The 54,790-nt window shown below is 64.1% G+C and carries 56 protein-coding genes, 3 tRNA genes, 1 rRNA gene and 1 pseudogene; 14 read left to right on the forward strand and 47 right to left on the reverse strand.

Translation table 11 applies throughout. The features are described 5' to 3' along the window. Positions 1–24: 24 nt before the first annotated feature. The 19 genes from F464_RS0123495 to rpoE form a co-directional block, all read right to left on the reverse strand. On the reverse strand, positions 25–486 hold the full coding sequence (locus tag F464_RS0123495) for a DUF1178 family protein (protein ID WP_018992310.1): 462 nt from the start codon (positions 484–486) through the stop codon (positions 25–27). 41 nt (positions 487–527) lie between these two features. Then, a tRNA-Leu gene (locus F464_RS0123500) sits at positions 528–612 on the reverse strand. A gap of 47 nt (positions 613–659) precedes the next feature. After that, a complete protein-coding gene (pgsA, locus tag F464_RS0123505; protein ID WP_018992311.1) occupies positions 660–1,250 on the reverse strand; it encodes a CDP-diacylglycerol--glycerol-3-phosphate 3-phosphatidyltransferase in 591 nt (196 codons plus the stop codon). Positions 1,251–1,283: 33 nt separating this feature from the next. Further along, positions 1,284–3,095, reverse strand: a complete 1,812-nt coding sequence (gene uvrC / locus F464_RS0123510) for an excinuclease ABC subunit UvrC (protein WP_018992312.1) — start codon at positions 3,093–3,095, stop codon at positions 1,284–1,286. Between the two features lie 29 nt (positions 3,096–3,124). Next, complete coding sequence (gene nagZ, locus F464_RS29390) at positions 3,125–4,192, reverse strand: beta-N-acetylhexosaminidase (protein ID WP_018992313.1); 1,068 nt, start codon at positions 4,190–4,192, stop codon at positions 3,125–3,127. Further along, complete coding sequence (gene acpS, locus F464_RS0123520) at positions 4,189–4,569, reverse strand: holo-ACP synthase (protein ID WP_018992314.1); 381 nt, start codon at positions 4,567–4,569, stop codon at positions 4,189–4,191. Before acpS ends, nagZ begins: the two co-directional genes overlap by 4 nt. A 10-nt stretch (positions 4,570–4,579) precedes the next feature. Beyond that, positions 4,580–5,335 (reverse strand): pyridoxine 5'-phosphate synthase, encoded by a 756-nt coding sequence (locus tag F464_RS0123525; protein WP_018992315.1) that lies wholly within the window; start codon positions 5,333–5,335, stop codon positions 4,580–4,582. Continuing rightward, a complete protein-coding gene (gene recO, locus F464_RS0123530) occupies positions 5,332–6,054 on the reverse strand; it encodes a DNA repair protein RecO (protein ID WP_018992316.1) in 723 nt (240 codons plus the stop codon). The genes F464_RS0123525 and recO overlap by 4 nt, the downstream gene beginning before the upstream one ends. A 21-nt stretch (positions 6,055–6,075) precedes the next feature. After that, on the reverse strand, positions 6,076–7,002 hold the full coding sequence (gene era, locus F464_RS0123535; protein ID WP_018992317.1) for a GTPase Era: 927 nt from the start codon (positions 7,000–7,002) through the stop codon (positions 6,076–6,078). Beyond that, a complete protein-coding gene (gene rnc / locus F464_RS0123540; protein ID WP_018992318.1) occupies positions 6,999–7,676 on the reverse strand; it encodes a ribonuclease III in 678 nt (225 codons plus the stop codon). The genes era and rnc overlap by 4 nt, the downstream gene beginning before the upstream one ends. Continuing rightward, positions 7,676–8,041, reverse strand: coding sequence for a DUF4845 domain-containing protein (locus F464_RS0123545; RefSeq protein WP_018992319.1), 366 nt, complete (start codon positions 8,039–8,041; stop codon positions 7,676–7,678). Before F464_RS0123545 ends, rnc begins: the two co-directional genes overlap by 1 nt. A gap of 12 nt (positions 8,042–8,053) precedes the next feature. After that, entirely contained in the window at positions 8,054–8,842 is a 789-nt protein-coding gene (gene lepB, locus F464_RS0123550; RefSeq protein WP_018992320.1) for a signal peptidase I, read from the reverse strand. A gap of 52 nt (positions 8,843–8,894) precedes the next feature. Next, positions 8,895–10,691 (reverse strand): translation elongation factor 4, encoded by a 1,797-nt coding sequence (gene lepA / locus F464_RS0123555; protein WP_018992321.1) that lies wholly within the window; start codon positions 10,689–10,691, stop codon positions 8,895–8,897. 54 nt (positions 10,692–10,745) lie between these two features. Continuing rightward, positions 10,746–11,006 carry a glutaredoxin family protein gene (locus F464_RS29395; protein ID WP_018992322.1) on the reverse strand — a complete coding sequence of 87 codons (261 nt, stop codon included), beginning with the start codon at positions 11,004–11,006 and terminating at the stop codon, positions 10,746–10,748. 2 nt (positions 11,007–11,008) lie between these two features. Continuing rightward, positions 11,009–12,433, reverse strand: coding sequence for a Do family serine endopeptidase (locus F464_RS0123565; protein WP_040395744.1), 1,425 nt, complete (start codon positions 12,431–12,433; stop codon positions 11,009–11,011). Continuing rightward, positions 12,430–12,903: a SoxR reducing system RseC family protein gene (locus F464_RS29400; protein ID WP_018992324.1), complete on the reverse strand. Its 474-nt coding sequence runs from the start codon at positions 12,901–12,903 to the stop codon at positions 12,430–12,432. Before F464_RS29400 ends, F464_RS0123565 begins: the two co-directional genes overlap by 4 nt. After that, positions 12,900–13,865: a MucB/RseB C-terminal domain-containing protein gene (locus F464_RS0123575; protein ID WP_026296268.1), complete on the reverse strand. Its 966-nt coding sequence runs from the start codon at positions 13,863–13,865 to the stop codon at positions 12,900–12,902. Before F464_RS0123575 ends, F464_RS29400 begins: the two co-directional genes overlap by 4 nt. Beyond that, entirely contained in the window at positions 13,862–14,416 is a 555-nt protein-coding gene (locus tag F464_RS0123580) for a sigma-E factor negative regulatory protein (protein ID WP_018992326.1), read from the reverse strand. Before F464_RS0123580 ends, F464_RS0123575 begins: the two co-directional genes overlap by 4 nt. A gap of 9 nt (positions 14,417–14,425) precedes the next feature. Then, positions 14,426–15,025 carry an RNA polymerase sigma factor RpoE gene (gene rpoE / locus F464_RS0123585; protein WP_018992327.1) on the reverse strand — a complete coding sequence of 200 codons (600 nt, stop codon included), beginning with the start codon at positions 15,023–15,025 and terminating at the stop codon, positions 14,426–14,428. 222 nt (positions 15,026–15,247) lie between these two features. On the opposite strand from rpoE, the gene nadB reads away from it, so the two are divergent. Continuing rightward, on the forward strand, positions 15,248–16,831 hold the full coding sequence (gene nadB, locus F464_RS0123590) for an L-aspartate oxidase (protein WP_026296269.1): 1,584 nt from the start codon (positions 15,248–15,250) through the stop codon (positions 16,829–16,831). Between the two features lie 42 nt (positions 16,832–16,873). Here nadB and F464_RS0123595 read toward each other — a convergent pair whose 3' ends face one another. The 9 genes from F464_RS0123595 to F464_RS0123635 all read right to left on the reverse strand — a co-directional run bounded on the left by F464_RS0123595 (position 16,874) and on the right by F464_RS0123635 (position 23,444). Continuing rightward, on the reverse strand, positions 16,874–17,359 hold the full coding sequence (locus F464_RS0123595) for a protein YgfX (protein ID WP_018992329.1): 486 nt from the start codon (positions 17,357–17,359) through the stop codon (positions 16,874–16,876). Positions 17,360–17,378: 19 nt separating this feature from the next. Continuing rightward, positions 17,379–18,617: a beta-ketoacyl-ACP synthase II gene (gene fabF / locus F464_RS0123600; RefSeq protein WP_018992330.1), complete on the reverse strand. Its 1,239-nt coding sequence runs from the start codon at positions 18,615–18,617 to the stop codon at positions 17,379–17,381. A gap of 21 nt (positions 18,618–18,638) precedes the next feature. After that, positions 18,639–18,878 (reverse strand): acyl carrier protein, encoded by a 240-nt coding sequence (gene acpP / locus F464_RS0123605; RefSeq protein ID WP_004255952.1) that lies wholly within the window; start codon positions 18,876–18,878, stop codon positions 18,639–18,641. A gap of 93 nt (positions 18,879–18,971) precedes the next feature. After that, positions 18,972–19,721 carry a 3-oxoacyl-ACP reductase FabG gene (gene fabG, locus F464_RS0123610; protein WP_018992331.1) on the reverse strand — a complete coding sequence of 250 codons (750 nt, stop codon included), beginning with the start codon at positions 19,719–19,721 and terminating at the stop codon, positions 18,972–18,974. 5 nt (positions 19,722–19,726) lie between these two features. Further along, on the reverse strand, positions 19,727–20,656 hold the full coding sequence (fabD, locus tag F464_RS0123615) for an ACP S-malonyltransferase (protein ID WP_026296270.1): 930 nt from the start codon (positions 20,654–20,656) through the stop codon (positions 19,727–19,729). A 15-nt stretch (positions 20,657–20,671) separates the two neighbouring features. Continuing rightward, positions 20,672–21,637: a beta-ketoacyl-ACP synthase III gene (locus tag F464_RS0123620; RefSeq protein WP_018992333.1), complete on the reverse strand. Its 966-nt coding sequence runs from the start codon at positions 21,635–21,637 to the stop codon at positions 20,672–20,674. Continuing rightward, positions 21,634–22,647 (reverse strand): phosphate acyltransferase PlsX, encoded by a 1,014-nt coding sequence (gene plsX / locus F464_RS0123625; RefSeq protein ID WP_026296271.1) that lies wholly within the window; start codon positions 22,645–22,647, stop codon positions 21,634–21,636. The genes F464_RS0123620 and plsX overlap by 4 nt, the downstream gene beginning before the upstream one ends. Positions 22,648–22,733: 86 nt before the next feature. Continuing rightward, positions 22,734–22,913 carry a 50S ribosomal protein L32 gene (rpmF, locus tag F464_RS0123630; RefSeq protein WP_018992335.1) on the reverse strand — a complete coding sequence of 60 codons (180 nt, stop codon included), beginning with the start codon at positions 22,911–22,913 and terminating at the stop codon, positions 22,734–22,736. Between the two features lie 27 nt (positions 22,914–22,940). After that, the gene (locus F464_RS0123635; RefSeq protein WP_018992336.1) at positions 22,941–23,444 is read right to left on the reverse strand and encodes a YceD family protein; all 504 of its coding nucleotides are present in this window, start codon (positions 23,442–23,444) and stop codon (positions 22,941–22,943) included. Positions 23,445–23,579: 135 nt separating this feature from the next. Between F464_RS0123635 and F464_RS0123640 the strand changes: the two genes are divergently transcribed. Together F464_RS0123640 and F464_RS0123645 are read left to right on the forward strand one after the other, a co-directional pair. Beyond that, a complete protein-coding gene (locus F464_RS0123640) occupies positions 23,580–24,155 on the forward strand; it encodes a Maf family protein (protein ID WP_026296272.1) in 576 nt (191 codons plus the stop codon). Further along, positions 24,152–24,871, forward strand: a complete 720-nt coding sequence (locus F464_RS0123645) for an SAM-dependent methyltransferase (protein ID WP_018992338.1) — start codon at positions 24,152–24,154, stop codon at positions 24,869–24,871. Before F464_RS0123640 ends, F464_RS0123645 begins: the two co-directional genes overlap by 4 nt. Before the next feature lie 13 nt (positions 24,872–24,884). Here F464_RS0123645 and F464_RS0123650 read toward each other — a convergent pair whose 3' ends face one another. Both F464_RS0123650 and F464_RS0123655 read right to left on the reverse strand, forming a co-directional pair. Then, entirely contained in the window at positions 24,885–25,541 is a 657-nt protein-coding gene (locus F464_RS0123650) for an HAD-IA family hydrolase (protein WP_018992339.1), read from the reverse strand. Then, on the reverse strand, positions 25,534–26,493 hold the full coding sequence (locus F464_RS0123655; protein WP_018992340.1) for an RluA family pseudouridine synthase: 960 nt from the start codon (positions 26,491–26,493) through the stop codon (positions 25,534–25,536). The genes F464_RS0123650 and F464_RS0123655 overlap by 8 nt, the downstream gene beginning before the upstream one ends. A 378-nt stretch (positions 26,494–26,871) precedes the next feature. Between F464_RS0123655 and F464_RS0123660 the strand changes: the two genes are divergently transcribed. Then, complete coding sequence (locus F464_RS0123660) at positions 26,872–29,754, forward strand: Rne/Rng family ribonuclease (RefSeq protein WP_018992341.1); 2,883 nt, start codon at positions 26,872–26,874, stop codon at positions 29,752–29,754. A 76-nt stretch (positions 29,755–29,830) separates the two neighbouring features. On the opposite strand, the gene F464_RS0123665 is transcribed toward F464_RS0123660, so the two are convergent. Together F464_RS0123665 and uvrB are read right to left on the reverse strand one after the other, a co-directional pair. Beyond that, positions 29,831–30,301, reverse strand: coding sequence for a low molecular weight protein-tyrosine-phosphatase (locus F464_RS0123665; RefSeq protein WP_026296273.1), 471 nt, complete (start codon positions 30,299–30,301; stop codon positions 29,831–29,833). Positions 30,302–30,312: 11 nt separating this feature from the next. Continuing rightward, positions 30,313–32,370, reverse strand: a complete 2,058-nt coding sequence (uvrB, locus tag F464_RS0123670) for an excinuclease ABC subunit UvrB (protein WP_018992343.1) — start codon at positions 32,368–32,370, stop codon at positions 30,313–30,315. A gap of 171 nt (positions 32,371–32,541) precedes the next feature. On the opposite strand from uvrB, the gene F464_RS0123675 reads away from it, so the two are divergent. The 3 genes from F464_RS0123675 to F464_RS0123685 all read left to right on the forward strand — a co-directional run bounded on the left by F464_RS0123675 (position 32,542) and on the right by F464_RS0123685 (position 34,005). Then, complete coding sequence (locus F464_RS0123675; RefSeq protein ID WP_018992344.1) at positions 32,542–33,750, forward strand: amino acid aminotransferase; 1,209 nt, start codon at positions 32,542–32,544, stop codon at positions 33,748–33,750. A gap of 60 nt (positions 33,751–33,810) precedes the next feature. Continuing rightward, positions 33,811–33,886: transfer RNA gene (locus F464_RS0123680), tRNA-Asn, on the forward strand. Between the two features lie 43 nt (positions 33,887–33,929). Further along, positions 33,930–34,005 (forward strand) — tRNA-Asn (locus F464_RS0123685). Between the two features lie 118 nt (positions 34,006–34,123). Here the strand turns inward: F464_RS0123685 and F464_RS0123690 are convergent. Both F464_RS0123690 and F464_RS0123695 read right to left on the reverse strand, forming a co-directional pair. Continuing rightward, the gene (locus tag F464_RS0123690) at positions 34,124–36,559 is read right to left on the reverse strand and encodes a Lon protease family protein (RefSeq protein ID WP_018992345.1); all 2,436 of its coding nucleotides are present in this window, start codon (positions 36,557–36,559) and stop codon (positions 34,124–34,126) included. A gap of 92 nt (positions 36,560–36,651) precedes the next feature. After that, entirely contained in the window at positions 36,652–36,933 is a 282-nt protein-coding gene (locus F464_RS0123695) for a hypothetical protein (protein WP_018992346.1), read from the reverse strand. A 268-nt stretch (positions 36,934–37,201) separates the two neighbouring features. Between F464_RS0123695 and moaA the strand changes: the two genes are divergently transcribed. From moaA to F464_RS0123710, 3 genes are all read left to right on the forward strand, one after another. After that, complete coding sequence (gene moaA, locus F464_RS0123700) at positions 37,202–38,278, forward strand: GTP 3',8-cyclase MoaA (protein WP_018992347.1); 1,077 nt, start codon at positions 37,202–37,204, stop codon at positions 38,276–38,278. Between the two features lie 256 nt (positions 38,279–38,534). Then, positions 38,535–39,647: an NHL repeat-containing protein gene (locus tag F464_RS0123705; RefSeq protein ID WP_018992348.1), complete on the forward strand. Its 1,113-nt coding sequence runs from the start codon at positions 38,535–38,537 to the stop codon at positions 39,645–39,647. A gap of 81 nt (positions 39,648–39,728) precedes the next feature. Beyond that, the gene (locus tag F464_RS0123710) at positions 39,729–40,655 is read left to right on the forward strand and encodes a cytochrome c3 family protein (RefSeq protein ID WP_228217721.1); all 927 of its coding nucleotides are present in this window, start codon (positions 39,729–39,731) and stop codon (positions 40,653–40,655) included. A gap of 133 nt (positions 40,656–40,788) precedes the next feature. Here the strand turns inward: F464_RS0123710 and F464_RS0123715 are convergent, their stop codons facing one another. Continuing rightward, positions 40,789–43,284, reverse strand: a complete 2,496-nt coding sequence (locus F464_RS0123715; protein ID WP_026296275.1) for an ABC transporter permease — start codon at positions 43,282–43,284, stop codon at positions 40,789–40,791. A gap of 30 nt (positions 43,285–43,314) precedes the next feature. Further along, positions 43,315–44,481, reverse strand: coding sequence for a M20 aminoacylase family protein (locus tag F464_RS0123720; RefSeq protein WP_018992351.1), 1,167 nt, complete (start codon positions 44,479–44,481; stop codon positions 43,315–43,317). A 135-nt stretch (positions 44,482–44,616) separates the two neighbouring features. On the opposite strand from F464_RS0123720, the gene F464_RS0123725 reads away from it, so the two are divergent. Further along, positions 44,617–45,573: a histone deacetylase family protein gene (locus F464_RS0123725; RefSeq protein WP_018992352.1), complete on the forward strand. Its 957-nt coding sequence runs from the start codon at positions 44,617–44,619 to the stop codon at positions 45,571–45,573. Between the two features lie 8 nt (positions 45,574–45,581). On the opposite strand, the gene F464_RS0123730 is transcribed toward F464_RS0123725, so the two are convergent. From F464_RS0123730 to mltG, 6 genes are read right to left on the reverse strand one after another with little or no spacing between them, the layout of a single operon-like run. Then, positions 45,582–46,256: an ankyrin repeat domain-containing protein gene (locus tag F464_RS0123730; protein ID WP_018992353.1), complete on the reverse strand. Its 675-nt coding sequence runs from the start codon at positions 46,254–46,256 to the stop codon at positions 45,582–45,584. Further along, positions 46,240–47,013 carry a TatD family hydrolase gene (locus F464_RS0123735; RefSeq protein WP_018992354.1) on the reverse strand — a complete coding sequence of 258 codons (774 nt, stop codon included), beginning with the start codon at positions 47,011–47,013 and terminating at the stop codon, positions 46,240–46,242. Before F464_RS0123735 ends, F464_RS0123730 begins: the two co-directional genes overlap by 17 nt. A gap of 10 nt (positions 47,014–47,023) precedes the next feature. Next, a complete protein-coding gene (locus F464_RS0123740; RefSeq protein WP_018992355.1) occupies positions 47,024–47,389 on the reverse strand; it encodes a PilZ domain-containing protein in 366 nt (121 codons plus the stop codon). Further along, entirely contained in the window at positions 47,386–48,444 is a 1,059-nt protein-coding gene (gene holB / locus F464_RS0123745) for a DNA polymerase III subunit delta' (protein ID WP_018992356.1), read from the reverse strand. Before holB ends, F464_RS0123740 begins: the two co-directional genes overlap by 4 nt. Continuing rightward, entirely contained in the window at positions 48,441–49,073 is a 633-nt protein-coding gene (gene tmk / locus F464_RS0123750; protein WP_018992357.1) for a dTMP kinase, read from the reverse strand. The genes holB and tmk overlap by 4 nt, the downstream gene beginning before the upstream one ends. Continuing rightward, positions 49,070–50,071 carry an endolytic transglycosylase MltG gene (mltG, locus tag F464_RS0123755; protein WP_018992358.1) on the reverse strand — a complete coding sequence of 334 codons (1,002 nt, stop codon included), beginning with the start codon at positions 50,069–50,071 and terminating at the stop codon, positions 49,070–49,072. The genes tmk and mltG overlap by 4 nt, the downstream gene beginning before the upstream one ends. Before the next feature lie 131 nt (positions 50,072–50,202). Here mltG and ygfZ point away from each other — a divergent pair, with 131 nt between their 5' ends. From ygfZ to F464_RS0123770, 3 genes are read left to right on the forward strand one after another with little or no spacing between them, the layout of a single operon-like run. Then, the gene (gene ygfZ, locus F464_RS0123760) at positions 50,203–51,240 is read left to right on the forward strand and encodes a CAF17-like 4Fe-4S cluster assembly/insertion protein YgfZ (protein WP_018992359.1); all 1,038 of its coding nucleotides are present in this window, start codon (positions 50,203–50,205) and stop codon (positions 51,238–51,240) included. After that, the gene (locus F464_RS0123765) at positions 51,237–51,545 is read left to right on the forward strand and encodes a DUF4936 family protein (protein WP_018992360.1); all 309 of its coding nucleotides are present in this window, start codon (positions 51,237–51,239) and stop codon (positions 51,543–51,545) included. Before ygfZ ends, F464_RS0123765 begins: the two co-directional genes overlap by 4 nt. Then, positions 51,536–52,306, forward strand: coding sequence for an NRDE family protein (locus F464_RS0123770; protein WP_018992361.1), 771 nt, complete (start codon positions 51,536–51,538; stop codon positions 52,304–52,306). Before F464_RS0123765 ends, F464_RS0123770 begins: the two co-directional genes overlap by 10 nt. A gap of 5 nt (positions 52,307–52,311) precedes the next feature. On the opposite strand, the gene F464_RS31440 is transcribed toward F464_RS0123770, so the two are convergent. From F464_RS31440 to rrf, 5 genes and pseudogenes are all read right to left on the reverse strand, one after another. Then, positions 52,312–52,683 carry a GNAT family N-acetyltransferase gene (locus F464_RS31440; RefSeq protein ID WP_198292328.1) on the reverse strand — a complete coding sequence of 124 codons (372 nt, stop codon included), beginning with the start codon at positions 52,681–52,683 and terminating at the stop codon, positions 52,312–52,314. 66 nt (positions 52,684–52,749) lie between these two features. Beyond that, positions 52,750–53,226: pseudogene (locus tag F464_RS31445) on the reverse strand (L,D-transpeptidase family protein); the annotation flags it as partial. Positions 53,227–53,231: 5 nt separating this feature from the next. Next, a complete protein-coding gene (gene tadA / locus F464_RS0123780) occupies positions 53,232–53,747 on the reverse strand; it encodes a tRNA adenosine(34) deaminase TadA (protein ID WP_228217734.1) in 516 nt (171 codons plus the stop codon). Positions 53,748–53,803: 56 nt separating this feature from the next. After that, on the reverse strand, positions 53,804–54,376 hold the full coding sequence (locus F464_RS0123785) for a hypothetical protein (protein WP_026296276.1): 573 nt from the start codon (positions 54,374–54,376) through the stop codon (positions 53,804–53,806). Between the two features lie 192 nt (positions 54,377–54,568). Then, positions 54,569–54,682, reverse strand: a 5S ribosomal RNA gene (rrf, locus tag F464_RS0123790). Between the last annotated feature and the right edge of the window lie 108 nt (positions 54,683–54,790).

The following is a 54,790-nucleotide window of genomic DNA, read 5'->3' on the forward strand; positions in this document are numbered from 1 at the left end:
TCGACCGCCGCGCCGATGCAAGCTTCAGTGCAGATCCTCGTCGGCGGGCAGGGGCAGCACGGAAATGCCCTCGTCGATCAACTCGCTGACGTCGTCACGCGTCGCACGGCCGCGGATATTGCGCGCATCGCTCTCGCCATGATGGATGCGGCGCGCTTCGTCGGCAAAGCGATCCCCCACGTCCTCCGACTCCCGGCCGAGACGGCGCAACATCGCCACGGCCGCCGCAACCACATCGGCGTCCGGCGCCGCCGGAGCCGCTTGTGCTGCTCCGGAGCGAACAGGCGCGCCGGATTTTCTCGCCGGCGCCGGGGCCGAAGCTCCCGTGTTCACGTAAGGCGCGCTGGGACGCCGCGAAATCGTCGTAGACCCGCACACCGGACAGGACACCAGTCCCCGCTCGCGTTGCTCGTCGTAAGCAGCCGACGAGGCGAACCAGCCCTCGAACAGGTGCTCATGGTCGCAGTTGAGGTTGAGAACGATCACGTGATTTTCCGGACTGGGGCAAACGCATGCCCGTTGGCGCGTGGTGCCGGGAACGGGGGTCGAACCCGTACGCCCAAGGGCTGCAGATTTTAAGTCTGCTGTGTCTACCGATTTCACCATCCCGGCCCGCGAGGGCTGGGCATTCTACCGTGCGGCGACGCCCCTGCCCAGCATCAACCGGGACGCTTCGCCTTGCTTCCTTCGTTCGCCAGATGGGGCATCGCGCGATGCAGGTAGTAGCCCATCGACCACAAGGTCAACGCCGCCGCGACATAGATCAGGATCTCGCCGACCAGCCGGACGTTCAGATGCAGCAAGGGTGCGTCGTACAGCAGGAGGGGAATCGCGGTCATCTGCGCGGCGGTCTTGAGCTTGCCGACGAAGGCAACCGCGACACCCGCGGATGCGCCGATACGCGCCATCCATTCGCGCAGCGCGGAAATGGTGATCTCGCGCCCGATGATGACCACGGCGATGATCGAATCCACGCGCGCGAGCTGGACGAGCAGGATCAGCGCCGCAGCCACCATGAGCTTGTCGGCAACGGGATCGAGGAAGGCGCCGAAAGCGGAGGTCTGGTTCAGCGCACGCGCGAGGTAACCGTCGAACCAGTCCGTCACCGCCGCGACGATGAAGATCATGGTCGCGGCCAGGTTCTTCTCCTGCGGATCAAGCCACTGCTCCGGAAGGTAGAAGACGCCGACAAAGAGCGGTATCAGCGCGATGCGCGCCCAGGTCAGCGAGTTCGGAATGTTGATCTGCATTGAGAAGATGACGGAAATGCGACAAATGCATGGCTAGTGCAACGCATTGTATATCGCTTCGGCGAGCTTTCGGCTCACCCCATCGACACGGCATAGATCCTCGACCGTGGCCGCACGCACGCCGTCGAGCCCGCCGAAGGTCGCGAGCAGGTTGCGCCGCCGCGTCGCGCCGACCCCGGGAATGTCCTCGAGGCGCGAACCGATGCGCGCCTTGGCCCTGCGTGCGCGATGCCCCGTGATCGCGAAACGGTGCGCCTCGTCGCGGATTTCCTGGATCAGGTGTAGCGCGGGGTGATCCGACGCGAGGTTCAGCGGAGCGCGCCCGTCCGGGAAGATCAGCGTCTCCAGGCCCGGCTTGCGCTCCTCGCCCTTGGCGACGCCGACCATCGCGATCGACTCGAGCCCGACCTCGGTCAGCACCGCGAGTGCGGAACTGACCTGCCCCTTGCCGCCGTCGATCAGGATCAGGTCGGGGCACAGCCCTTCGCCCGCTGCGACCTTGCCGTAGCGGCGTTCCAGCACCTGCCGCATCGCTGCGAAATCGTCGCCACCGGTGATGCCGGCGATGTTGTAGCGGCGATATTCGGAATTCTTCATCGCGCCATCGACGCACACGACGCAGGACGCGACGGTCGCCTCGCCCATCGTGTGGCTGATGTCGAAGCATTCGACGCGGCGTGGCGCCTCGGGCAGGTCCAACACCTCGCGCAGCGCCTCCAGGCGCGCCTCGCTGCGCCCCGTGTCGCGCGCGCGGGCGAGGATCGCGAGACGCGCATTGTTCTCCGCCATCTCCATCCACGCCTTTTCGGCGGCGCTGCGCGGCGTCACCAGCGCGCAGGGCTTGTCGCTGATCTCCGCCATCAGGACCTTGACCGGCTCCAGCGGAACGTCGAGCAGCAGGCGCGCGGGCATGCCGTGATCGCGATAGTGCTGCTCGACGAAGGCCAGAGCGCCGTCGAGCGCACCGCAGCCTGCAGCGGCACTTGGGAACTGCGGGCGGTCGCCGAGGTGCCGGCCGCCACGCACCATCGCGATATTCACGCAGGTCAACCCGCCTTCCTCGACCGCGGCGATGATGTCGACGTCCTCGTCCCTGCGGCTGTCGACATACTGCCGCTGCAGCACGGCCTGCAGCACGCGCACCTGGTCGCGGATCGCCGCCGCCTCCTCGAACGCGAGGCGCTCGGCAGCGGCATGCATGCGCGCGCTCAGGTCATCGATGACCTCGGAGGCACGCCCGTCGAGGAAACGCGCCGCGAGCTTCACGTCGGCCGCGTAGTCCTCGCGGTCGATCAGGCCGACGCAGGGCGCGGTGCAGCGCTTGATCTGGTGCAGCAGGCACGGGCGCGAACGGTTCTGGAACACCGAGTTCTCGCAGGTGCGCAACTGGAAGGTCTTCTGCAGCAGGTGGATGCTCTCGCGCACGGCGTAAGCGTTCGGAAACGGCCCGAAGTACCGTGCGCCCTTCGCGAAGGCGCCCCGGTGGTAAGCCAGGCGCGGAAACCCGTCGCCGGAGAGTTCGATATACGGATACGACTTGTCGTCGCGGAACAGGATGTTGTAGCGCGGCGCGAGGCTCTTGATAAGATTGTTTTCGAGGATCAGCGCCTCGGCCTCCGAACGCGTCGCCGTCACGTCGACGCGCTGGATTTGGGCGACCATCAACGCAATGCGCGGACTGGGCTGCGTGCGCAAGAAGTAGCTCGACACCCGTCGCTTGAGATTCTTGGCCTTGCCGACGTAGAGCACCCGTTCCTCGACGCCTATCATGCGATAGACACCGGGTTCCTCGGGTACCGTCTTCAGGAAGGCCTTGGCGTCGAAAGGCGTGGCGGGATCGGTCATTGCCAACGGACTCGGAACCGGACGAAGGTTCAGGCGAGCTCTTCCGGAATCCCTGCGACGGTTCCGCGCGCCTGCTGATAGACCGGACTCAGCTCGAGCGCGAAGGAATCGCCGAACTGCGGACGCGCGTGCAAGGCCGCGACGCGCGCGCGGCTCTCGAGCTGCATCTCGGGAACCCAGCGGTCCAGCAGGTCGGCGGCCAGATCCGGGCGATTGCACACCAGCACCATGTCGCAACCAGCCGCACAGGCCGCCTTGGCACGAGCGAGGATGTCGCCGGCGACCGCCGCCCCCTCCATCGTCAGGTCATCGCTGAACACGACGCCCTTGAAACCGACGCGGCCGCGCAACACGTCCTGCAGCCAGAAAGGCGAAAAACCCGCCGGATTCGGATCGACCTTCGTGTAGATGACGTGCGCCGGCATCACGCCGGACAGCTGCCGGCCGATGCGATGGCGGTAGGGAGCAATGTCCTCGTTCCAGATCGCGTCGAAGTCGCGCTCGTCGACCGGGATCTCGAGGTGCGAGTCCGCCTCGACGAAACCATGCCCCGGGAAGTGCTTGCCCACGCATCCCATCCCGGCATCGGCCATGCCCGCGGCAAGCGCCTGCGCTAGCGACGCCGCCACCTGGGGGTCGCGATGGAAGGATCGGTCCCCGATCACGCGGCTGCTGCCGTAATCGAGGTCCAGCACGGGGGCAAAACTGAGGTCCACACCGTGGGCCAACAGTTCGGACGCCAGCACGTAGCCGACCGCGCGGGCCGCATCCAGCGCGGCAACGTGGTCTTGTGCCCACATCTGCCCGAGCCGGCGCATCGACGGCAAACGCGTGAAGCCGTCCGTACGGAAACGCTGCACTCGCCCGCCTTCGTGATCGACTGCGATCACGAGCGCCGGATCGCGCAACGCATGGATCTCGGCCGTCAGCGCCGAGAGTTGCTCGGAACCGGTGAAATTGCGCGCAAACAGGATCACGCCGCCGACCAGCGGATCGCACAGGCGTTCGCGCTCCTCGTCGGTGAGCACGGTGCCCGCAACGTCGAGCATCACCGGCCCGAGCGGCAGGTGCAGCTTGTCTTGAGTTGTCGAATTCATGGCTTCTCGATCAGCGCAAACGCGACCACATAATCGGTTTCGTCGCTCAGGCTCAGGTGCGCACTGAGTCCGCGCTCCTGCATGTAGGCGGCGAGCCCGTCGTCGAACAGGTAGACCGGCTTGCCGAGTTCGTCGTGCCCGACCCGCACCGCATGCAGCGTCGCCGGTACAGCAACGCCCGTCCCCAGGGCCTTCCCGAACGCCTCCTTGGCTGCAAAACGCTTGGCAAGGAATCGCGCCGCATCGCGGCTCGCCCTGAAGCCTTCGCGCTCCTCTCCGGGCGCAAGGATACGCGCCGCGAAACGCTCGCCGTTGCGCGCCAGGGCGGCGCTCAGGCGGGCGATCTGGACGATATCCGTACCGATCCCGTGAATCATCCGGCGATGCTCAGCAGCCCTGCCCTGCGGCCTCGCGCATCAGGCGCTTCATCTCGCGCACCGCCTCGCGCATGCCCGCGAACACCGCCCGGCTGACGATGGCATGGCCGATGTGCAGTTCGCGCACGCCTGCGAGCCGTGCGATCGGCTGCACGTTGTAGTAGTTCAGGGCGTGGCCCGCATTGAAGCGCATACCCAGACCACGGATCGCCTCCCCCGCCTTACGTACCTTCGCTATTTCCGCGACCACGGACGCACTCTCGGCGTCTCTCCCGGCATTGTGGAAGGCGTGTGCGTATGGGCCCGTGTGGATCTCGCACACGCGCGCGCCAATGCGTGCGGCGGCCTCCACCTGCGCGATTTCGGCGTCGATGAACACGCTCGTGACGATCCCCGCGTCGGCCAGACGCCCGACGACGGCCTTCAGCCGCGCCTCCTGGGCGACGACGTCGAGGCCACCTTCGGTCGTCACTTCATGCCGGCCTTCAGGCACCAGCATCGCCATCTCGGGCTTCAGACGGCACGCGATCCCGACCATCTCGTCGGTCGCGGCCATCTCGAGGTTGAGCTTGACCTGCGTGAGCTCGCGCAGTCTGCGCACGTCCTCGTCCTGGATGTGGCGCCTGTCCTCGCGCAGATGCACGGTGATGCCGTCCGCGCCACCGAGATGCGCCTCCACGGCCGCCCATACCGGGTCCGGCTCCCAGGTGCGGCGCGCCTGGCGCAGCGTCGCCACGTGGTCGATGTTCACGCCGAGTTCGATCACAGTTCCAGCAACTCCTTTAGAACCCGGCGCGACTGCAGCGTCTGCCCACCGAGGTAATGATTGATCAGCATACGAAGCAGGGTCTTGCTCTGGACCAGTGTTTCGGGCCGGGAAAAATCGTCACGCTCCATGTCGAGCAGGGTCTGCCCGTTCGTCGCCGGCAGATCGCCCCCGCCATCGGGTACCGGCACCGGACCGCGCTCGATTATATAGACGTAGTCGGCGCGAGGATCCAGCGGCTCTCCCGAGTCGCTGTCCGCGGCGAGACCGATGCCATAGCCGAGCTCGCGCAGCAGCGCGAGTTCGAAGCGCCGCAGCACCGGCTCCTGCGGCTCGCCACGGCCGAGGGTCGCGATCGCGCGGGCATACGCGTCGAACAACACTGCATGCGGATCCTCGCGGGCCGTCAGGCGCACCATCAGCTCGTTCACGTAGTAACCGCACATCAGCGCACGTCCGGCCAGCAAGGGTTGACCGCCGCTGCGCTCGGCACGCACGAGCGTCTTGACCTCGCCACCACCGGACCAGTCCACAAGCAGCGGCTGAAACGCCATGATGACGCCGCGCAGGGCCGACATGGGGCGCCGCGCCCCCTTCGCGACCAGAGCGACGCGGCCGTGATCGCGCGAGAAGACCTCCACGATGAGGCTGGTCTCGCGCCAGGGGTACGTGTGCAGGACGAAACTCGGCTGCCCGTCGACGCGCTGTTTCTGGCTCACGACGGCACGCGCCCGCAGGCCTTATTCGTAGCCCAGGCTCTTGAGGGCGCGTTCGTCGTCCGCCCATCCGCTCTTGACCTTGACCCACACCTCGAGAAACACCTTGCCGTCGAACAGCTGCTCCAGTTCGACGCGCGCCTCCGACGCGATGCGCTTCAACTGCTCGCCGTCCTTGCCGATGACGATCGCCTTGTGGCTGGCGCGGTCGACGACGACCGCGGCATGGATGCGACGCAGCTTGCCTTCCGTTTCGAACTTCTCCACCTCCACGGCGATGCCGTAGGGCAGCTCGTCCCCCAGCAGGCGGAAGAGTTTCTCGCGCAGGAACTCGGCCGCAAGGAAACGTTCGCTGCGGTCGGTGATCTCGTCCTCGCCGTACATCGGCGCGCCCTCGGGCAACAACGGCGTCACCGCCTTGAGCAACTGCTCGACGTTCGTCCCGCGCTCGGCGCTGAGCGGCACGACCTCGGTGAAGGGATAGACATCCTTCACACGGGCGATGAACGGCAGCAATTGCGTCTTGTCGGCGAGACGGTCGACCTTGTTGATCACAAGGACCACGTTCCCTTCCCGCGGCAGCACCTCGACGACCTTGCGGTCGTCTTCGCTGAAGCGGCCGGCCTCGATCACGAAGAGCACGAGATCCACGTCGGAGAGCACCTGCGACACCGTCCGGTTCATCGAGCGGTTGAGGGCGTTGCGATGTTTGGTCTGGAAACCCGGCGTATCGACGAACACGAACTGCGCGTCATCGTTGGTCAGGATGCCCGTGACGCGATGCCGCGTCGTCTGCGCCTTGCGCGAAACGATGCTGATCTTCTGCCCGATCAGGCGGTTCAGCAGCGTCGACTTGCCGACGTTGGGCCGTCCGACGATGGCGACGAATCCCGTGCGGAAGCCTTCGGGCACTGCGGCAGGCCCGTTCTCCGGGCTGATATTCTCGTTCATGACTTCCTCAACTCCGCCAGCGCGTTCTCGGCCGACTGCTGCTCGGCGGCGCGACGACTCGTGCCCCGCCCGGTGGTACGGATCTTCAACGCGTTGACCTCGCAGGTGACCTCGAATTCCTGCGCATGCGCCTCGCCATGCACCTTCACCGTCGTGTAGGTCGGCAGCGCCATCCTGCGCCCCTGCAGGTATTCCTGCAGTGCGGTCTTCGGATCCTTGGCTGCCACGCGAGGATCTATGGCCGCGATCAGCGGCGCATACAGACGGTCGATCACCGCCTTCGCCGCTGCAAAACCCTGATCGAGAAACACCGCCGCGAACATCGCTTCGAGCGCGTCGGCGAGGATGGAGGGCCGGCGGAACCCGCCGCTCTTCAGCTCCCCTTCACCCAGGCGCAGGTACTCGCCGAGGTCGAGCTCGCGAGCAATACCATGCAGGCCGTCCTGACACACCAACGAGGCCCGCAGACGTGACATCTCGCCTTCGCGCAACTCGTTGAAACGCTCGAACAGCGCGATCGCGACGACGCAATTCAGGATGCTGTCGCCGAGAAACTCCAGGCGCTCGTTGTTGGGGTGCCCGAAACTGCGGTGCGTGAGTGCCTGCTCCAGCAACCCGCGGTCCCTGAACTGATGTCCGACGAGGCGCTGGAGGCGATCCAGATTGGCTGCCACTATCTTCCGGTCGTCGTCGCTTTGAAGTCGATCAGCAGGCTGACGTTGCTCACCACCGGGACCTTGCGGGAATACTCGACGTCGATAGCGACCTTGCTGCCATCCTTCCTGATCTCAAGGTCGGCACCGGTGACCGTGACCACGTCGTCGATCAGACCGCGGCGCTCGAAACTCCTGCGCATGTCGGCGATCGAGGCGCCACCATCACCCTCGTCGGCCACCTTCTTGATGATGCGCTGGATGGCGAAGTACTCGTTGACCGCCGGAACGGCACGAAAGCCGATCAGCAGCACGAAACCGAGAAGCCCGCCGACAACCAGTACGCTGATAGGGCTCATGCCCCGTTGCCATTTCTTCATCCGCATGCCGTCTCCGTATCAGTGGAACCCGCCAATCCGTTTCATGTCGTTGAAGTTGAACCAGATGAAGAACGCCCTGCCGACGATGTTCTCATCCGGAACGAACCCCCAGACGCGGCTGTCGCTGCTCGCGTCGCGGTTGTCGCCCATCATGAAGTAATGTCCTTCGGGTACGATGCAACGCACGCCGGCCGTAGTATAGGTGCAGTTCTCGCGATGCGGATAATCGAGCACCTGTGGCACGAAGGGCGGCACATCGCGCTCGATCAGTACCGAATGCTCGACCGCGCCCAGCTTTTCCAGGAAACGCGGCGAATAGTACAGGCGATCCGGATGGAGGTAATCGTCCTGCGGCGCGATCGGCACTGCTTCGCCGTTGATGCGCAGACGCTTGTCGATGTACTCGATCCTGTCGCCCGGAAGCCCCACGACCCGCTTGATGTAATCCATCGACGGATCGGCGGGATAGCGGAACACCATCACGTCGCCGCGTTTCGGATTGTTCACCTCGATGATCTTCTTGTTGATCACCGGAAGGCGGATGCCATAGGTCCACTTGTTGACGAGGATGAAATCACCGACGAGCAGCGTCGGAATCATCGAACCGGACGGAATCTTGAACGGCTCGACGATGAACGAACGCAGGCCGAACACGATCAGGATCACCGGAAAGAAACTGGCACCGTACTCGACCCACCACGGCGCGGGAGCACCGGGAGCGCGACGCTTCTTGGCGTAGAAGCGGTCGATGACCCAAAGTATCGCCGTTGCCACCAGCAGCAGGAACAACACCAGCGCAAAATTCACACAGACTCCGTTTCGTCGCCATTCAACGCAGCACGGCGCAAGGCCTTGCCGCTTACTTGCCTTCGTCCACCCGCAACACGGAGAGGAAGGCCTCCTGCGGAATTTCGACGTTGCCGACCTGCTTCATGCGCTTCTTGCCTTCCTTCTGCTTCTCGAGAAGTTTCTTCTTGCGCGAGATGTCGCCGCCGTAGCACTTCGCGAGCACGTTCTTGCGCAGCGCCTTGATGGTCTCACGCGCGATGATGTGCGAGCCGATCGCTGCCTGGACGGCGACGTCGAACATCTGGCGCGGGATCAGCGAACGCAGCTTCGCTGCCACTTCACGGCCACGATACTGTGCAGAGGCGCGATGCACGATCACCGACAGCGCATCGACCTTCTCGCCGCCGACCATCATGTCGAGCTTCACGAGATCCGCCGCACGGTACTCCTTGAACTCGTAGTCCAGCGAGGCGTAACCGCGCGACACCGACTTCAGCTTGTCAAAGAAGTCCATCACCACTTCGTTCATCGGCAGGTCATAGATCAACTGCACCTGGCGGCCGTGGTAGCGCATGTCGACCTGCACACCGCGCTTCAGGTTGCACAACGTGATCACGGGGCCGACGTATTCCTGAGGCATGAAGATCGTTGCCGTGATGATCGGCTCGCGAATCTCCGCGACCTTCGACAGGTCGGGCAGCTTGGACGGATTCTCGACATGAATCACTTCGCCGCTGTTCATCACGACCTCATACACGACGGTCGGAGCCGTCGTGATGAGATTCATGTCGAATTCGCGTTCGAGGCGCTCCTGCACGATGTCCATGTGCAACAGGCCGAGGAAGCCGCAGCGGAATCCGAAGCCCAGCGCCTGCGAGACTTCCGGCTCGAACTGCAACGATGCGTCGTTCAGGCGCAGTTTTTCCAGCGAATCGCGCAACTGCTCGTACTCGCTCGACTCGACCGGATACAGGCCCGCGAACACCTGCGGCTTGATTTCCTTGAACCCGGGCAGCGGTTCGGCCGCCGGACGGTTCGCGAGCGTCACGGTGTCACCGACTTTCGCCGCCTGCAATTCCTTGATGCCGGCGATGATGAAGCCCACCTCGCCAGCGGCCAACTCGGTACGCGCAACCGAACGCGGAGTGAACACGCCGACCTGGTCGCAAGGATACTGTGCGCCGTTCGCCATCAGGAGGATACGATCCTTCGGCCGCAGCACGCCGTCCACTACACGCACCAGCATCACGACGCCGACGTAGTTGTCGAACCACGAGTCGATGATCAGCGCCTTCAGCGGCGCTGCGGGATCGCCCTTGGGCGGCGGCACGCGGCGCACGACGGTCTCCAGCACGTCCTCGATGCCCAGACCCGTCTTCGCCGAACACAGCACCGCCTCGGACGCGTCGACGCCGATCACGTCCTCGATCTCCTGGCGCGCGTTGTCCGGATCAGCCGCGGGCAGGTCGATCTTGTTCAGGACTGGCACGACCTCGACATTCTGCTCGATCGCCGTGTAGCAGTTCGCGACCGTCTGCGCCTCCACGCCCTGCGAGGCATCGACCACCAGCAGCGCTCCCTCGCAAGCCGACAGCGAACGGCTCACCTCGTAGGAAAAGTCGACGTGCCCCGGCGTATCGATCAGGTTCAGGTTATAGACCTGACCATCCTTCGCCTTGTACTGCAGGGCAGCCGTCTGCGCCTTGATCGTGATCCCGCGCTCGCGCTCGAGGTCCATCGAATCGAGCACCTGCTCCTCCATCTCGCGATCGGAGAGCCCGCCGCAGTAGTGGATGAGCCGATCAGCCAGCGTGGACTTGCCGTGATCGATGTGGGCGATGATGGAAAAATTTCGGATGTGTTGCATGCGCCAACAAAAGAAAGGTGCCATGCGGCACCCAGGATGAATCGGTTGAATCGGCTAAGCCGCGGATTCTAGCGGAAAACGCCCGCAATAGGCACGGATCGCCGCCTCGTCGAGGTGGTAATGGCACAGCTCGGCGTCACCGGCGAGGACGACGGGAACCAGTTCGTCCCATCGCGCTTCAAGCGCCGGATCGGCATCGACGTCCAGGACGCGCACCGCCCACCCAAGCTCGGCCGCAAGGGGCAACAAGCGATCGATGAGATCGTGACACAGGTGACACCATTCGCGACTCATCACGGTGAATTCGCGTACCACGCTCAGTCCCCCGCCCGCAGGGTCACGTAACTGGTTCCCGCTCCACGGTGCACCAGCAGGGTCACCAACTGGCCGTCCCTGACCTCCGCGACCTGACGCGCAAAACCGTCGACCGTCTTCAGCGCGATCTGCCGTCCGCCGGTCACGATCGCGAGCACGATGTCGCCCACCTGCAGGTCCGAACGTGCCGCGGCGCCCAGGACCCGCTCGATGACCAGCCCGTGTTCCACATTGCGCTCGCGCTTCTGCGCCGGACTCGGCAATCCGAGCACCAGACCGAGCTTGTTCGGTGCCGGTTGCGCACGCTCACTCCGGCGCGAACGCGAACCGCCTTCGTCGGCCCATTCGCCGACCACGATATTGATGTCGCGCAGCGTGCCCGCCCGGTAAAGTGCCAAGCTGACTTGAGCTCCTGGACGGCTGGTGGACACGATCCGCGGCAGATCGCTGGATTCTTCGACTGTCTTGCCGGCGAAACGCACGATCACATCACCCTGTTCGACGCCCGCCTTCGCCGCCGGGCCACCCGGCTCGACAGCGCTCACGAGCGCACCTTCCGCGCGCGGCAGCGCGAAAGTCTCCGCGAGCGCGCGCGTCACTTCCTGGATTGCAACGCCGATGCGCCCGCGCTGCACGCGGCCGCTGGCCTTTAGCTGGCCCTGGATGTCCATTGCGAGGTTGATCGGGATCGCGAACGACAGCCCCATGAAGCCACCGGTCTGGCTATAGATCTGCGAATTGATGCCGACGACCTCGCCCTTCAGGTTGAACAGCGGCCCGCCCGAATTGCCAGGGTTGATCGCGACGTCCGTCTGGATGAAGGGCACGAAGTTCTCGTCCGGCAGACTGCGCCCCTTCGCGCTGACGATGCCGGCCGTCACCGAATGGTCGAAGCCGAAGGGCGATCCGATCGCGAGCACCCATTCCCCCACCTGCAGCTTGTCCGGGTCGCCGATCGCCAGACGCGGCAGATCGGTCGCATCGATCTTGATCAGCGCCACATCGGACCGCGCGTCTGCCCCCACCACGCGCGCGCGGAACTCGCGCTTGTCGATCAGGCGGACGATGATCTCCTCGGCCCCTTCGATGACGTGCGCATTGGTCAGGATATAGCCGTCAGAGCTCACGATGAAGCCGGAACCCAGCGACTTGTTGTCGGGATCGATACGCGGATGCTCGGGCTTGCGCGGGATGAAGCGCCGGAAGAAATCGAACATCGGATCGTCCGGCGCAAGCCCGGGGAATCCCGGCCCGCCCCCCTTCCCGGCCTGAGCAGCGCTGATGTTCACGACGGCCGCACCATGCCGCTGCACGAGCTGCGTGAAATCGGGCAAGGCAATCAGGCTACCTGCGGCCCACGCGGTAGAGCCTGCGAACACGCAAGACAGTGCAAAAACAAGTGCCCGCAGCAGACGTCCGAGGCTCATCCGTGCTGCGCCCCCGTCGCGCCACATCCTGCTGCCCCGCGCACCATCTCGATCTCGAAGCCGCGGCGCACGGACCGGCTGCGGAAGAGCGCGCGATTGATCCCGAACGCGACAGCAAGGCCGACAAGGCCCCCTGCCGCTGCAGTCAGGTCCTGCGTTGCGGACTCAGCGAGCGCGCTGCCCAGTGCGGCGCCGATCAGCAGCAGACCGACGGACAAGCCGTAGCCCAGCAGCGCGCCCCGCAACGGCGCACCATCATGCATCCGCAGGCGCACCAGCTCGCCCGGTCGGACATCGATGGAATTCGGAACCGCAAACACTTCGTCCGGAGCCTTCAACACATACGCGAGGCCCGTCGAGCGGCACCCACCCGGCTCGTCACAGCGTCCGCAGCCGCCCGCCCGCTCGGTGAGGCGAACCCAGGCGCGACCACCCTCAACCCGTTCGACCACGCACTGCGCTTCGTTCATCGCGTCACCGGCTCGATCGCGTCCCCCAGGCGCTGCACCGAACGCAAAGGGGCCTCGCCGAGAGCGGTCACGAGATGCGGACCCACGACGCGCTTGTAGATGTTGATCGCACCACTCGCGAACGGCCCGAGTTCCACGCGTGCCCCGTCGTTCGGCTCGATGAACACCGAAATCGAAGCGAGTCCGTCGCTGTACACCATATGCAGCGCCTCGCCCCGATCACGACCAAGTGGCCTGCGCATCACCGAGACGAGGGAGAACCCCGCCAGCGGAGCGTTCAGGACCCAACCGCTTTCCTCCTTGCGCACTTCGACGCCATTGGCGTGAACGATCCGCCAATCGCTACTCTTCGTGATGCGCGGGCGGAAGGCATCGCTACCGATCTCGCCGCCTATCCTGACGTCACTGAAGGTGAATTGCTCGACGATCTCGCCACGATCGTCAACCGTACGCGCCTTGAGCAGGAGCCCGGACTGCAGTTCCGCCCACAACTGGTATCCGAAGCGCAGGTCGTCTTTCGGCTCGAGGATGATCTGCTGCGCGTCCAGCCCTGCAACCCGGCCCACATTGCCCTTGCGGATACGATAATTTTCGGCAAGACCGCCGAACGCCACAGGCAGTCGCGAAGGAAATGCGCGCCGGGTGCCAGGGCGGTCGACGATGACCGTCTTCTGGTCCGGCAGCACGCAACGCACTTCGCTGTTGCTGCGGATCACCTCGCGCGGGCTGCCGTCCAGTACTTCGAGGCGTTCATGTTCGCCGTTCGCATCGCTCATGTGCGCGATGCGCGACGTCTCGAAATTCTTTCCCGACTGATAGATGAAAGTACCGGAATAATTGAGGCGCTGGCCCGCAGTTGCCATTCGCCCGAGCCAGGACAGGGGATCAGCCGGCGACTCCGCAATGGCCGGTGCCTGCATCAATGCCGCGCAGACCGCCAATACAGCTGAAACCCGCCTCATCGACCACTGTCCTGCCCGACGTCGGAAACCGTGCGCACATGCTGGATCACGCCTGATATGGGTCCGCCGCCCGACATCGCCTGATGAACGAAGACATATTCGCGGGTCGGATCCACCGCAAACGGCGTCGGCGCAACGGCGACCGGACGCACCGCGGTGTGCGCCACGACGGCAGCCGACGATCGCGCAACGGCAACGGGGCTCCCCGCCCCATGCCCCTGATCGCTGTATAGGGTATGGGCAACCCATCCCACCGCGGCCACACCCATCACGGAGGCAGCCAACGGCATCAGGGAACGCCACAGCCGCCCGCCGTCCGCGACCGCACGCGGGGGAGGCGCAAGCAAGGTGGGCTCTTCGTCGATATTCGCCATGACACGCCCGACAAAACTGGCGTTCCCGCCACCGTCACCGCGAAGCACGTCGCCGATCAGGCAGTATGCCTCCCAGTCGGTGCGCAACGAGCCGTCGCGCCGCATCGACTCGAAAACCGGATGCGCCGATTGCTCGTCGAGATCACCATCCAGAAGTGCCGACAATTTGTCCTTCATGAGTACCACCTACCAACGTTTATCGGGCGCCGTGTCCAGCAGCGGCCGCAGTCTTTCAGCAATCGCCTCGCGTGCACGGAAGATTCGCGAGCGCACGGTTCCGATCGGACAGTCCATGATGCTGGCAATTTCCTCGTAGCTGAGCCCCTCAAGTTCCCTGAGCATGATCGCCGTACGCAACTCCTCCGGCAGCGCCTCCATCGCCTGATCGACCGTCTCGCCGATCTGCCGCGTCATCATCAGACGTTCCGGCGTGTTGATGTCGCGCAACTGATCACCTTCCTCGAAGGTCTCCGCCTCTTCCGAATCGAATCCCGTCGAGGTGGGCGCCCGTCGGCCTTGCGAAACCAGATAGTTCTTAGCGGTATTGATCCCGATACGGTACAGCCACGTGTAAAAAGCACTATCGCCACGAAACGACCCCAAGGCGCGATACGCCTTGATGAAGGTTTCCTGGGCCACGTCTTCGACCTCTGCCGAATCGCGGATCAAGCGGGACAGCAGCCTGTGCAGCTTGCGTTGGTACTTAGCCACCAGCAAGCCGAAAGCCTGCTTGTCGCCGCGCTGCACGCGCTCGACAAGCTGCTGATCTATCTCGCGATCGCTCATGGGCGGGTCGTTTCTCTATGTTGGGCAAAATCCGCGCCAGTATAGCGACCCCACCCCGTCTCCGGCAAAGTCAAAGCTAATCAGAAGACCGGCACGCCTTGAAATAGTTCAGATCCTGATGGGGTTTTCCGGCATCGCAAGCCTGTCGGAGACCGACGTCCCGGGCGGCTGCAGCGAACGTGATATAGTTCATGAATCGGTCGATCCTTGGCACATACGATCTTGTCAAAACAATACGACGTACTCATCCTCGGCAGCGGCGCCGCAGGCCAGTCCATCGCGCTGCGTCTGGCAGACCATCTTCGGGTCGCCCTCGTCACCAAACGCGCGATCTCCGACAGTGCCAGTGCCTGGGCACAGGGCGGCATTGCCGCAGTCCTCGACACCTCCGACAGCATCGAAGCGCACATCCAGGACACCTACATCGCGGGCGGCGGCCTGTGCGACCCGAAGGCCACGCGCTTCGTCGTCGAACACGGCAAGACGGCCATCGAATGGCTGATCGGACGCGGCGTTCCCTTCACGCGCGAGGACCAGTCGAGCCTCGGATACCACCTCACGCGCGAAGGCGGCCATTCGCACCGGCGCATCATCCACGCTGCGGATGCCACCGGCGCAGCGGTGCAGGCCACGCTGACCGAGCAGGTCATCAAGCACCCCAACATCGACATCCTCGAAAACCACATCGCAGTCGACCTCATCCGCGGCGACAAGCTCGGCCTGCCCGACCAGGGTTGCGTCGGCGCATATGTGCTGGACATCGCCAACGACCGCGTCGAGACGATAGGCGCCCGCAACACCGTCATTGCTACGGGAGGAGCGGGCAAGGTCTATCTGTATACGACCAACCCGAGCGTCGCGACCGGCGACGGGATCGCGATGGCGTGGCGGGCCGGTTGCCGCGTCGCGAACATGGAATTCATCCAGTTCCACCCGACCTGCCTGTATCACCCGCAAGCGAAATCCTTCCTGATATCGGAAGCCGTGCGCGGCGAAGGTGGTCTGCTGAAACTGCCCGACGGCACACGATTCATGCCGGCGCACGATGCCCGCGCGGAACTGGCTCCGCGCGACATCGTTGCCCGCGCAATCGACTTCGAGATGAAGCGGCACGGTATCGACTGCGTCTACCTCGATATCAGTCACAAGCCGGCGGAATGGTTGCGCGAGCATTTTCCCAACATTCACGCACGCTGCCTCGAACTGGGCATCGACATCACCCGTGAGGGGATTCCCGTTGTTCCCGCGGCTCACTACACCTGCGGGGGCATCGTCACCGATCTTGCCGCGCGCACCGACGTCCCCGGCCTGTACTCCGTCGGCGAATCCTCGTATACGGGCCTTCATGGCGCCAACCGCCTCGCCAGCAACTCGCTCCTCGAGTGCCTGGTTTTCGGTGAGGCGGCGGCGAACGACATCCTTTCCCAACCGCCCCGCCCCCTGCCCCGGCTCCCGGACTGGGACGAGAGCCGCGTAACCGACGCCGACGAAGAAGTCGTCATCTCACACAACTGGGCGGAACTGCGGCGCTTCATGTGGGACTACGTCGGTATCGTGCGCACGACCAAGCGCCTGCAGCGCGCACAGCACCGCATCCGCCTGCTATCGCGCGAAATCAACGAGTTCTATTCGCACTTTCGCATCAGCAACGACCTGATCGAACTGCGCAACCTCGTTGTCACTGCCGACCTGATCGTGCGCTGCGCCTTGCGACGCAGGGAAAGCCGCGGCCTTCACAGTTCGCGCGATTACCCGGACACGCTGCCGGTGGCGCGCCCCACCGTCCTGCGACCGCAACGGCACTGAGGGACGGAATTCGCCACTCGGGGCGGATTCCCATCCGCGGACTCAGTACTGCGCGGGTGCGTCGCCCTTGGCGTCTTCCGCCCGGGCAGCGCCCACCTTGTGCCTGAGCCAGATCTTCAGGCTCCGCCACTCGTCGTCGCCGACGTTCCCCCTCACGAGCATCATTGCACCGCGGATCGGCATTCGGGGCGAACGTCGCACCCGCGTACCGCGCCAGTGAATCCACACCGCCCAACCGAAATCGACGCACCCTGGCTCGGCCACCGCATATACCGTTCGGCGAGCGTGACCATCGGGGTCAACGTGCAGCCCGCCATCGTCCAGCAGCACCAGACGCACGCTTCCCTTCTCTCTTTCGACGCGGATCGCCGAGCGCAGCGAGAATGCCAGTCCTGCAACGACGACGATGACGAACGGCAGCGGAAAGGACGAGCGCAGAAATGCAAACGCCGCGATCGCATGGATCGCGGCGCTCATCAGGCACATCAGCCTCGACGAACGAAGCCCGATGTCAAGCGGGTAGCGCACGGGCTACCTCGCCTGCGACTCAGACGCGGCGGAACGCGACGGTGCCGTTCGTGCCGCCAAAGCCGAACGAGTTCGACAGCGCGGCACGGATCTCCATCGGACGAGCCTTGTTCGCAACGTAGTCGAGATCGCAACCATCGTCCTGATCGAAGATGTTGATCGTCGGCGGAGCGATCTGGTTATGGATCGCCAGCGCTGTAAACACCGCCTCGACGCCTCCCGCTGCGCCCAGCAGGTGACCGGTCATCGACTTGGTCGAATTCACCGCAATCGACTTCGCGCGGTCGCCGAAGCAACGCTTGACCGCGGTCGTTTCGGCCAGGTCGCCGAGCGGCGTCGACGTGCCGTGCGCGTTGATGTAGTCGACTTCGTCCAGCGACATGCCCGCATCGCGCATCGCATTGGTCATGCAGCGTGCAGCGCCGTTGCCGTCCTCGCACGGAGCGGTCATGTGGTAGGCGTCGGCGCTCATGCCGTAACCAACGACTTCGGCATAGATCTTCGCGCCACGCGCCTTCGCGTGCTCGTACTCTTCGAGCACCAGCACGCCGGCGCCCTCGCCCAGCACGAAACCGTCGCGGCCCTTGTCCCACGGACGGCTCGCCGTCTGCGGGTCGTCGTTGCGCGTGGACAGCGCACGGGCCGAGGCAAAGCCGCCGACGGCCAGCGGCGTCACGGTCGACTCCGCGCCGCCGGCGATCATCACGTCGGCGTCACCGTACTTGATCAGACGCGCTGCTTCGCCGATGCAGTGCGTGGCGGTCGTGCAGGCGGTGACCATCGCCAGGCAAGGCCCTTTCAGGCCGAACATGATCGACAGGTTGCCCGCGATCATGTTGATGATCGTTCCGGGGATAAAGAACGGGGAAATCTTGCGCGGCCCCGCCTTCAGGTAATCGTCGTGGGTGGCTTCGATCATCGGCAGACCACCGATGCCCGAGCCCAGATTGACGCCGATGCGCTCGGCATTCTCGGCGGTAACCTGCAGTCCGGCGTCCTTGAACGCCTGGATGCCGGCGGCCATGCCGTAATGGATGAAGACATCCATGCGGCGGGCCTCTTTCGGCGAGAGATACGTGCCGATATCGAAACCCTTCACCTCACCGGCGATCTTCACCGGGAAGTTCGTGGTATCGAAGCGTGTGATCTCGCCGATACCGGAGCGGCCGTTGACAATATTGTCCCAGGCCTCCGGAACGGTATTCCCGACCGGGGAAATGATGCCCAGACCGGTAATGACGACTCTGCGACGGGTCAATGTTCGCTCCGGTAATCAGTCTTACTTCTTCAGGTGGGCGTTGACGTAGTCAATCGCCTGCTGAACCGTGGTGATCTTCTCAGCTTCCTCGTCCGGGATTTCGCACTCGAACTCTTCCTCGAGGGCCATGACCAGTTCCACGGTATCCAGCGAATCCGCGCCCAGATCGTCGACGAACGAGGACTCGATCTTGATTTCCGACTCGTTCACACCAAGTTGTTCGGCGACAATTTTCTTGACGCGCTGCTCGATGTTCTCCATGAACTAACTCCTTCCCAGAATGATCCAGATATGTAAGAAAAAAAGCCGGCGTATTCTACCAAAAAGGATGAGAACCGCTATCGCCGCCGGCGATTACGACATGTACATGCCGCCATTCACGTGCAGGGTCGTGCCCGTAACGTAAGCGGCGGCGGGCGACGCCAGGAAGGCCACCGCTCCAGCGATTTCTTCGGGACGGCCGAGCCGGCCGAGCGCAATGTTGCCCAGCAATGCCTCGCGGGCCGTTTCCGGCAGAGCACGGGTCATGTCCGTGTCGATGAAGCCCGGAGCCACGCAATTGACGGTAATGTTGCGACTGCCCAGCTCGCGCGCCAGCGCACGGGCCATGCCTGCGACCCCGGCCTTCGCCGCCGCGTAGTTCGCCTGCCCCGGGTTTCCGGCGCTGCCCACCACGGAAGTGATGTTGATGATGCGACCGCCCCGTGCCTTCATCATGCCACGCATGACCAAGCGCGACATGCGGAACACCGCCTTCAGGTTGGTATCGATGACGGCATCCCACTCATCGTCCTTCATGCGCATCGCGAGGTTGTCACGCGTGATGCCGGCATTGTTCACGAGGATGCCGACGGCGCCGAAGCGCTTCTCGATAGCGCTGATGGCCGCTTCGCACGCGGCTGCGTCAGTGACGTTAAGGGCCATCCCGCAACCCTTGACGCCAGCCTCCTGCAGACCATTTTCGATGTCCGCGGCGCCGGTTTCCGAAGTTGCCGTGCCGATGACGGTCGCGCCCAGCCTGCCCAGTTCGAGGGCCACCGCGCGTCCGATCCCGCGGGACGCACCGGTCACGAGAGCCACCTGCCCTTCGAGCGAAAAACTCATTGAAATCACCTCAAGGCCGCAATGGATTGTTCGAGACTCGCTGCATCGTGAATCGAGCCGCCCTGCACCTCACCCGCGATTCGCTTCGTCATGCCCGCAAGCACCTTGCCCGGCCCGCACTCGAGGACGTGCCCCATGCCGCGGCGCGCCATCTCCTGCACCAGCTCGATCCAGCGCACCGGCGAGAAGGCCTGGCGCACGAGAGCATCGCGGATACTGGCAGGATCGTCATACACGGCAACGTCCACGTTGTTGATCACGGCAATATCGGGTTTGCCGATCGTTACCGTGGCGAGGCGCTCGGCGAGGCGCTCGGCCGCGGGCTTCATCAGCGCGCAGTGGAACGGGGCACTCACCGGCAGGAGCATCGCACGCTTGGCGCCCCGCGCCTTCGCTGCCTCGATCGCACGCTCGACCGCGCCTTTGGCGCCGGCGATCACGATCTGGCCCGGGGCGTTCAGGTTCGCCGCCTCGACGACTTCGCCCTGCGCCGCTTCGGCGCATGCTTCGCGTACCACTTCGACTTCCAGACCAAGCAAGGCGGCCATGCCGCCTTCGCCGGCGGGAACGGCCTCCTGCATCGCCTGCGCGCGGAAACGCACGAGCGGCACAGCATCGGCGAAGGCCATCGCACCGGCGGCGACGAGCGCGGAGTACTCGCCGAGACTGTGGCCGGCAACCAGCTGCGGTCGGGGACCACCGGCAGCAAGCCAGGCACGATATGCAGCGACACCAGCCGTGAGCATCAAGGGCTGGGTATTGACGGTCAGCGCGAGACGCTCGGCCGGCCCCTCATTGACCATCTGCCAGAGATCCTCGCCAAGCGCATCGGATGCCTCGGCAAACGTGTCGCGGATTGCGGCGCAGTCGCCGTAGCCCGCCATCATCCCGACAGATTGGGACCCCTGTCCCGGAAACACCAGCGCAAAAGCCATTGTTCTTGTCCTGTCTCAGAATTGGAGCAGCGCAGCGCCCCACGTGAAACCGCCACCGACACCTTCGACGACGATCCGCTGGCCCGTCCGGATGCGCCCGTCGCGCACCGCCAGATCGAGGGCGAGCGGGATGGATGCCGCCGACGTGTTGCCATGACGGTCGACCGTCGCGATGACCTTATCCATCGGCACGCCGAGCCGCTTCGCAGTCGCCTGGATGATACGGATGTTGGCCTGATGCGGGATCAGCCAGTCGATCGTATCGGGCTGCACGCCGGCGTCGGCGAGCACCTCGTGCGCGACCTCGCCCAGCACCTTGACCGCAAACTTGAACACCGCCTGACCGTCCATGCGCAGGAAGGGGTCGCCGATCACCTGCCCCGAGGCCACCGCACCCGGCACGCAAAGGATGGGATGGTGGCTGCCGTCCGCGTGCAGTGCGGTCGCCAGGATGCCCGGCGCATCGGAGGCCTCGAGCACGACTGCGCCCGCCCCGTCGCCGAACAATACGCAGGTACCGCGGTCGGACCAGTCGAGAATGCGCGAGAACACTTCGGCACCGACCACCAGCGCGCGCTTGTGGCTGCCCGAACGGATGAATTTCTCGGCGATCGTCAGTCCATAGACGAAACCGGTACAAACGGCCTGCACGTCGAACGCGGCGGCGCCGTTGCGCATCCCCAGCTTCGACTGCAGCAGGGTCGCGGTACTCGGGAAGATGCAGTCGGGCGTGGAGGTCGCGACCACGACGAGATCGATGTCTTCGGGCTGCAGTCCCGCGGCGGCGATGGCGCGGCGGCTCGCTTCACACGCGAGATCGCTCGACGTAACATCGCTGGCCGCGAGGTGACGGGTGCTGATGCCCGTACGCTCAACGATCCATTTATCCGACGTATCGATACCACGCGCAACGAGATCGTCGTTACTGACCGGCTCGCCCGGCAGGAAGCTCCCGGTGCCAGCGATTCGTGCATAGATCATGCTGCTCTCCCCATGGCCGCCATGCGCTCGCTGATGCGTTCGACGAGGCGGTTCGACGCAGCTTCGGCGGCTCGGTGAATGGCCTGCTCGAACGCGTACACGTCGGCGGAGCCGTGGCTCTTGACCACCACTCCGCGCAGGCCCACCAAGGCCGCACCGTTGTAGCGGCGGTGATCGACGCGGTTCTTGAAACGCTTGAGCGCCGGCATCGCGACGACCGCCATGGCCTTGGTCAGCAGGCTACGGCTGAATTCCTCCTTGAGGAACGCAGCGAGCATCTGAGCAAGCCCCTCGGACGTCTTCAGCGCGACGTTGCCGACAAACCCGTCACACACGACGACGTCGGTCGTACCCTTGTAGATGTCGTCGCCTTCCACGTTGCCGTAGAAGTTCAGGCCGCTTCCCCGCAGGAGTTCGCCGGCGCGCTTCACGACATCGTTACCCTTGATCGCCTCTTCGCCGATGTTGAGCAAGCCTACCGACGGGCGATCAACGTGCTCGACCGCCGAGACGAGCATTGCCCCCATGATGCCGAACTGGAGCAGGTGCTCGGGCTCGCAATCGACGTTGGCACCGAGATCGAGCACATACACCTGCCCCTTGCGCGTAGGCAGGATCGTGGCGATCGCGGGCCGGTCAATGCCATCGAGCGTCTTGAGGACGAAACGCGAGATCGCCATCAGCGCACCGGTGTTGCCCGCGGACACTGCCGCCTGGGCCGTGCCGGCCTTCACGAGATCGACCGCCACGCGCATCGAGGAATCCTTCTTGGTGCGCATGGCGATCGCTGGCGGATCGTCCATCTCAACGACCTCGGATGCAGCCCGGACCGAGAGACGATCCCCGAAACCATTGCCGATGGCGGCCACAGCCTGATCGAGCGCGTCCTGACGCCCGACCAAAATGACCTTGGCCTCGGGATGATTGTGCAGGAAGGCACGCGCAGCCGGCACCGTCACGGACGGGCCATGATCGCCGCCCATGCAATCTATCGCAACGGTGACACCCATGGTGCTTTCGCGCTACTCGAACAGGGACTCGGGATGAAAAAACGGCGCAGACGCACTATGCGCCGCGCCGCCTTGGAAGACAGGACTTATTCGCCCTTGGTCTTGACGACTTTCTTGCCGCGATACACACCGCTCGGGCTGATGTGGTGACGCAGGTGGACTTCGCCGGTGGTCGCTTCGACGGCGAGCGGCGGATTGGTCAGAAAGTCGTGGGCACGATGCATGCCACGCTTGGAGGGGGATTTCTTGTTCTGCTGAACGGCCATGAAAAACTCCTAGTACAAATATCGCGCCTATTCCGCGCCGTCGGTCTTGCGCAACTTTTCAAGCGACGCGAAAGGCGATTCCTTTATGGCGCCACCATCAGGACGGGGCGCCTCACACATTTCATGCCGAGGCGCAATAGGCACCGCCAGCACGATCTCATCCTCGACAAACGCCGTCACATCCATGTCGGGCGTCGCCTCAATTGCATCGAATCCGTCTTCTTCCAGCTCGTCGTCCGCGATCGACTGACCGGGCCTGACCAGCTCGAACAGCGCATCCAACTCCAACGGCCAAACCATGGAAGAGAGACAGCGCTGGCAGCGCACCTGCAACTCGCCCGAAACGGCGAGCCGCATGCGCGGCTTGCGATCCACCCCCATCTCGCCGACAAGGCTGAACTGCACGCTACCGGACTTGTCCAGCAACACGTCACCGAGTCGCCGCAATTCCGCCAGCGGAATGACCCCGCTCAGGCTGCGGCCTTCGGCTGCAAACTTGAACGGATCCGGAAGAACGCTTCGTTGCGGCATAAGGGGCGCATGATATTATTTTCGGCTTCCCCTGTCAAAACCCCGAAACGCCTATTTTCAAGGATTTGCGCTACCGGCAAGGCTGCGCAAGCCTTAACCGCACCTTCCGACCGCCGTTCACGCGCCCCATCGACCATGAAACTCGTACTCGCCTCGACCTCTGCCTATCGCCGCATGCTCCTCGAACGCTTCCAGATCCCGTTCGAGACGGCCAGCCCGGAGATTGATGAAACCCCCCTGCCGGGCGAGACGCCGCCCGCGACGGCAAACCGCCTCGCGATCGAGAAGGCGCAGGCGGTCGCAATCAATCACACAGACGCCCTCGTGATCGGCAGCGATCAGGTCGCACACATCGGCGAGGAAATCTTCGGCAAGCCGGGCACCGTCGAGCGGGCGGTCGCCCAGTTGCGCCGCATGAGCGGACAGGCCGTCACTTTTCACACTGCACTCGCGGTCGTCAACACCCGTACCGGCCACGTCCGCGGCGAGAGCGTCCCGACCTTCGTGCGCTTCCGCAGCCTCGACGACGACGAAATCGCGCGCTACGTCGACAAGGAGCGCCCACTGGACTGCGCCGGCAGCGCCAAGTCGGAAGGACTGGGCATCACGCTCCTCGAGTCGCTTTCCGGCGACGATCCGACCGCCCTGATCGGCCTGCCGCTCATCGCGCTGTCGCACCTCCTGCGCGCTGAAGGCATGCAGCTCCCATGAGCGCACAGCACGGTGCACTGTTTCTCGTACCCGTGAGCCTCGGCGACACTGCTTGCTCGCATATTCTCCCGCACGAGGTGCAGGCGATCACACGTCGGCTCCGCCACTTTGTCGTCGAAAACGCCAAGACGGCACGAACGGAGCTCAAGCGCCTCGAACACCCGGGCCCCTTGCGCGACATCGACATCCAGGTTTTGCCCGAGAAGGATGCCCCGTCCGCACTTGATGCCCTGCTGGCCCCGGCGCTTCAGGGGCACGATATCGGCCTGATGTCGGAAGCCGGCTGCCCGGCGGTCGCGGATCCCGGGGCACGACTGGTCGCACGCGCGCACGCACTGGGTATCGAGGTGCGGCCGCTGGTCGGACCGTCGTCGATTCTTCTTGCCTTGATGGCGTCCGGCCTGAACGGCCAGAGCTTCGCCTTCAACGGCTATCTGCCCGTTTCCGAAGCGGAACGGGACGGACGCATCCGGCAGCTCGAGGATGAATCGCGCCGCCTGCAGCGCACGCAGATCTTCATCGAAACGCCCTACCGCAACGAGCGGCTCTTCGATGCCTTGCTGGCGAACTGCCGCCCGGCGACACGGTTGTGCGTTGCGCGCGAGCTGACGACGAACAACGAATGGGTGACCAGCACGAGCATTGCCGACTGGCGACAGAAACCCCGGCCTGAACTGGCCAGGCGGCCCACGCTTTTCCTGATTCTCGCGAGCTGACCCCTGCCCTGCGTCAGGCGTTCTCGCGCAGCCACAGGGCGAGCTCCGCGGGCGAATCGAGGAGATCGACGACCTCCTCGGCCTCCAGCGCCGCCCTCGGATGAGCTCCGAAGGCTACGCCAAGCCCGGCCACCCCTGCGTTCTTCGCCATCTGGAGATCGTGCGTCGTGTCACCGACCATCAGCGTGCGATCCCGCGCAACACCGAGCTCGTCCATGATTTCCTCCAGCATCGCCGGGTGCGGCTTCGAAAAGCATTCGTCCGCGCACCTCGTGGCGTGAAAGAACGGACCCAGCCCGCTGTGCTCGAGTGCGCGATTGAGGCCCAGCCGGCTCTTTCCGGTTGCGACGGCCAGCATCCGTCCGGCCACGGAAAGCTCCTCGATCATCGCGTACGCCCCGGGGAACAGCGACAGCTCGTGGTCCTGCGCCAGGTAATGGTAGCGATAGCGCTCGACCATCCGCGGATAGTCGGACTCGGAAAGGTCCGGCACCGCATGGCGCAGGGCATCGACCAACCCCAGCCCGATGACGTGACGCGCACGGGCCTCGGACGGCTCCGGCATATTGAGGTCGCGCGACGCGGCGAGGATCGCGTTCACGATCGCAGCCGCCGAATCCATGAGGGTACCGTCCCAGTCGAAAACGATGAGATCGAAGCGCTTAGCCATTCTTGCGAGACTCCGTTGCATCCAGGTGATCAATGAAGCCCTGCAGCTCTTCAGGGAGCGGCGACTGCAGCACGACCTGCTCCCCGGTCAGCGGATGGGCAAAGGAAAGATGGGCCGCATGGAGGAACATCCGCCTCAGCCCTTCCTGCTCGAGCGCCTTGTTGAGCGGAAAATCGCCGTACTTGTCGTCGCCGCACAGCGGAAAACCGAGGTGGGCAAGATGGACCCGGATCTGATGGGTACGGCCGGTCTTGAGCTCCACCTCGAGCAGACTGAAGCGTTGCCAGCGTCTCACGAGCCGCACGACACTGTGCGCCGGCTTGCCCTCGCCGCTCACCCGCACGCGCCGCTCCCCCTCCGGGGTGAGGAACTTGAACAGCGGCTCCTTCACATGCTGCAAGGGGTTGGCCCAGCGCCCGGGCACCAGCGTGAGATAGCGTTTTTCCACGCGCCCCTCGCGCATCATGTCGTGCAGCGCAGTCAGCGCCGAGCGCTTCTTCGCGATGATCAGCAGACCCGACGTTTCGCGATCGATGCGATGCGCGAGTTCGAGCATGCGCGCTTGCGGCCGCTGGCTGCGCAATTGCTCGATGACACCGAAGCTCACGCCGCTGCCACCGTGCACCGCCTTGCCCGAGGGCTTGTCGATGACGAGGAGGGCATCGTCCTCATACACCACGGGCAGAGGCTTGCCGGCGGGCACCGCCGCCGGCGTGTTCGATTCGGCGACACGAACGGGAGGAATCCGCACCTCGTCGCCGAGCGCGAGACGGTAGGTCGGACCAATCCGCCCGCCATTCACCCGCACTTCCCCGCTGCGCAGGATCCGATAGACGTGGCTCTTCGGCACCCCTTTGCACACGCGCATGAGGTAGTTGTCTATCCGCTGACCGGCGACCGAGTCATCGATCCGTTCGCGCCGGACCGTCGCCGCTTTGCCTTGTGCCATCATCCTGAAATATACTTGCCGCCGGTTAGTCCCGGTTTCGTCGACGTCCCTCGCGCACCGATGCGGAGGAAAGCGGTCGATAACGAGCCCCAGAAGAGCTCCCGGACAACCAGAACGTGCTGTCCTTGCCGAAAAAGGCATCGATGGTAACGCAATCGACAATCTTCGATCCATTGGATTGAACAAAGACGCGTAACGCACCCGCAGGATCAAGCGTTCCGGCCCACAGGCGGGAATGCATGAAATTCGACCAGCCGACCCATCACAGCCATTACCGACCGGAAAAAAGTAGAAGAACCTACCCGCTCCTGATCACGTAACAAGCGCGATGGTGCGCGCCGTTCGTCCTGCCCGTGGGTTTCGCGCGGGGGAACGAAATCAATGAAGCGCATGCTTTTCAATGCGACGCAGGCCGAGGAACTGCGCGTCGCAATCGTGGATGGTCAGAAACTGATCGACCTCGATATCGAGTCGGCCGCCAAGGAACAACGCAAGAGCAACATCTACAAGGCCGTCATCACGCGCATCGAGCCCAGCCTCGAAGCAGCGTTTGTTGATTACGGCTCCGAGCGGCATGGTTTTCTGCCGTTCAAGGAGATTTCGCGCTCCTACTTCGCGCCCGGCGTGGATGCCGGCAAGGCGCGCATTCAGGACGCGCTCAAGGAAGGTCAGGAGCTCATCGTCCAGGTCGAGAAGGACGAGCGTGGCAACAAGGGGGCGGCCCTTACCACCTACATCTCGCTCGCGGGACGCTATCTGGTCCTGATGCCGAACAATCCCCGCGGCGGCGGCGTTTCAAGGCGCGTCGAGGGTGACGAGCGCAGCGAGCTGCGCGAAGTCATGGATCAGCTAGAAGTTCCCGCAGGCATGAGTCTGATCGCGCGCACCGCAGCGATCGGCCGCAGCGCCGAGGAACTGCAGTGGGACCTCAACTACCTGCTGCAGCTGTGGCGTGCGATCGACGGAGCGGCGCAGTCGCAGTCGGGTGCGTTCCTGATCTACCAGGAAGGCAGCCTCGTGATCCGCGCGATCCGCGACTACTTCCAGCCGGACATCGGCGAAATCCTGATCGACACCGATGACGTGTATGAGCAGGCCCGCCAGTTCATGGCCCATGTGATGCCGGCCAACGTGAATCGCGTGAAGCGTTACAGCGACGACGTGCCGCTGTTCTCGCGCTTCCAGATCGAGCACCAGATCGAGTCCGCCTACTCGCGCCAGGTAAGCCTGCCCAGCGGGGGCGCGGTCGTGATCGACCATACCGAAGCCCTTGTCTCCATCGACGTGAACTCCGGCCGCTCGACCAAGGGCGCGGACATCGAGGAAACGGCCTTCCGCACCAACCTCGAAGCGGCCGAGGAGATCGCACGCCAGCTCCGTCTGCGCGACCTCGGCGGCCTGATCGTCATCGACTTCATCGACATGGAGTCGCAGAAGAATCAGCGCGAGGTGGAGAACCGCCTGCGTGACGCGCTGCGCCACGACCGTGCGCGCGTCCAGACCGGCAAGATCAGCCGCTTCGGCCTGCTCGAGCTTTCGCGTCAGCGTCTGCGTCCCGCGCTCGCGGAAACGAGCTACATTCCATGTCCGCGCTGCAACGGTACCGGCCACATCCGCAGCACGGAATCGTCCGCACTGCACATCCTGCGCATCCTCGAAGAGGAAGCGATGAAGGAAAACACCGGCGCAGTGCATCTGCAGGTTCCGGTCGATGTCGCGACCTTCCTCCTCAACGAGAAGCGTTCGGACATCGCGCACATCGAGTACCGACACAAGATCCAGCTGATCATCATCCCCAACCGCCATCTCGAGACACCGCACCACGAGATCATCCGCCTGCGCCACGACCAGCTGAATCTCGAGGAAGTCGCGCTCGCCAGCTACCAGATGGTCGGCAAACCTGAAGAAGTCGACCTTCGCCTGCCGACGAAGGACGACAAGAAACCGGCTCGCGCCGAAGCCGTCGTGAAGGGCATCGCGCCTGCGCAACCTGCCCCGATGGTGGAACCGAAGCCCGAGCCTGCGGCCCCTTCAACCGCACAACCAGGCCTGATTGCGCGCCTCTTCGCGTGGCTGCGCAGCGAGAAGACCACCCCTGCTCCGCAACCCGCCGAAGAAGCACAGCCCAAACGCGAAGCGCGTCCGCGCGGCGAGCGCGGGGAAAGCCGTCGCGGCGGAAACAACCGCAACCGCCGCGAAGGCCAGCGCGCGGAACGCGAGGAGCCATCGCAGACCGCCCGCAACGGCGGCAGAAGCGAACAACGGCAAGAACGGCAGGAGCGCACCGAACGGGCCGAACGTCCGGAGCGTGGTGAACGCCAGGAACGCGCGGAGCGCACTGATCGTCCCGAAGCGTCAGAGCGCAGTGAAGGCCGCCGCCAGCGCGGACCGCGCCAGCCCAAGCCCGTCGAGGTCGTAGAGGCCCTCGACAATGCAGCCGAACTGCAGGCCGCAGAGGCCGTCGCAGCAGGCGGCGTGACCGAAGCAGCCGCACCGTCGGGCGAGGAAGGAGCGCCGGAGAAGCGCCGCCGTCGCAGCCGCGGTCGCCGCGATCGGCGTCCGGGTGAAGACCAGGGAGTCGTGACGGCAGAAGCGAGCGGCACTGAGACCATCGAAACGACGACCGCCGGCGAAGCCACGGAACCGGCCCTGCAAGCGATCGAGGCGCCAGCAGTCGCAACGGCCGAACCTGCCCTGGAGGTGATGAGTGCCACCGGAACGGAGGCGCCGCTGCCCGTCGTCGCCAGTGCGGCCGAAGCGGTAGCGGCCGAGATCGAGGAGGCGCCCATGCCCGTTCGTGCAATGGCACCGGCAGCCCCAACCGAGGCAGTAGCCGAGGCGACGCCGATCGTCGAGGAAGTAGCGGCCATCGAAGCAGCTCCGTTGGCACAAACCGATGAAGCACCAGCAAAGGTCGTCGCGCCGGTGGAGGAGCCCGCTGTTGCGCCGGCAGTCGCACCGGCTGCGGCTTCAGCCGAAGCCGAGCAACCGGCTCCGGTAGAAACCGCGGCCCTCGTCGCCGGGCAGGCCGCCACGGCCGAGGCATTGGAAGCCTCGCTCGAGCCATCGGCACCGATCGATCTCGGCAACTCGCTTGCGGAGAGCGGCCTCGTCATGATCGAAACGAGCAGCGAAAAGGTCCAGGCCTTCGCTCAGGACCATGCGGAAGAGGCCCCTGCGCGTCCGCTCGGTCGGCGTCCGCGGCCGTCGCCGGTGATCGTCGATGAGCCACTGCAACAGGTTGAAACCCACAAGCCGCACTGATCGACTGCGGCAAGCAGCAAAAAGGGGCGCCCGACGGGCGCCCCTTTTTGCTTTCAGACGGTCGAACGGACCCCAGTCAACGCAGCGACCTCACTGCGTCGAGCAGCCCTCCGACCGCGTCCTCGCAATAATCGAGCACCAGGTCAAACCCACGATCACCACCGTAATAGGGGTCGGGCACTTCGTCAGCCTTGAACCGGCGTGCGTAACTCATGAATAGCCGGACCTTGCCACGATGTTCTTCGGGGCAGTTGCGCACCATGATCTCGAGGTGCCCTGCGTCCATCGCGAGCAACAGGTCGAACGCGTCGAAGTCCGCCGGCTCGAGCTTGCGCGCCCGCAGCATGGACAGGTCGTAGCCCCGCTTTTCCGCCGCCTTGCGCGAACGCGGGTCCGGCGCCTCACCGACGTGATAGCCATGCGTCCCGGCCGACTCGACCTCGATCACCCCCTCGAGCCCCGCTACGCGGATTGCATGTCGAGCCACACCTTCGGCAGTAGGCGACCTGCAAATATTTCCGGTACAAACGAACAGGATCCTCGTCACGACATCACCTCTCAAGCCGCCCCATGCTGGTCCGCGCCGAAGGCGCGCTGACGCAGCCTGAACAGTTCGTCCCTGGCCGCCGCAGCCTTCTCGAATTCGAGGTTGCGGGCATGTTCCTGCATTTCCTTCTCGAGTTTCCGGATCGCCTTAGCGACGGTCTTCTCGTCCATCGCGAAATATTCGGCCCGCGCTTCCTGCGCGACGGTCGCATTGCGCTCGTCGCTGCTTGAATAGACGCCGTCGATGATGTCCTTGATGCGCTTGCTGACCGTCTTCGGGACGATACCGTGTTCGGCGTTGAACGCGAGTTGCTTTGCCCGACGTCGGTCCGTCTCGTCCATTGCGGCGCGCATCGAACGCGTAAGCACGTCCGCATACAGGATCGCGCAACCGTGGATATGCCGGGCTGCCCGCCCGATCGTCTGGATCAGCGAGCGCTCGGAACGCAGGAAGCCCTCCTTGTCCGCATCCAGGATCGCCACCAGCGACACCTCGGGAATATCCAGGCCTTCGCGCAGCAGGTTGATACCCACCAGCACATCGAACTCCCCGAGACGCAGGTCGCGAATGATCTCGACACGCTCGACCGTGTCGATGTCCGAGTGCAGATAGCGCACGCGGATGCCATGCTCGGCAAGGTAATCGGTGAGATCCTCCGCCATCCGCTTCGTCAGCGTCGTGACCAGCACGCGCTCGCCCGCAGCGATGCGGCGCTTGGCCTCGGACAGCAGGTCGTCGACCTGCGTGCTTGCGGGCCTCACCTCCACCGCGGGGTCGATCAGCCCCGTCGGGCGGACCACCTGCTCGACCACCTGCCCCTGATGCGTCGCTTCGTAAGCCGCAGGCGTCGCGGACACGAAGATCGTCTGCGGCATCAAGCGCTCGAACTCCTCGAACTTCAGCGGCCGGTTGTCGAGCGCCGACGGCAGACGAAAGCCGTATTCGACAAGGTTCTCCTTGCGCGAACGGTCGCCCTTGTACATGCCGCCCACCTGCGGAATCGCCACGTGCGACTCATCGACGAACAGCAGCGCGTCCGGCGGCAGATAGTCGATCAGTGTCGGAGGCGGCTCGCCCGGGCCACGTCCCGACAAATGCCGCGAGTAGTTCTCGATGCCCTTGCAGAACCCCATCTCGTTGAGCATCTCCAGATCGAAACGCGTGCGCTGCTCGATACGCTGCGCCTCCACCAGCTTGGCCCCTCGCTGAAAGACGCTGACTCGATCGCGCAGCTCATCCTTGATCGCCTCGATCGCCTGCAGCACCGTCGCGCGCGGAGTGACGTAATGGCTGGACGGGTACACCGTAAAGCGGACGAGCTTCTGCTTCAGATGCCCGGTCAGCGGATCGAACAGCGTCAGATGCTCGATTTCGTCGTCGAACATCTCGATCCGCACCGCATACTCGGCGTTCTCCGCCGGAAACACGTCGATCACGTCGCCACGGACACGGAAAGTCCCGCGCCGGAAATCGATGTCCGAGCGCGAGTACTGCATCGCCACGAGTCGCTGCACGAGGTCGCGATGGGCAATGCGCTCACCCTCGCGCAGATGCAGGATCATCGCGTGGTAATCGACCGGGTCGCCGATACCGTAGATGCACGACACCGTCGCGACGATAACCACGTCGCGACGCTCCATCAGGCTCTTCGTCGCCGACAGGCGCATCTGCTCGATGTGCTCGTTGATGCTCGAATCCTTCTCGATGAAGAGATCGCGCGACGGGACATAGGCTTCCGGCTGGTAGTAGTCGTAGTACGAGACGAAATACTCGACGGCGTTCTCCGGAAAGAACTCCCGGAATTCGGCGTACAGCTGCGCGGCGAGTGTCTTGTTCGGCGCAAGCACCAGGGCGGGCCTGCCACAGCGCGCGATGACGTTCGCCATCGTGTAGGTCTTGCCCGAGCCGGTCACGCCGAGCAGCGTCTGGAACATCAGACCGTCCGACAAGCCCTCTGTCAGCAACTCGATCGCGGCCGGCTGGTCGCCGGCGGGAGCAAAGGGCTGATGGAGCCTGAACGGACTCCCTTCGAAAGTCACTACCGGAACGCTGTCCGTCGAACTCGTCATGCTAGAATTTCCGGCTTGTTTCAAGCGCTTGCCCGGACACCGCAACACGCGGAACAGGACAGGGCAAACGCGCATTATTTCGCAAAATGCGGCTCAAGGCACGGCAGATGGACCGGCGTCAACGCGACAGGTTCAGTCCTCCGCGCCTACCGCGCAACCTGGAGTTGTTTTATGCCCGCTTCGATCTTCGCCGCCGTCGAGATGGCGCCCCGTGACCCGATCCTCGGACTGAACGAGGCTTTCAACGCCGATGCACGCACCGAAAAGGTGAACCTCGGCGTCGGCGTCTACTACGACGACAACGGCAAGATTCCGCTGCTGGCAGCTGTCAAGACGGCCGAAAAGGCGCGTCTCGAAGCGATGCCGCCGCGCGGCTACCAGCCGATCGAAGGCCCCGCAGCGTACAACACCGCGGTGCAGAACCTGCTCTTCGGCAGGGATTCGACCCTCATCGCCAACGGCCAGGTCGTCACCGTCCAGGCGCTCGGCGGCACGGGCGCACTGAAGGTCGGCGCCGACTACCTCAAGCGCCTGCTCCCCGGCGCAACCGTCTACATCTCCGACCCCAGCTGGGAAAACCACCGCGCGCTGTTCGAATCGGCCGGCTTCCCGGTCGAAAACTATCCGTACTATGAGCCGAGCACCCGCGGCGTGAAATTCGCCGGCATGAAGGCCAAGCTCGAACAGCTTGCCCCGGGCTCGGTCGTTGTGCTGCACGCCTGCTGCCATAACCCGACCGGGGCCGATCTGACCGAAGCCCAGTGGGCCGAGGTCGTCGATGCGTGCCGCGAACGCGCGCTCGTGCCTTTCCTCGACATGGCCTACCAGGGCTTTGCCGACGGCATCGAGCCGGACGCGGTCGCCGTGCGCCTGTTCTCCGCCAGCGGGCTGCAGTTCTTCGTTTCGAGCTCGTTCTCGAAGTCGTTCTCGCTCTACGGCGAACGCGTGGGCGCCCTGTCCATCGTCACCGCGGGCAAGGACGAGTCGGCCCGCGTGCTGTCGCAGGTCAAGCGTGTGATTCGCACCAACTACTCCAACCCGCCGATCCACGGAGGGGCCGTCGTTGCGGCAGTGCTGAACTCGAGCGAACTGCGCCAGATGTGGGAAGACGAACTGGCCGGCATGCGCGACCGCATCCGCGCGATGCGTACCGGGCTGGTCGAAAGCCTGAAGGAGGCCGGCGTCGCACAGGACTTCTCGTTCGTGATCCAGCAGCGCGGCATGTTCTCCTACACCGGCCTGTCGGCGGCACAGGTCGATCAGCTCAGGAACGACTTCGGCATCTACGCCGTGTCGACCGGCCGCATCTGCCTCGCAGCCCTCAATTCGCGCAACATCGGCTACGTCGCGAAAGCGATCGCCACGGTCGTGAAGGCCTGAGAAATTCGCGCAGGCAATATTGACGCATAGCCGTGCGCTACCTATAATGCGCGGCTCAATTCCCCGATAGCTCAGTCGGTAGAGCAACGGACTGTTAATCCGTGTGTCCCTGGTTCGAGCCCAGGTCGGGGAGCCAAAATTTGGCTCCTGCAGCAATCTGCATGAGCAGACGATACCGATCCCCGATAGCTCAGTCGGTAGAGCAACGGACTGTTAATCCGTGTGTCCCTGGTTCGAGCCCAGGTCGGGGAGCCAGAAAAGCCAAGCAAATGGGCCACCTCTCGGGCGGCCCATTTGCTTTACCGGCTTGCGGCATGACCCCATGCCGACCCTCAGCGTGGTCACACGCAATCAGAGCAACCGCACCTGAACCTCATTCCTGGCCGCCGTCATGCCGCCGCCGGGAACGGATGTGACGAAGCTCACTGCCGTGATCGAACGCATGTTTCGCCACGATCATCGCGCTCAACGCCGCGGCGACCTTGTGATTGACCGTCTCCCGCGGCATCACGCCCTTGGCGTCCGCAACCCCTGCCGGCAAACCTGTCAGGATTTCCATCGCATCATCCACGCTAGCAGCGGCATGGACGTGAAACCGTCCCTCGTGCGCCGCCGCGACGACATCTTCTCGCAACATGAGATGCCGTACGCTCGCGCGCGGGATGACGACTCCCTGCTCGCCGGTCAATCCGCGCGCGACGCACAGATCGAAAAATCCCTCGATCTTCTCGTTTACACCCCCGATCGCCTGAACCTCGCCCAGTTGATTGACCGACCCTGTCACCGCAAAGGACTGACGAATCGGAACCTGCGCCAGCGCGGACAGCAAGGCGCAAAGCTCAGCCAGTGACGCAGAGTCCCCCTCCACCGGCGAATAGGACTGCTCGAACACGAGGCTGGCGGACAGGGACAGCGGTTGATGGCGTGCATAGCGGGCACCAAGAAACGCCGAAAGGATCAGCACTCCCTTGGAATGGATCGCCCCGCCGAGCTCGGTTTCGCGCTCGATATCGACTACGTCCCCCTCACCGAGCCGCGCCGTCGCCGTAATACGCATCGGGTGGCCGAACTGTTCGCCGGCGAGCTCAACCACAACCAGCGCATTGATCTGACCACACCGCGCACCGGTCGTGGAAATCAGCGTCGTGCCGTCGACCATCGACTCGAGCACCCGCTCGGCGTATCGACCGAACCGTTGCGAGCGCGACGCGATCGCGGCATCGACCTGCTCACACCCAACGGCAGGCAACTGCACGGCACGCGCATGGAAATCCGCCTCGCGCATCACGTCCGCTAGCAGGCGCGTCTGCAGACTGAGGCGCCCGGCATCCTCGGCCAGACGCGCGCCATGCTCCACGAGACGCGCAATGCCTGTCCTGTCGAACGGCAACAGGTCCGACGCCCGCCCGAGCATCGCGAGCAATGCCGCATAGCGCGTGACATTGGCCTCATTGCGCGGCATGTCCTCGTCGAAGTCGGCGGCCACCTTGAACAACTCGGGGAAATCTGGATCATTCTCGGTCAACAGGTAGAACAGTTCGCGATCGCCCACCAGAACCACCTTGACGTCGCAAGGAATGGACTCCGGCTCCAGGGTAAGCATATTGCTCCAGCCCTGAGCTTCCGCCGGCGGCTCGATGCGGATCTCGCGGGCGCGCAGCGCACGCTTCAACCCCTCCCACGCAAACGGTTGCGTCAGGATGCGTTCGACGTCGACCACCAGATAGCCGCCGCAGGCCCTATGCAGTGCCCCGGCACGGATCAGGCTGAAATTGGTCACGAGCGTGCCCATCTGCGAGATGTGCTCGATACGCCCGATCAAGTTGCCAAAGGTCGGATTGTCTTCGCAGACCACGGGCGCGCCGCGCGTCGCCGAGTGATCGACCATCAGCTTGACCTGGTAACGATGGAATTTCGTCCGTGCCTCGTCCTCCGCCCCATCGTCCTCTTCCCCCTCCTGAACGGCCCAGTCACTTCCGCTCGCGAGGATCTCCTGCCGGATCGCATCGAAAAAGGCCAGCACCGCGGGGAGGTCCGTGTAGCGCTCACGCAGTCCTCGCATCAGGTGCGAGACAGCAGGAGTGAGCGCATCACACGCCGCACGCTTCATCGCCTCGTGAAGCTCCTTCCGCCACCCCGGAAACTGTTCGAGCAGATCGGCCAGACGATCGCTCCAGGCCCCCACCTTCTTCTCCACCATGGTCCGTATTTCAGGTGGAAGAGCCTCGAAATCCTCCGGCGACATGGTCTGCCCGTCTTTCGTGGGAGCGAAGACGAATCCGTCCGGCGTTTGCAGCAGCGACACGCCGTCGGTCGAACACGCCTCACCCAATTCGTGCAACGCCCCGTCTTCCCGCTTCTTGTGGGCGTCCTGCAACGACTCGACGCGGCTGCCATAGGTGTCGCTGGCGAGCGCCGCCTCGATTGCCGGACCGAGATCGGCGACGAACGCCTGCATGTCGGCCCGCAACGTTGCCCCACGTCCGGCCGTCAGAGTGAGGAGGCGAGGACGCTGGGGATCGTCGAAATTGTGCAGATAGCACAGGTCCGGCGGAACCCCGCCACAGGCGGAGAATTCATGCAGCAGACGAAACACCGTCACATGCCGGCCGGTTCCCGGCTCCCCGAGCACGAACACGTGGTAACCGGGCTGGCGCATCGCGAGACCGAAACGCAGCGCTTCCTCTGCCCTCGCCTGCCCGATGCCGCCCGGCAGGTCGGGAAGGTTTGAGGTATCCGAAAACTCGAACGTCTCGGGTGCGCAACGGATACGGAGACGGTTCGCTGCGAGTGGGCGCAGATCGGCCATTTTGTTGTTCTCCCGATGCCGCAAAAAAAGGGGCGCCAGGATGCACTGCCACCCCACCTTGATTCCCGAGCCCCTTTGCAGGGCAAGCGCGGCTAGCGAATCCCCCGACGGGAGAGATCGCCCCAGCGGGTGTCGTGGTGCGCCACATCGTTCTCGAACTGCGGAAAGCGCCGATCATGCTCCATCAGCAGCGACATGATGGTTCCAGCATGCTCAGACGGAAAACCCTGGCGCGCCCCGCCACGGGTGTCCGTCATCAGCAGAAAGATGAACTTGCGGCACTCCGCCGTCCCCCACATACCGTCTATCTTGCGAAGATGCGGAAAACGCTCGTAGAGCTTTTCGGTCGAAGTTTCTGTAACTCGTGTCGTCATCGCAAATCCCTCGAAAGGGTTACCTGCAATCGCCGGGAGATTAATACTTTTGGCTCATATCAACGAACCCGCTTCCGCGCTACTGTTCCGAGTACGGAGGCTGTCGCCAAGGAAGACGAGCGCGGACCTCCCGCGGGAATTGACTTCCGGTATTGCCTTCAGCCGAATCCGGCTGTTAACTATCGTGTAAATAGACATCGGCACACAACGATGGTTTGCCCGGCACCCACAGCATGCAGCATTTGAGGCCACTTCAGCCAGTCATCCGATGAAATCGATCCCGATCTACCCCGCCAGCGGGATGCTGCCGCCCACCACCGACGAGCTCCCACCAGCCGGAGCGCCCCTTCTGGACAAACGCGGCCGCGCCGTTCACGACCTGCGCATCTCCGTTACCGATCGTTGCAACTTCCGCTGCATCTACTGCATGCCGCGCGAGGTTTTCGGCGCGGACCACGCCTTCCTCGCCCGCAAGGAACTGCTGTCGTTCGAGGAGATCACTCGTGTCGCGCGGCTCTTTGCGGCCCGCGGCGTGCGCAAGATCCGCATCACCGGCGGCGAACCCCTGCTGCGCAAGCACGTGGAGAATCTCATTGCCCAGCTAGCCGAGATCCCCGACGTCGAGCTCACCCTGACCACCAACGGCGTACTGTTGCCCAAGCTGGCCCGCATACTGCGGGCCGCCGGCCTGCATCGCGTAACCGTGAGCCTGGACGCGATCGACGACGCGACATTCCGCAAAATGAACGACGCCGACTACCCGGTTTCCGCAGTCCTCAAGGGCATTGCCGCGGCGGAGGAAGCCGGATTCGGCCCGATCAAGGTCAACATGGTCGTCAAGCGTGGCGTAAACGACCATGGCGTGATCGAGATGGCGCGCCATTTCCGCGGCACCGGCCACATCCTGCGATTCATCGAATTCATGGACGTTGGCAGTTCGAACGGATGGGAAATGAATGCGGTTGTCCCATCACGCGAAATCATCGAACGGATTCACAGCGTGTTTCCCGTCGAACAGATCGAGCCCAACTACACGGGCGAGGTCGCCGAGCGCTGGCGTTACTGCGATGGGGGCGGGGAGATCGGCGTCATCTCGTCGGTGACACAGGCCTTCTGCTCGACCTGCACCCGCATCCGTCTCTCCACGGAGGGCAAGCTCTACACCTGCCTCTTCGCCCAAAGCGGCCATGATCTGCGCACCCTCTTGCGCACCGGGGCGAGCGATTCCGGACTCGATCACGCGATTGCAACCGTCTGGCAGCAGCGCGAGGACCGTTATTCGGAAATCCGCACCGCCAACACCGTTCGTCTGCAAAAGATCGAAATGTCGTACATCGGCGGATAACGGAGTTCGTCGCCGCATCGCGGCGGCATCGATCTTGCTTTGACCCGCAAGACCCCGGACGTTTTGGGCCTCCTCGGAGACTCACGGCCGGTGCTTGCACAGACCGCTCAAGCTTGCCATGCAGAACGGATATGCGGCAAGTTGGACGTCATTCGACCATCCGCTATCATCCTGCGTCAATCCCGCATGACCGCCGGCGTCAGAACCCACGGCGGTTATGGCTCACGCCCCCCGATCGCTGCAAATTCCACGCATCATGCATGCACTCCTCCGTCCACAAATCCTTCTCCACCCCATCCCGACCAAGCGCCAGATCCTTGCAGGCGCCCTTTCCCTGATCCTGTCGATCACACTCGGGGGCTGCACCGCCGAGAAGTTGGCGTCGGCAACCGAAGACGAGTCCACGATCCAGCTTGAATGGCCCGCCCCTCCTGACGATCCGCGTTTCATCTATGAAACGCGACTCACCTCGGAAGCCAGTATCCGCAAGGAAACCGATGACGAGCGCCTGAAGAGGACGCTGACCGGCAGGTCAGCCCCGACAGCGGAACCTGTGTACCGCAAACCGGCAGCGCTGGCTGCGAGAAATGGACGAGTCTACGTCGCCGACCCCGCGATCAACGCAATCATCGTGTTCGATGTACCGCGTGCCCGCGCCTACAAGATCGGTGTTCGCGAACCGAACCACATCCTGCGCCCGATATCCATGGCCATCGACGGACAGGGCGACCTGTACGTCCTGGATTCGATTCTTGGCAAAGTCATGGTCTACGATGCGGTCGGGCTCTTCAGATATTCCGTTGGCAACGGCAAGGACTGGACGCGTGCAGCGGGGGTAGCCGTCAGCAAGGATGGAAAGAAGATCTTCGTCGTCGATCGCGGTAGCGTCGAAGGGGATGACCACAAGATCATCGCGTACGCCCCCGACGGCGCGGAGCTGTTCAGAATCGGGCCGCGAGGACGTGCGCCGGGTAAACTCAACATGCCCCTTGCAGCAACCGTGACCCCCTCTGGGACCCTCCTTGTTCTCGATTCCGGGAATTTTCGGATTCAGGCGTTCGATCTCGACGGCAATTACAAGTTGCACTTCGGCAGCGTAGGCAACGGACTGGGCCAATTCTCAAGGCCACGCAGCATTGCCACGGACCACGAGGGACGGATTTATGTCTCCGACGCATCGTTCAACAACGTCCAGTTGTTCAGCCCCACCGGCGACTTGTTGATGTGGATCGGCGCATCCGGACTGCGGGATCAACCGGGACAGTTCGGCCTCATCGCGGGGATTGCAGCGGATGAAACGGGCCGCCTCTACATCTCCGATCACTACCACCGCAAGATCGAGGTCTACCGTCCGACGGGCACGAAATAGGCGCATCCTCAACGACGAATCGCTTGGCTGGATTTTTGCTTTATTCATTCATAAAGCATTTGCCCTTCCGGGCAACCAACAATGATCAGTCGTTCAAACAAGGGGATGCACCACGCCATGCATTTAACAACACGTGCACTTTCCGTCCTGCTGGGCAGCATGCTGTCCGCTGGCAGCGTTCAGGCCGACGGCGACCTTCCGAGCAAATTCTCGGGCCAGGGAACCATCGGCAACACACGCCACAACATGACGCAGCGGCCAAACTCCGGAAGCGGCCCGGCGGCCGAAATGATGGACTTCGTACGAAACGATTACAACGAGATTTGCGTCTACTGTCATACGCCACACGCCGCGAACACGACCATCGCCGCTCCGCTGTGGAACCGTGTGGTCCGGGCAACGACCTACACGCTGTACAACCAGCAGACGCTCAGCGGCGAAACGACGCAACCTGGCCCGAACTCGCTGACCTGCCTCTCGTGCCATGACGGTCAGACCGCGATCGACTCGATCGTCAACATGCCCGGAACCGGCCCCGATCGCTACTGGACCGATATGGCGACAAGCCCGAGCAACACGTTCCTCAACGGCTGGCCCAAGTCCGCACGGGCGGTCGTCGATGCCACGTCGCATAACTCCCTGAGCAAGACCGGCTGTCTGTCGTGTCACAACCCCGGTACCGAAATCGGAGCACCGGACTTCAGTGCAGCTGCGATCGGCACGGACCTCTCCAACGATCACCCCGTCGGCGTGAAGTTGCCGAGCGGCAGTGACTGGAACGTACCGGGCGGAATTCGTGGAAACATGAAGTACTTCGACAGGGACGGCAACAACAGGCCGTCGAAGGACGAAATCCGCTTCTTCGACTCCGGACAAGGCTATGAAGTCGAATGCGCGTCCTGCCACGATCCGCACGGAGTACCGGGCACTGGCGGAACTTTTCTTCCGACCTTCCTGCGCGTAACCGCGGATGGCAGCCAGATCTGCCTCACCTGTCACGTCAAGTAAGCAAGTAAGCAGCCCACAGAACAGAAAGGCGCCCTTCTTCGAGGGGCGCCTTTCTCGTTTCCAGAAATCGGGATCAGGACAATGTCTTTGTTTCGAGAAATTCTTTTGGACACATTTATTCAGCCTATCTGAATCAGGCAAGCCGACGCAGGCTTGCCATCGGCGGACGGTCGAGCAGTTTTCGGGTCCCGAACCACCCCGCAGCCAGGACAGCAGCCCCCCCACCGAGCGTCGCCAGGACGATCAGCCACACATCAGGAACATACGGCATTTTGAACGCATAACGCGCAATGCCCCACCCACCCGCACCGGCTACAATTGCTGCGAACCCGCACGCCACAGCAGAGAGCACGGCGAATTCGGCCAGCAGCGCCTGACGTACCTGCCGGTTGCTCGCCCCCAGGGTACGCAACATGGCAAGCTCGTAATCACGCTCGTCGTGCGTTGACTGCAGCGCGGCAAACAGCACGAGAAATCCGGCGATCAACGAGAAGACGAACACGAACTCCACGATGAGGACGAGCTTGTCGGTCATCGAGCGCACCTGGGCGATCACAGCATCGATGTCGATCACCGACAGATTCGGAAGGCGTCTCACCAGTTCAGCGGTGAATCGTTGATCGCCCTGGGGGGCCCGGAAACTGGTGATAAGGCTTGCGGGGTCGCCCTCGAGCAGGCCGGGCGAAGCGATGAAGAAGAAATTCACCCGCATCGAATCCCACTCGAGTTCCCGTATGCTCGTGATCGGCGCCTCGACACTGCGCCCGGCGACATTGAAGCGCACGCGATCGCCAAGCTTCAGCGAAAACGTCTCGGCCAACCCCTGCTCGACGGAAAACTGCGGACTCTTTCCCGAGTCGTGCCACCGGCCCGCCACGACGACGTTACCTTCGGGCAAGCGGCTACCGTAACTCAGGTTGAATTCGCGCTCAGCAAGACGTCTCGTGCGTGCGTTTTCGTAGCCTTCAGGCTTTACGTCAATCCCGTTGATGGCTTCGAGCCGTCCACGGATCATCGGTCGAATATCGGGCTCGCCCAACCCCGCCTGTCCGAAAAACGCCGCCATGGCGTCCCGCTGGTCCGGCTGAATGTTGATGATGAAGCGGTTGGGCGCATCGGGCGGGGTCATCGCCCGCCAGTCGTCGAGCAAATCGCCGCGCACGATCGTCAGCAACAACAGAGCCGTCATCCCCAGGCCAAGCGCAACAATCTGCACGACGCTCGCGCCGGTGCGGCGCACCAGGGAGGCAATGCCATGGCGCCAGCCACTGCCCCCAAGCATAGCCCCCCCGCGTGTGCGGTTTAGAAGGCGCAGGGCGCCCCATGCTGCAGCGGCAAACAAGATCAGCGCGCAGGCGAAGCCGCCGGAGACCTGGAGCCCGAGACGCAGTTCGCCAGCGATCCAGAACACCAGCGCGAGCAGCGCGGCGGCGCCGGCAAGCCACGCAAACGAGCTGCGACGCTCCACAAGCACGATCTCGCGTCGCAAGACCCTGAGGGTTGAAACACGCCCGAGACGTATGATCTGCGGTAACACGAATCCGATCAACAGCACGACGCCGACCGCAATTCCATGTACGAACGGGACCGGCGAGGGCGAAGGCAGCGTCGTTCCCATGAGCTCTGTCAGGATCAGGGCCAGCCCCTGCTGCACGCCCCACCCCAGGATCGACCCGAACGAGGCGGCGACCAGACCGAACAGCGCGAACTCAGCGATGACTAACCACATCAGTTGGACCTGACGCGCCCCAAGGCAACGCATCACGGCGCAGGCGTCGAGGTGGCGCTGCATGTAACGTCGCGCCGACATGCCGATTGCGACGGCAGCCAGGATCACGGTAAGCAACGAAGCAAGGCGCAGAAAACGCTGGGCCTGATCCAGAGCATTGCGCACCTCGGGTCGCGCATTCTCGATACTTTCGAGCGCTTCGCCGCGTCCCAGCCGGGTTTTCGCCCAGCGCTCGAATGCCGCGACCGCATCCGGCTCACCTGCAACATGCAGCCGCCAGGTAGCCCGGCTGCCCTGGATCAGAAGACCCGACTCGGCAAGATCGTCGGCATTGAAGATCGCGCGGGGAAGAAGACTGAAGAAATTGGCGCCCCGATCCGACTCGAAAGTCAGCATCCCCCCTACCCTGAACTCGAGACGCCCCAGACCGACGCGATCGCCAACCACGACACCGAGCGTAGCTAGCAGCCGTTCGTCGAGCCAGACCTCGCCCCGTTCCGGGATGCGATCGATGATGGCATCCGCCTGATTGGGGCCCGCAGCGACACGGACGTGCCCGCGCAGCGGGTAAGCCGCGCCGACGGCCTTCACCCCGGCAAGCTGGGCGGCGTGTTCGGTACTCACCATGCTGGTAAACAGGACGGTGCCCGTTTGCTGCAGCCCCTGCCTCTCGGCCTCGCGGCGATAGCTCTCATCCCACGGATGATCGGCGCGCAACAGCAAGTCCCCGCCCATCAACTGATTTGCTTCGCGATCGAGTCCGCGAGCGACACGATCGGCGAGAAAGCCCACACTGGTCAGGCAGGCCACCGCAACCACGATGGCGAGGCCCAGCAGGTGAAGCTCCCCCGCCCGCAGATCGCGCATCGTCATGCGCAGGGCGAGGCGTAATGTATTCATCGTACGTGGACGGCGCAGGCCGTCAAAGGTTCAGGTTTTGGGCAGCAGGCGCCGCACAAGTTCGACCCAGTAGGCGACGCCGAACGGAATGATGGCGTCGTTGAAGTCGTAGTGCGGATTGTGGAGCGTGCAGCCGCCTTCGCCGGGACCATTACCTATCCACACGTAGCAGCCCGGCTTGTGGCGCAGGTAGAAGGCGAAATCCTCGGCCCCCATGCTCGGCGGCAGATCCGTCAGGACGCTGGCGCCGGGCAGACTACCGGCCACTGCGGCACAGAACGCTGCCTCATCGGCGGTGTTGATCGTCGGCGGGTAGCCGCGGCGGTAATCGACCTCGACACTGACCCCGTGACTCGCAGCGACGCCCCCGCCGATACGGGAGATAGTCGCCTCGATACGGTCCTGCACTGCCGCGCTGAATGCACGCACGGTGCCACACAGTTTCGCCCGATCCGGAATGACGTTGTAGGCTTCGCCAGCATGAAACTGCGTCACGGACACGACGGCTGAATCCAGCGGATCGAGCGTGCGGCTGACGACGGTCTGAAGCGCCTGCACCAGTGCAGCCCCGGCGATGATCGAGTCGGTGCCGAGGTGCGGCATCGCACCATGTGCGCCCTGACCACAGATTTCGATGTCGAAGCGGTCGGCGCTCGCCATCACGGGCCCGTCGTGCACGGCGAAATGGCCCGTTGGCAGGCCCGGCCAGTTATGCATGCCGAAGATGGAGGCCATGGGGAATCGGTCGAAAAGGCCGTCATCGACCATCGCGTCGGCGCCGCCCTCGCCTTCTTCCGCCGGCTGGAAGATGAAATACGCGGTGCCGTCGAAGTCGGGGTGGGCAGCCAGCACCTCGGCAGCGCCGAGCAGCATCGTCGTGTGACCGTCATGGCCGCACGCATGCATGCAGCCTGCGTGCAGGGAAACGTGAGCGAAATCGTTGCGCTCCTGGATCGGCAGGGCATCCATGTCGGCGCGCAGGCCGATGGCACGCAGGCTGCGCCCTGCCTTGAGCACGCCGACGACACCGGTGCCGCCAAGGCCGCGATGCACCTCGACGCCCAGGGCTTCGAGGCGGCGCGCGACGAGGTCTGCAGTGCGGTGCTCTTCGAATGCGAGTTCGGGATGGGCGTGGATGTCGCGCCGCAGCGCGGTCAACGCAGGGTGGCACTGGCGGATTTTTTCGGGGATGCTCATGGCCTCACCTGTCGACGCAGGTTTGCAATGCGTTTGTCTGTCGGGGAACACTCCGAGTTTAATAGGCATCGTGCCGCGCGTCGATCTCGCGAATCCTTACCGCTCGTCCGCCGACACCCGCAAAGGAATTGCTGCGTGAAACTGTTCTACGCCGACCATTTCGTCCTGCCTCTGCCTGAGGGGCACCGCTTCCCGATGGAAAAATATTCTCGTCTGCGTGAGCGCCTCACACACAGCGGAAGGTTCTCGCATGCAGACTTTGCGGTTCCCGCGGCGGCCAGCGACGTGGAGATTCTGCGCGCACACGATGCAGACTACCTCAAGCGCGTCGCGCACGGCACGCTGGATCCTGCCGAGCAGCGTCGGATCGGCTTCCCGTGGTCCGAACAGATGGTGGAGCGCTCGCGACGCTCGGCCGGGGCGACGCTTGCCGCATGCAGGCATGCACTCGTCGACGGTTGCGCTGCGAACCTCGCCGGCGGAACGCATCATGCCCACCGCGATTTCGGCTCGGGTTTCTGCGTGTTCAACGACTCGGCCATCGCTGCGCTGGCGATGCGCGCCGAACGCCGGGTACGTACGGTGGCGATCATCGACTGTGACGTGCATCAAGGAGACGGTACCGCCACGATCTTCGCAGGCGAACCGGACGTGTTCACGCTGAGCCTTCACGGGGAAAAGAATTTTCCCTTCCGGAAAGCGGCATCCAGTCTGGACATCGAACTTCCCGACGGCACGGGGGATGCGATCTATCTCGCAGCGCTTTACGGCGGCCTGGAGCAGGTTTTCGCGGCGATGCAGCCGGACCTCGCGATCTACCTTGCCGGTGCCGACCCGTATCGCGACGACCGCCTGGGCCGTCTTGGACTAAGCTTCGAGGGGCTGGCCGCGCGGGACGAGATGGTGCTGCGACACTGCGTCGAGCACGGCACGCCGGTAGCGATCGTGATGGCGGGCGGTTACGCGCGAAAAATCGACGACACCGTCGCCATCCACGCGACGACGATCACGACTGCGGCCCGCTTCGCCCCCGCGCTGCGAACCGCCGCGCGGGAACGTGAGGCACGCTGGCCCGCGCCGCCCGTCCGATAATTATCCGTTCAACGCGCCCCGGCGGCCTGTCGGCGTTCGCGTTCCGCACGCAGCAGCCCGGCAATGTCGGTATTCCCGTTTTCCAGCGCCCAGCTCTCGGCAGTGAAGCCGGCGTCGTTCTTCCGGTCGAGATCGGCACCGGCCTTCAGCAGGCGGCGAACGACGTCGATGTGACCGTTACGCGCCGCCAGCATCAACGCGCTGGAACCATTCGGCGCCAGCGCACCGACGTCCGCATTGCGCGCGAGCAGCCGATCGGCGATCTCGGTGTGTCCCTCGAAGGCCGCGTACATGAGTGGCGTCCATCCGTCGTGGTTCACTTCGGCGCCGGCCTGGAGGAGGACGTCGACAACAGCCGTTTCACCCTTCAGCACCGCCAGCATCAGCGCCGAGTCGCCGGCCATGTTGCGCAGTGACACCTTCGGGCGATGCTTGAGAAGCTCCCTCACCGTATCGAGATTGCCCTCCCGTGCGGCGAGCATCAGTAGTGAACTGCCTTGGGCGTCGACGGTGTCCGGATCCACGCCACGGGCGATGAGCTGCATGAGCTGCGGCGTGTCGCCTCGCCGCGCCGAACTGAGCGCGTCTTCGTAGCTGTCCGCAAGTACTGCAGTGCTGCACAGGGAACTGACGAGGACGGCGGAGACTACGAGACGCTTGATCGATTCAATGGGCTTGGGCATGGCGGAACAGGCGGAAGAAGTTTTCGGTGGTGGCGATTTCGATGCGTTCGAGGGGTTCGTTGCGCAGGCGCGCGATCTCCTCGGCGACATGGACGACCCAGGCGGGCTCGTTGGTCCTGCCACGATGGGGAACCGGCGCAAGGTAGGGGGCGTCGGTTTCGATGAGCAGGCGATCAAGCGGCACATATTGCGCAACCGCCTTCAGCTCCGTGGCGTTCTTGAATGTGACGATGCCCGAGAAGGAAATGTAGAACCCGAGATCCAGCGCCGCCTCGGCGACCTCGCGCGACTCGGTGAAGCAATGCATGACACCGCCAGCCTCGCCAGCCGCCTCCTCGCGCATCAGGCGCAAGGTGTCGTCCGCGGCCGAACGGGTATGGATGATGAGCGGCTTGCCACATTTGCGTGCGGCGCGGATGTGGGTACGGAAGCGCTCGCGCTGCCACTCGGGAGCGTCCTTCTGCCAGTAATAGTCGAGCCCGGTCTCGCCGATCGCGACGACCCTGGCGTGATCCGCGAGGGCGAGCAGGCGCGCCAGGTCCGGTTCTTCGACGCCAGCGTTGTCGGGGTGGACGCCCACGGACGCCCACAGATGAGCGTGCCGTTCCGCGAGTGCGAGCACGCGGGGAAAGTCTTCCACCTTGACACAAACGCACAGTGCATGGCCGACGCGGTGCTCGGCCATCGCGGCGAGGATCGCGTCTTCACGTCCGGCAAGGTCAGGAAAATCCAGATGACAGTGTGAATCTACGAACATTGATGAAGTTTCAGAGCGTATGGGTCGGTCGGTTCGAACCGAGGTGACCGGCAAGGATCTGCTCGATGCGTCCCCGCAGCGCCTTGCCGGATTCGTCCGAACTGAAATGCACACCGATGCCTTGGGTCTTGCCGCCCTGCGCGCCATGGGGCGTGACCCACACGACGGTGGCCGCGACAGGATGCTTGGTCGGGTCGTCCATCAACTGCAGCAGCATGAAGACTTCGTCCCCGAGCGCATGTACGCGCGGCGTGGGCACGAAGATGCCGCCGTTGGTGAGGAAGGGCATGTAGGCCGCATACAGCGCGGACTTCGAGTTGATGTTCAGCGACAGCACGCTGGGGCGTGCGACGCTCGGCTTGGGAGCTTCGCTCATCGGCGGGTTCCGGTCACGGCGCGCGCATAGCGCAGGAGCATATCTTCGAGCATCAGCCTTGCATTCAGCGGATGCTGTGCGACCCGGCGAATCCGGGCGAGTTCATTGTAGCAGTTCGTCACAGCGGCCACGCTCGTGCGTTGGGCAAGCGCAGCGATGACACCATCCTCGCCGGGGAAGAAGCGTATGCGCCCACCGAGGCGCAGTGATGCGAGGTCGGTGATCCAGCGCTGCAGCCATTCGACGAGCTGCGGCATGCCAAAGCCGGCGGCAAGGGCCTCCTTCGACTTGAGCCAGCTTTCCCATTGGCCCGCGAGCTTCAGCGGATCACCCGCCGGCAGCGCCGCGATGTCCTTCACGAAGCGCCGCAGCAGTGCCGCCGCACCGCTCTTCGCAAGGCGCTGGGCGGCCAGCGGCATCCCGCCGGTGAGCGCGAGCAGATCCGCGGGCGGCGCATCCGGCCCTGCCAGCCAGCGTGCAACGACCTCATCGGCAGGGCGCGAGAAACTCCATTGCTGGCAACGGCTGCGGATGGTCGGCAGCAGCCGGCGCGGGGCCGACGAGACCAGCAGGAAGACACAACCCTGCGGCGGCTCTTCGAGCAGCTTCAGCAGGGCGTTGGCGGTAAAGGCGTTCATTGCTTCTGCGGGATCGATGACAATCAACCGCCGGCTGCTCTGGTGCCCGGTGACGGCCAAGGCTTCCTGCACGTCGCGGATCTGCTCGATCCGGATCTGCGAGGATTTTTTCTTGCCCGTACCGGGCTCGGCGCCCTCGCCCCCTTCCGCGGCCTCGCCCTCCGAAACCGCATCGGCCTCCGGTACGACGACCAGCAGGTCCGGATGGTTACCCGAAAGCCTCAGCTGACACGTAGCGCACCGCCCGCAGGCATGTCCGTCCGCCGCAGGGGCAGCGCACAGCAAGCGCGCCGCAAGTGCGTCGGCGAGGTCGCGCTTGCCCAGCCCCTCCGGGCCGACGAAGAGCAGTGCGTGCGGTAGGCGCTCGCCGAGGCCGGCCAGCCTCTGCCAGGTCTCCTGCAGCCAGGGATGGATCATCGGAAGAAGCGCTCCACGACAATGGCCTCGATCTCGGCGCGGATCTCCTCCGGCGGGCGATCGGCCACGACTACGCGGATGCGCTCGGGCGCCGCGCGCGCGCGTCGAAGGTAGGCTTCGCGCACCCGCTCGAAGAAGTCGCGTTGCTCTCGTTCAAATCGGTCCGGTGCCGCACCGGTGTTGGCGACGCGCGCCGCAGCCACTGCGGGCGGCAGGTCGAAGAGCAGGGTCAGGTCGGGCTGGAAGCCGGGATGCACCCATTGCTCCAGCGCAGCGAATTTTGCCGCGTCGAGACCGCGTCCGCCGACCTGATACGCGTAAGTCGCATCGGTAAAGCGGTCCGACACGACCCAGCTACCGGCCTCGAGCGCCGGCTTGATGCGTACCGCCAGGTGTTCGCGGCGCGCGGCAAACATCAGCATCGCCTCGGTTTCCAGATGCATCGGTTCATGCAACAGCAACTCGCGGAGCTTCTCGCCGAGGGCACTGCCACCCGGTTCGCGCGTCTGGTCCACCTTCAGTCCGCGTGCCTCGAGGAACGCGACGACGGCCGCGATCTGGCTGCTCTTTCCCGCCCCGTCTATGCCTTCAAAAGTAATGAAACACCCGCGGGCGCCCGTCTGGTTCAATTTGCCGATCCCCGCTGATAACGATTGACCGCCTTGTTGTGGTCATTGAGATTGCTCGAGAACTCGCTGGTCCCGTCGCCACGCGAAACGAAGTACAGGTAATCCGTCCGAGCCGGGTGAACGGCGGCGTTGAGCGAATCTGCCCCCGGCATCGCGATCGGGGTCGGCGGCAGGCCCGCACGGGTGTATGTGTTGTAGAGATGATCGGTTTCGAGGTGCCACTTCCGCAAGCGTCCGTCGAACGCCTCGCCGTAGCCATAGATCACCGCAGGGTCGGTCTGCAAGCGCATGCCGACGCGCAATCGATTCGCGAAGACCGAGGCGACCAGGCCGCGATCCTCCGGTCGCCCCGTTTCCTTCTCGACGATCGATGCGAGGATCAATGCCTCATAGGGTGAGTTCAGCGGCACGCGCGGATCGCGCCCCTCCCAGGCTTGCGCGAGTCGCTGCTTCATTGCCGAGTAGGCACGACGCAATACGGCGACGGCGCTCGACTGTTTGTCGAAAAGATAGGTATCGGGAAAGAACAAACCTTCCGGATGAGCTTCCGTTGCGCCGATCATGCGCAGGATGTCAATGTCTCCAAGGCCGGCGGTGTCCTGGAGGAGATTGGGATTCGACTCAAGTGCAGTGCGAATCTGCCTGAAATTCCAGCCTTCGACGAAACGTACCTCGGCCTGCGAGACATCCCCGCTGGACAGCTTCAGGATCAGCATCCAGGGCGTGATGCCCTGATGCACTTCATAGCTGCCAGCCATGATGCGCCCGGCCTTGCCCGTGATGCGAGCGATCCAGTACAACGACCGGGGACTGACGTCCACCCCCGCTGCCGCGATCGTCACGGCCGCCTGGCGCATCGTGTGCCCGCGCTGGACCGTGAAGTCGACGACGGGCTGGGCGAGTTTGAGCGGCCGCTGCGCATACCACCAGCCGGCAACGGACACCGCAATGACGGCCAGTGCGACGGTGATCAGCAGGCGAACGAAAAGCGGTTTCATCGAATAGGACAGGCCGCGAAACGCGGCGGCGGAGAGTCTGCCGGGAATGTTTGATCCGCAACCATTGCGTCTGCGGGGCCCTATAATACTTCATCCCGATCCAAACCCCTCCCCCGCCCCGACATACACCCATGAACACGCTCTGGACAGAATTTCTCGTACGCGAAGGCGCCACGCTGGAAGACTCCGGCATCTGTTTCGAGACGCCCGAAACCGAAGTGCGCGCGGTGGAATCCGGCACCGTCGTCGTGCCCCTGGTCCATCTCGGCCTGATTCGCAGCGCTGGCGACGACTCCGTCAACTTCCTGCACAACCTGCTCTCGAACGACGTCAAGAAACTCGGCCCTCTGGCCGCACAGTGGTCCAGTTTCAATACGCCCAAGGGCCGCATGCTCGCGAGCCTGCTGCTGTGGAACGACGCCACCGGGCAGATGATCGCCGCGTCCGCGGACATCCAGCCCACGCTGCAGAAGAAGCTGTCGATGTACGTGCTGCGCAGTAAAGTGAAAGTCGCCGACGCGACGGCAGACACGGCCCTCATTGGCGTCAGCGGCGCCTCGGCCGACGCCGCGTTGGCGAATGCGGGCCTCACGGCTCCTGTAGCGCCGATGTCGCAGTCCGTAACGGGAGAACTGCGCTGCATCCGTCTCGACCAGCGCAACCTCGTCATCGCAGTGCCGATTGCGACAGCTCCCGAAGTGTTCGCAAAGCTGGTCGCCAGCGGCGCAGCAAGAGCCGGAACAGCTGCCTGGCAGCTCGCGATGATCCGCGCCGGCCTGCCCCTCATCACCGCGACGACGCAGGAGGAATTCGTCGCCCAGATGCTGAACTTCGAAGTCATCGGCGGCGTCAGCTTCAACAAGGGTTGCTATCCCGGCCAGGAGATCGTCGCACGCACGCAGTACCTCGGCAAACTGAAGAAGCGCATGTATCGCGTGCATGTACCGGGCGAAGCCAGTCCTGCCGCCGGATCAGACCTCTTTACCCCCGAATTCGGCAATCAGTCGGCCGGCAAACTGGTGAATGTCGCACCCGCTCCCGCGGGCGGCTTCGAGGCGCTGGCCGTGATGCAGACAAGCAGCGCCGAAGCCGGAGAAGTGCATCTGGGCAGCCCGCAAGGACCGCGGCTGCAGTTCCTCGAACTGCCTTACGTACTCCCCGAAAAATGACGTCCGAGGCGCCGGCCTGTGTCCACTACTACGTCTATTACCGCGTACGTGCCGATGTCAGCCACGAGGACGCAGAGGCGACCGTGCGGGCGATGCAGGCCGCGCTGGAGCGGCGCACGGGCGTCGCGGGACGGCTGATGGAGCGGCGCGACGACGCGGTGACATGGATGGAAGCTTACGAGGGGGTAGCCGACCCGCAGGCCTTCGAAACCGCACTGCGTATCGAGACCGAAACCCACGGGGTCGCCGGCATCGTCGAGCCGGGCTCCGCGCGTCACACTGAACGCTTCGTTGAATGTGCCTGATCGTCATCGGGTGGCGCGCTCACCCCGACTATCCACTGGTCGTCGCCGCCAACCGCGACGAGTTCCTCGCACGTCCGGCGGTCCCTGCCCACTGGTGGACGGACGCTCCCGACCTGCTCGCCGGACGCGACCTCGAAGCGGGCGGGACGTGGATGGGGGTGAGCCGCGGTGGCCGCTTCGCGGCGCTGACGAACTATCGCGATCCGACCCTGCACCGTCAGGGCGCACCGTCGCGGGGCACACTGGTACGCGAATGCCTCACGGGATCGGATGACGCAGCCGCGCGGCTCGAAAGTGTCGCCGGGCTAAGTGCACAGTATGCGGCCTTCAATCTGCTGGTCAGCGACGGCCGGGAGCTCGGCATCCATGAAAGCACGACCGGGTCGGTGCGCCTGCTTGCCCCCGGCGTTTACGGCCTGTCGAACCACGTGCTCGACACGCCCTGGCCGAAGGTGAAACGGGCGCGCGAACGCTTCACCGCTGCACTTGGCCATCTGCCGGACGCGAGCCCCCTCCTCGAACTATTGCGCGACGACGAAGCGGCACCCGATCACCATCTGCCGGAAACCGGCGTCAGCGAGGATTGGGAACGCTGGCTGTCACCCGCGTTCATCCGCGCTCCCGGCTACGGAACGCGCTGCTCCACCTTGATCCTGGAGGATCGCGCCGGCGTGGTCACATTCCACGAGTGGACCTGGACCGAAGCGGGTGAATTCGCAAGCGAAGTCACCCACCGCTTCACCACTTCGGCCAGCCACTGAAAGCCTCAAAGCGCTCGGCGCATGGTGCGGTGGCGGATGCCTGCCTCAACGAACACCTCACCCTCGGGCACAAAGTCGTGACGCAAGTAAAAGCTCACTGCGTCGATCTGCGCATTCAGCACGACCTCGCCAAACCTGAGCCGGGCGGCCTCGGCAACCAGGGCCTCCAGGATCTGCCCGCCGACACCGAGGTTGCGCCACTGCGCTGCCACGGCCATACGACCGATATGACCGTCGGGCAGCAGGCGCCCGGTACCAATAACCTGACCCGATGCACCGATCGCGACCGCATGGCGGCAATAAGGATCATTAACATCGCGCTCCAGCTCCGCCGGCACCCCTTGCTCCCGCACGAACACCTGCTCACGCAGCGGCATCGCAAACACGGCCGCCGTGCTCCAGTCTTGGATACGAATCGCCGCCACCGGATCGCCAACGGCATTTTCAGCGATTTCGACCAGAGTCCCGGGCGGGACGAGTGAAAATAGCTCGATCACGTCGTCGTTACGCATACGGATACAGCCATGCGAGCGCGGCTCGCCCATCGGTTGATCGTCCGGCGTGCCGTGGATATAGATGTAGCGACGCATCGAGTCGACATTACCGAGGCGGTTTCGCCCGGGCTCAACACCGCGGAGCCACAGGATGCGTGACAGGATCCAGTCGCGCCCGGGAGTTGCAGCGGCAAGCTCCGGCGTCCAGATTTCACCCGTTGGACGTCGCCCACGGAAAACCGCCCCACGTGCTGCGGCGCCGCCAATCTTGGCGCGAATATGGTGTAAACCGCGGGGAGTGCAGCCGCTATCACGGACCTCCCCGGGACCGTTCAGGGCCGTCGACACCGCGTAGCGGCGGATGCAGGCACCGTCAGTCCCGAAAAGCCCCAGACGCTGCGCGCCGAGATCGACATGGATGCGCATGGCACTCATGCGACCAGCGTGCGCCGGCGGCGCGCGGCAAAGAAGCTCGACAGCAAGCTGCCGCATTCATCGGCAAGCATCCCGCCCTCGACCGTCGCGTGATGATTGAGGCGCGGCTCGGCGAACAGGTCGATAACGCTTCCGCCAACGCCCGTCTTCGGGTCCCGCGCGCCAAACACAACCCGCGCAATGCGTGAATGCATGATTGCACCACAGCACATCGCGCAGGGCTCCAGCGTCACAAACAACTCGCAGCCTGGCAGCCGGTAGTTGCCGAGCCGGGCAGCCGCATCGCGCAGGGCCATCACTTCCGCATGAGCGGTGGGGTCGTGCCGGCCGATCGGCTGATTGAAGCCGCGGCCGATGATCTCGCCATCCAGGACGACGACAGCCCCGACCGGCACTTCGTCGCAGCTGCCCGCTTCGCGCGCCTGCTCCAGTGCAGCGCGCATGTAATCTTCGTCGCTCCTTCGCTGAGCAAGCTCGCACCGTGTTCCGACCGCGTCAGATTTCGCCGTCAATGCCGAATCGCGCGCCATTTTTGCGCCCCCCCTTCGGTCAATAGCCCTCCGCGCGATCAGAGTCCACCCAGATCCTCGATTGCATCCACCACCATGCTGGTGCCGATAGCAATCATCAGAATATCCCCGGCAACGCGCACAAACTTGTGGCCCGCCGGTGGCACACCGAGTTCCACGACGAGTGCGGGCGGCAGGTCGTAATACACCACATCCCTTGGTAACGACCGACCAACCGACCATTTCTTCGCCAAACCCGGAGGCATGCAGCCGTTGCCTTTCTTCGCCAGCCCTGGAGGACATCTACCTGCCCCTCCTTCGCGCGAGAAATACTCACGAATCACCGTTCGCTCGCGCGTCTCGAAGCGCGTCACTACATGGCGCGCCCCACCGTCCCGCGAGCGAGCCCCGTGATCACGGCCATCACGATCAGCGGCCCCCCGATCGTCCCGGTCGTTCCCGTGCTGCCCGCCACCCTTTCCGCTTTGCTTTTTCTCGCCACGTTCATGATGCCCCCCCTTCCCGCCCCCGCCTGCATGATCGGGCTTCTCCGCATATGCAAATCCGCAACCCAGCAGACCCGCCAGAAGGGCGGCCACCACCTGTGCCTTACGCAAACGGATTGGTTGCATCTTCTTTCTCCTTGAAGTTGGACGGGACATGGAGCCGCAACTCCGGCAGCTGACTCGTTCCGAGGCGCACACGCCGGCTTGCGGGCGATTGACAGGAACATACAACAAATCCGGCCCGACGCGATACCGATCTATAGGCGTAAAAAAGCCGCTCATCCTGTGTTTGGAGAGCGGCTTTTTTGGCGTGGGGTAGTCTGACGATGACCTACTTTCGCACTCACGAAGAGCACTATCATCGGCGCGGACCTGTTTCACTGTCCTGTTCGGGATGGGAAGGAGTGGTTCCAGGACGCTATGGTCGTCAGACTGTAAAGGGTCACAAAGGGGAGAAGTAGAGTGTGTGGGGAGTGTGATTGTTGTGTAGCGTGTTGAGTTCGCTGAGATCCAGGGTTATAGGATCAAGCCTCACGGGCA

It is taken from the genome of Aromatoleum toluclasticum ATCC 700605 (genome assembly GCF_000378245.1).
Taxonomy (GTDB): Bacteria; Pseudomonadota; Gammaproteobacteria; order Burkholderiales; family Rhodocyclaceae; genus Aromatoleum; species Aromatoleum toluclasticum.

Bases quoted from the DNA above. Each gene is read 5' to 3' on its own strand.
- pgsA (WP_018992311.1), bottom strand. From the start codon at position 1,250: ATGCAGATCAACATTCCGAACTCGCTGACCTGGGCGCGCATCGCGCTG.
- uvrC (WP_018992312.1), bottom strand. From the start codon at position 3,095: ATGACCGATCCCGCCACGCCTTTCGACGCCAAGGCCTTCCTGAAGACG.
- nagZ (WP_018992313.1), bottom strand. From the start codon at position 4,192: ATGAATTCGACAACTCAAGACAAGCTGCACCTGCCGCTCGGGCCGGTG.
- acpS (WP_018992314.1), bottom strand. From the start codon at position 4,569: ATGATTCACGGGATCGGTACGGATATCGTCCAGATCGCCCGCCTGAGC.
- era (WP_018992317.1), bottom strand. From the start codon at position 7,002: ATGAACGAGAATATCAGCCCGGAGAACGGGCCTGCCGCAGTGCCCGAA.
- F464_RS0123545 (WP_018992319.1), bottom strand. From the start codon at position 8,041: ATGCGGATGAAGAAATGGCAACGGGGCATGAGCCCTATCAGCGTACTG.
- lepA (WP_018992321.1), bottom strand. From the start codon at position 10,691: ATGCAACACATCCGAAATTTTTCCATCATCGCCCACATCGATCACGGC.
- F464_RS0123565 (WP_040395744.1), bottom strand. From the start codon at position 12,433: ATGAGCCTCGGACGTCTGCTGCGGGCACTTGTTTTTGCACTGTCTTGC.
- F464_RS29400 (WP_018992324.1), bottom strand. From the start codon at position 12,903: ATGAACGAAGCGCAGTGCGTGGTCGAACGGGTTGAGGGTGGTCGCGCC.
- F464_RS0123575 (WP_026296268.1), bottom strand. From the start codon at position 13,865: ATGAGGCGGGTTTCAGCTGTATTGGCGGTCTGCGCGGCATTGATGCAG.
- F464_RS0123580 (WP_018992326.1), bottom strand. From the start codon at position 14,416: ATGAAGGACAAATTGTCGGCACTTCTGGATGGTGATCTCGACGAGCAA.
- rpoE (WP_018992327.1), bottom strand. From the start codon at position 15,025: ATGAGCGATCGCGAGATAGATCAGCAGCTTGTCGAGCGCGTGCAGCGC.
- acpP (WP_004255952.1), bottom strand. From the start codon at position 18,878: ATGGAGAACATCGAGCAGCGCGTCAAGAAAATTGTCGCCGAACAACTT.
- fabG (WP_018992331.1), bottom strand. From the start codon at position 19,721: ATGAGTTTTTCGCTCGAAGGGCAGGTGGCTCTCGTGACCGGTGCGTCC.
- fabD (WP_026296270.1), bottom strand. From the start codon at position 20,656: ATGGCTTTTGCGCTGGTGTTTCCGGGACAGGGGTCCCAATCTGTCGGG.
- F464_RS0123620 (WP_018992333.1), bottom strand. From the start codon at position 21,637: ATGATCTATGCACGAATCGCTGGCACCGGGAGCTTCCTGCCGGGCGAG.
- plsX (WP_026296271.1), bottom strand. From the start codon at position 22,647: ATGGGTGTCACCGTTGCGATAGATTGCATGGGCGGCGATCATGGCCCG.
- rpmF (WP_018992335.1), bottom strand. From the start codon at position 22,913: ATGGCCGTTCAGCAGAACAAGAAATCCCCCTCCAAGCGTGGCATGCAT.
- F464_RS0123635 (WP_018992336.1), bottom strand. From the start codon at position 23,444: ATGCCGCAACGAAGCGTTCTTCCGGATCCGTTCAAGTTTGCAGCCGAA.
- F464_RS0123640 (WP_026296272.1), top strand. From the start codon at position 23,580: ATGAAACTCGTACTCGCCTCGACCTCTGCCTATCGCCGCATGCTCCTC.
- F464_RS0123645 (WP_018992338.1), top strand. From the start codon at position 24,152: ATGAGCGCACAGCACGGTGCACTGTTTCTCGTACCCGTGAGCCTCGGC.
- F464_RS0123650 (WP_018992339.1), bottom strand. From the start codon at position 25,541: ATGGCTAAGCGCTTCGATCTCATCGTTTTCGACTGGGACGGTACCCTC.
- F464_RS0123655 (WP_018992340.1), bottom strand. From the start codon at position 26,493: ATGATGGCACAAGGCAAAGCGGCGACGGTCCGGCGCGAACGGATCGAT.
- F464_RS0123660 (WP_018992341.1), top strand. From the start codon at position 26,872: ATGAAGCGCATGCTTTTCAATGCGACGCAGGCCGAGGAACTGCGCGTC.
- uvrB (WP_018992343.1), bottom strand. From the start codon at position 32,370: ATGACGAGTTCGACGGACAGCGTTCCGGTAGTGACTTTCGAAGGGAGT.
- F464_RS0123675 (WP_018992344.1), top strand. From the start codon at position 32,542: ATGCCCGCTTCGATCTTCGCCGCCGTCGAGATGGCGCCCCGTGACCCG.
- F464_RS0123690 (WP_018992345.1), bottom strand. From the start codon at position 36,559: ATGGCCGATCTGCGCCCACTCGCAGCGAACCGTCTCCGTATCCGTTGC.
- F464_RS0123695 (WP_018992346.1), bottom strand. From the start codon at position 36,933: ATGACGACACGAGTTACAGAAACTTCGACCGAAAAGCTCTACGAGCGT.
- moaA (WP_018992347.1), top strand. From the start codon at position 37,202: ATGAAATCGATCCCGATCTACCCCGCCAGCGGGATGCTGCCGCCCACC.
- F464_RS0123705 (WP_018992348.1), top strand. From the start codon at position 38,535: ATGCATGCACTCCTCCGTCCACAAATCCTTCTCCACCCCATCCCGACC.
- F464_RS0123710 (WP_228217721.1), top strand. From the start codon at position 39,729: ATGATCAGTCGTTCAAACAAGGGGATGCACCACGCCATGCATTTAACA.
- F464_RS0123715 (WP_026296275.1), bottom strand. From the start codon at position 43,284: ATGAATACATTACGCCTCGCCCTGCGCATGACGATGCGCGATCTGCGG.
- F464_RS0123720 (WP_018992351.1), bottom strand. From the start codon at position 44,481: ATGAGCATCCCCGAAAAAATCCGCCAGTGCCACCCTGCGTTGACCGCG.
- F464_RS0123730 (WP_018992353.1), bottom strand. From the start codon at position 46,256: ATGCCCAAGCCCATTGAATCGATCAAGCGTCTCGTAGTCTCCGCCGTC.
- F464_RS0123735 (WP_018992354.1), bottom strand. From the start codon at position 47,013: ATGTTCGTAGATTCACACTGTCATCTGGATTTTCCTGACCTTGCCGGA.
- F464_RS0123740 (WP_018992355.1), bottom strand. From the start codon at position 47,389: ATGAGCGAAGCTCCCAAGCCGAGCGTCGCACGCCCCAGCGTGCTGTCG.
- holB (WP_018992356.1), bottom strand. From the start codon at position 48,444: ATGATCCATCCCTGGCTGCAGGAGACCTGGCAGAGGCTGGCCGGCCTC.
- mltG (WP_018992358.1), bottom strand. From the start codon at position 50,071: ATGAAACCGCTTTTCGTTCGCCTGCTGATCACCGTCGCACTGGCCGTC.
- ygfZ (WP_018992359.1), top strand. From the start codon at position 50,203: ATGAACACGCTCTGGACAGAATTTCTCGTACGCGAAGGCGCCACGCTG.
- F464_RS0123765 (WP_018992360.1), top strand. From the start codon at position 51,237: ATGACGTCCGAGGCGCCGGCCTGTGTCCACTACTACGTCTATTACCGC.
- F464_RS0123770 (WP_018992361.1), top strand. From the start codon at position 51,536: ATGTGCCTGATCGTCATCGGGTGGCGCGCTCACCCCGACTATCCACTG.
- F464_RS31440 (WP_198292328.1), bottom strand. From the start codon at position 52,683: ATGCCGCTGCGTGAGCAGGTGTTCGTGCGGGAGCAAGGGGTGCCGGCG.
- F464_RS0123785 (WP_026296276.1), bottom strand. From the start codon at position 54,376: ATGCAACCAATCCGTTTGCGTAAGGCACAGGTGGTGGCCGCCCTTCTG.